Source organism: Amycolatopsis saalfeldensis (assembly GCF_900110575.1).
Taxonomy (GTDB): Bacteria; Actinomycetota; Actinomycetes; order Mycobacteriales; family Pseudonocardiaceae; genus Amycolatopsis; species Amycolatopsis saalfeldensis.
In genome coordinates, this window is record NZ_FOEF01000020.1 from 1 (window position 1) to 56,462 (window position 56,462).

At 70.4% G+C, this 56,462-nt stretch carries 50 protein-coding genes and 2 pseudogenes; 27 read left to right on the forward strand and 25 right to left on the reverse strand.

What is annotated here, in order from left to right; translation table 11 throughout:
- From BMY97_RS34450 to BMY97_RS34460, 3 genes are all read left to right on the forward strand, one after another.
- Positions 1-450 (forward strand): fasciclin domain-containing protein (locus BMY97_RS34450; RefSeq protein WP_091618550.1); only part of this gene is annotated, 450 nt, incomplete at its 5' end.
- A 449-nt stretch (positions 451-899) separates the two neighbouring features.
- A complete protein-coding gene (locus BMY97_RS34455; protein WP_091625470.1) occupies positions 900-1,937 on the forward strand; it encodes a S1 family peptidase in 1,038 nt (345 codons plus the stop codon).
- Between the two features lie 95 nt (positions 1,938-2,032).
- Complete coding sequence (locus tag BMY97_RS34460) at positions 2,033-2,332, forward strand: hypothetical protein (protein ID WP_245787647.1); 300 nt, start codon at positions 2,033-2,035, stop codon at positions 2,330-2,332.
- 28 nt (positions 2,333-2,360) lie between these two features.
- Here the strand turns inward: BMY97_RS34460 and BMY97_RS34465 are convergent, their stop codons facing one another.
- The 3 genes from BMY97_RS34465 to BMY97_RS34475 all read right to left on the reverse strand — a co-directional run bounded on the left by BMY97_RS34465 (position 2,361) and on the right by BMY97_RS34475 (position 9,567).
- Positions 2,361-5,603 carry a family 78 glycoside hydrolase catalytic domain gene (locus BMY97_RS34465; protein WP_091625472.1) on the reverse strand — a complete coding sequence of 1,081 codons (3,243 nt, stop codon included), beginning with the start codon at positions 5,601-5,603 and terminating at the stop codon, positions 2,361-2,363.
- A 125-nt stretch (positions 5,604-5,728) separates the two neighbouring features.
- Entirely contained in the window at positions 5,729-6,757 is a 1,029-nt protein-coding gene (locus BMY97_RS34470; protein WP_091625475.1) for an alpha/beta fold hydrolase, read from the reverse strand.
- 95 nt (positions 6,758-6,852) lie between these two features.
- Positions 6,853-9,567 carry a helix-turn-helix transcriptional regulator gene (locus BMY97_RS34475; protein ID WP_091625478.1) on the reverse strand — a complete coding sequence of 905 codons (2,715 nt, stop codon included), beginning with the start codon at positions 9,565-9,567 and terminating at the stop codon, positions 6,853-6,855.
- A 133-nt stretch (positions 9,568-9,700) separates the two neighbouring features.
- Here BMY97_RS34475 and BMY97_RS34480 point away from each other — a divergent pair, with 133 nt between their 5' ends.
- Together BMY97_RS34480 and BMY97_RS34485 are read left to right on the forward strand one after the other, a co-directional pair.
- Positions 9,701-11,248 carry a tannase/feruloyl esterase family alpha/beta hydrolase gene (locus BMY97_RS34480; protein WP_091625480.1) on the forward strand — a complete coding sequence of 516 codons (1,548 nt, stop codon included), beginning with the start codon at positions 9,701-9,703 and terminating at the stop codon, positions 11,246-11,248.
- 246 nt (positions 11,249-11,494) lie between these two features.
- The gene (locus tag BMY97_RS34485; protein ID WP_091625483.1) at positions 11,495-11,749 is read left to right on the forward strand and encodes a hypothetical protein; all 255 of its coding nucleotides are present in this window, start codon (positions 11,495-11,497) and stop codon (positions 11,747-11,749) included.
- Positions 11,750-11,920: 171 nt separating this feature from the next.
- On the opposite strand, the gene BMY97_RS34490 is transcribed toward BMY97_RS34485, so the two are convergent.
- Positions 11,921-12,328, reverse strand: coding sequence for an STAS domain-containing protein (locus BMY97_RS34490; RefSeq protein WP_177231679.1), 408 nt, complete (start codon positions 12,326-12,328; stop codon positions 11,921-11,923).
- Positions 12,329-12,971: 643 nt separating this feature from the next.
- On the reverse strand, positions 12,972-14,270 hold the full coding sequence (locus BMY97_RS34495; RefSeq protein ID WP_091625488.1) for a cation:proton antiporter: 1,299 nt from the start codon (positions 14,268-14,270) through the stop codon (positions 12,972-12,974).
- A 403-nt stretch (positions 14,271-14,673) separates the two neighbouring features.
- Here BMY97_RS34495 and BMY97_RS34500 point away from each other — a divergent pair, with 403 nt between their 5' ends.
- Both BMY97_RS34500 and BMY97_RS34505 read left to right on the forward strand, forming a co-directional pair.
- Complete coding sequence (locus BMY97_RS34500; RefSeq protein ID WP_143086363.1) at positions 14,674-15,177, forward strand: STAS domain-containing protein; 504 nt, start codon at positions 14,674-14,676, stop codon at positions 15,175-15,177.
- Positions 15,178-15,280: 103 nt separating this feature from the next.
- Entirely contained in the window at positions 15,281-15,697 is a 417-nt protein-coding gene (locus tag BMY97_RS34505) for a VOC family protein (RefSeq protein WP_091625493.1), read from the forward strand.
- Positions 15,698-15,848: 151 nt separating this feature from the next.
- On the opposite strand, the gene BMY97_RS34510 is transcribed toward BMY97_RS34505, so the two are convergent.
- The 4 genes from BMY97_RS34510 to BMY97_RS34525 form a co-directional block, all read right to left on the reverse strand.
- Positions 15,849-16,601 (reverse strand): GAF and ANTAR domain-containing protein, encoded by a 753-nt coding sequence (locus tag BMY97_RS34510; protein WP_091625496.1) that lies wholly within the window; start codon positions 16,599-16,601, stop codon positions 15,849-15,851.
- Positions 16,602-17,193: 592 nt separating this feature from the next.
- Positions 17,194-18,147, reverse strand: coding sequence for an acyl-CoA desaturase (locus tag BMY97_RS34515; protein ID WP_091625901.1), 954 nt, complete (start codon positions 18,145-18,147; stop codon positions 17,194-17,196).
- A gap of 186 nt (positions 18,148-18,333) precedes the next feature.
- The gene (locus BMY97_RS34520) at positions 18,334-19,080 is read right to left on the reverse strand and encodes a GAF and ANTAR domain-containing protein (RefSeq protein WP_091625499.1); all 747 of its coding nucleotides are present in this window, start codon (positions 19,078-19,080) and stop codon (positions 18,334-18,336) included.
- A gap of 27 nt (positions 19,081-19,107) precedes the next feature.
- A complete protein-coding gene (locus BMY97_RS34525) occupies positions 19,108-19,848 on the reverse strand; it encodes a GAF and ANTAR domain-containing protein (RefSeq protein ID WP_245787648.1) in 741 nt (246 codons plus the stop codon).
- Positions 19,849-20,031: 183 nt separating this feature from the next.
- Between BMY97_RS34525 and BMY97_RS49220 the strand changes: the two genes are divergently transcribed.
- The 3 genes from BMY97_RS49220 (at position 20,032) to BMY97_RS34535 (ending at position 21,803) form a co-directional block, all read left to right on the forward strand.
- Positions 20,032-20,157 carry a hypothetical protein gene (locus BMY97_RS49220; RefSeq protein ID WP_281246949.1) on the forward strand — a complete coding sequence of 42 codons (126 nt, stop codon included), beginning with the start codon at positions 20,032-20,034 and terminating at the stop codon, positions 20,155-20,157.
- A complete protein-coding gene (locus BMY97_RS34530; RefSeq protein ID WP_091625504.1) occupies positions 20,154-20,663 on the forward strand; it encodes a sigma factor-like helix-turn-helix DNA-binding protein in 510 nt (169 codons plus the stop codon). The genes BMY97_RS49220 and BMY97_RS34530 overlap by 4 nt, the downstream gene beginning before the upstream one ends.
- Positions 20,664-20,768: 105 nt before the next feature.
- The gene (locus BMY97_RS34535; protein ID WP_091625506.1) at positions 20,769-21,803 is read left to right on the forward strand and encodes a fatty acid desaturase family protein; all 1,035 of its coding nucleotides are present in this window, start codon (positions 20,769-20,771) and stop codon (positions 21,801-21,803) included.
- 105 nt (positions 21,804-21,908) lie between these two features.
- Here the strand turns inward: BMY97_RS34535 and BMY97_RS49685 are convergent, their stop codons facing one another.
- The 3 genes from BMY97_RS49685 to BMY97_RS34550 all read right to left on the reverse strand — a co-directional run bounded on the left by BMY97_RS49685 (position 21,909) and on the right by BMY97_RS34550 (position 24,142).
- Complete coding sequence (locus BMY97_RS49685; RefSeq protein ID WP_425425369.1) at positions 21,909-22,220, reverse strand: alcohol dehydrogenase catalytic domain-containing protein; 312 nt, start codon at positions 22,218-22,220, stop codon at positions 21,909-21,911.
- Positions 22,221-22,938: 718 nt separating this feature from the next.
- On the reverse strand, positions 22,939-23,769 hold the full coding sequence (locus BMY97_RS34545) for an SDR family oxidoreductase (RefSeq protein ID WP_091625509.1): 831 nt from the start codon (positions 23,767-23,769) through the stop codon (positions 22,939-22,941).
- Between the two features lie 85 nt (positions 23,770-23,854).
- Positions 23,855-24,142: an STAS domain-containing protein gene (locus BMY97_RS34550; protein ID WP_091625512.1), complete on the reverse strand. Its 288-nt coding sequence runs from the start codon at positions 24,140-24,142 to the stop codon at positions 23,855-23,857.
- Between the two features lie 366 nt (positions 24,143-24,508).
- Between BMY97_RS34550 and BMY97_RS34555 the strand changes: the two genes are divergently transcribed.
- On the forward strand, positions 24,509-25,534 hold the full coding sequence (locus tag BMY97_RS34555; RefSeq protein WP_091625515.1) for an iron-containing redox enzyme family protein: 1,026 nt from the start codon (positions 24,509-24,511) through the stop codon (positions 25,532-25,534).
- Positions 25,535-25,710: 176 nt separating this feature from the next.
- Here BMY97_RS34555 and BMY97_RS34560 read toward each other — a convergent pair.
- Positions 25,711-25,911: pseudogene (locus tag BMY97_RS34560) on the reverse strand (SRPBCC family protein); the annotation flags it as partial.
- A gap of 59 nt (positions 25,912-25,970) precedes the next feature.
- Between BMY97_RS34560 and BMY97_RS34565 the strand changes: the two are divergent.
- On the forward strand, positions 25,971-26,192 hold the full coding sequence (locus tag BMY97_RS34565; protein WP_091625517.1) for a CDGSH iron-sulfur domain-containing protein: 222 nt from the start codon (positions 25,971-25,973) through the stop codon (positions 26,190-26,192).
- Between the two features lie 35 nt (positions 26,193-26,227).
- Here the strand turns inward: BMY97_RS34565 and BMY97_RS49225 are convergent, their stop codons facing one another.
- The 5 genes and pseudogenes from BMY97_RS49225 to BMY97_RS34585 form a co-directional block, all read right to left on the reverse strand.
- On the reverse strand, positions 26,228-26,443 hold the full coding sequence (locus tag BMY97_RS49225; RefSeq protein WP_342744071.1) for an AI-2E family transporter: 216 nt from the start codon (positions 26,441-26,443) through the stop codon (positions 26,228-26,230).
- A gap of 95 nt (positions 26,444-26,538) precedes the next feature.
- Positions 26,539-27,357: pseudogene (locus BMY97_RS34570) on the reverse strand (AI-2E family transporter); the annotation flags it as partial.
- Between the two features lie 180 nt (positions 27,358-27,537).
- Positions 27,538-28,650: an FUSC family protein gene (locus tag BMY97_RS34575; protein ID WP_091625520.1), complete on the reverse strand. Its 1,113-nt coding sequence runs from the start codon at positions 28,648-28,650 to the stop codon at positions 27,538-27,540.
- A gap of 199 nt (positions 28,651-28,849) precedes the next feature.
- Entirely contained in the window at positions 28,850-29,005 is a 156-nt protein-coding gene (locus tag BMY97_RS47355) for a DUF6131 family protein (protein WP_091625904.1), read from the reverse strand.
- A gap of 1,234 nt (positions 29,006-30,239) precedes the next feature.
- On the reverse strand, positions 30,240-30,644 hold the full coding sequence (locus BMY97_RS34585; protein WP_091625522.1) for an SgcJ/EcaC family oxidoreductase: 405 nt from the start codon (positions 30,642-30,644) through the stop codon (positions 30,240-30,242).
- A 425-nt stretch (positions 30,645-31,069) separates the two neighbouring features.
- Between BMY97_RS34585 and BMY97_RS34590 the strand changes: the two genes are divergently transcribed.
- Together BMY97_RS34590 and BMY97_RS34595 are read left to right on the forward strand one after the other, a co-directional pair.
- Positions 31,070-31,414, forward strand: coding sequence for a YciI family protein (locus tag BMY97_RS34590; RefSeq protein ID WP_245787665.1), 345 nt, complete (start codon positions 31,070-31,072; stop codon positions 31,412-31,414).
- Between the two features lie 14 nt (positions 31,415-31,428).
- Positions 31,429-32,700 (forward strand): RNA polymerase sigma factor, encoded by a 1,272-nt coding sequence (locus BMY97_RS34595; protein ID WP_091625528.1) that lies wholly within the window; start codon positions 31,429-31,431, stop codon positions 32,698-32,700.
- Between the two features lie 113 nt (positions 32,701-32,813).
- On the opposite strand, the gene BMY97_RS34600 is transcribed toward BMY97_RS34595, so the two are convergent.
- The 4 genes from BMY97_RS34600 to BMY97_RS34615 all read right to left on the reverse strand — a co-directional run bounded on the left by BMY97_RS34600 (position 32,814) and on the right by BMY97_RS34615 (position 38,476).
- Complete coding sequence (locus BMY97_RS34600) at positions 32,814-33,872, reverse strand: cobalamin-independent methionine synthase II family protein (protein ID WP_091625530.1); 1,059 nt, start codon at positions 33,870-33,872, stop codon at positions 32,814-32,816.
- Between the two features lie 22 nt (positions 33,873-33,894).
- Positions 33,895-35,391, reverse strand: a complete 1,497-nt coding sequence (locus BMY97_RS34605) for an MFS transporter (protein ID WP_245787649.1) — start codon at positions 35,389-35,391, stop codon at positions 33,895-33,897.
- 76 nt (positions 35,392-35,467) lie between these two features.
- A complete protein-coding gene (locus BMY97_RS34610) occupies positions 35,468-36,997 on the reverse strand; it encodes an FAD-binding oxidoreductase (RefSeq protein WP_218156941.1) in 1,530 nt (509 codons plus the stop codon).
- Positions 36,998-37,231: 234 nt separating this feature from the next.
- Entirely contained in the window at positions 37,232-38,476 is a 1,245-nt protein-coding gene (locus BMY97_RS34615) for a cytochrome P450 family protein (RefSeq protein ID WP_091625533.1), read from the reverse strand.
- A 237-nt stretch (positions 38,477-38,713) separates the two neighbouring features.
- Here BMY97_RS34615 and BMY97_RS34620 point away from each other — a divergent pair, with 237 nt between their 5' ends.
- From BMY97_RS34620 to BMY97_RS34645, 6 genes are all read left to right on the forward strand, one after another.
- Positions 38,714-39,874, forward strand: a complete 1,161-nt coding sequence (locus BMY97_RS34620) for an epoxide hydrolase family protein (protein ID WP_091625536.1) — start codon at positions 38,714-38,716, stop codon at positions 39,872-39,874.
- Positions 39,875-39,946: 72 nt separating this feature from the next.
- Positions 39,947-41,353 carry an FAD-dependent oxidoreductase gene (locus tag BMY97_RS34625; protein ID WP_091625539.1) on the forward strand — a complete coding sequence of 469 codons (1,407 nt, stop codon included), beginning with the start codon at positions 39,947-39,949 and terminating at the stop codon, positions 41,351-41,353.
- Positions 41,354-41,377: 24 nt separating this feature from the next.
- Positions 41,378-42,661 carry a nucleotide disphospho-sugar-binding domain-containing protein gene (locus BMY97_RS34630; RefSeq protein WP_091625542.1) on the forward strand — a complete coding sequence of 428 codons (1,284 nt, stop codon included), beginning with the start codon at positions 41,378-41,380 and terminating at the stop codon, positions 42,659-42,661.
- Positions 42,662-42,775: 114 nt separating this feature from the next.
- Positions 42,776-43,162 carry a VOC family protein gene (locus BMY97_RS34635; RefSeq protein ID WP_091625543.1) on the forward strand — a complete coding sequence of 129 codons (387 nt, stop codon included), beginning with the start codon at positions 42,776-42,778 and terminating at the stop codon, positions 43,160-43,162.
- Between the two features lie 24 nt (positions 43,163-43,186).
- Complete coding sequence (locus BMY97_RS34640) at positions 43,187-43,582, forward strand: YciI family protein (protein WP_091625913.1); 396 nt, start codon at positions 43,187-43,189, stop codon at positions 43,580-43,582.
- Positions 43,579-44,856 carry an RNA polymerase sigma factor gene (locus BMY97_RS34645; RefSeq protein ID WP_091625546.1) on the forward strand — a complete coding sequence of 426 codons (1,278 nt, stop codon included), beginning with the start codon at positions 43,579-43,581 and terminating at the stop codon, positions 44,854-44,856. Before BMY97_RS34640 ends, BMY97_RS34645 begins: the two co-directional genes overlap by 4 nt.
- Here BMY97_RS34645 and BMY97_RS34650 read toward each other — a convergent pair.
- Positions 44,840-46,393, reverse strand: a complete 1,554-nt coding sequence (locus BMY97_RS34650) for an FAD-binding oxidoreductase (RefSeq protein ID WP_245787650.1) — start codon at positions 46,391-46,393, stop codon at positions 44,840-44,842. The genes BMY97_RS34645 and BMY97_RS34650 overlap by 17 nt on opposite strands.
- Before the next feature lie 135 nt (positions 46,394-46,528).
- On the opposite strand from BMY97_RS34650, the gene BMY97_RS34655 reads away from it, so the two are divergent.
- The 5 genes from BMY97_RS34655 to BMY97_RS34675 all read left to right on the forward strand — a co-directional run bounded on the left by BMY97_RS34655 (position 46,529) and on the right by BMY97_RS34675 (position 51,949).
- The gene (locus tag BMY97_RS34655; RefSeq protein ID WP_091625552.1) at positions 46,529-47,431 is read left to right on the forward strand and encodes a putative sugar O-methyltransferase; all 903 of its coding nucleotides are present in this window, start codon (positions 46,529-46,531) and stop codon (positions 47,429-47,431) included.
- A gap of 154 nt (positions 47,432-47,585) precedes the next feature.
- Positions 47,586-48,878, forward strand: coding sequence for an acyl-CoA dehydrogenase family protein (locus tag BMY97_RS34660; protein ID WP_091625555.1), 1,293 nt, complete (start codon positions 47,586-47,588; stop codon positions 48,876-48,878).
- Positions 48,879-48,957: 79 nt separating this feature from the next.
- Positions 48,958-50,079 (forward strand): DegT/DnrJ/EryC1/StrS family aminotransferase, encoded by a 1,122-nt coding sequence (locus BMY97_RS34665; RefSeq protein WP_091625557.1) that lies wholly within the window; start codon positions 48,958-48,960, stop codon positions 50,077-50,079.
- Positions 50,080-50,107: 28 nt separating this feature from the next.
- On the forward strand, positions 50,108-51,331 hold the full coding sequence (locus BMY97_RS34670) for a class I SAM-dependent methyltransferase (protein WP_091625560.1): 1,224 nt from the start codon (positions 50,108-50,110) through the stop codon (positions 51,329-51,331).
- Between the two features lie 12 nt (positions 51,332-51,343).
- Positions 51,344-51,949 carry a dTDP-4-dehydrorhamnose 3,5-epimerase family protein gene (locus BMY97_RS34675; protein ID WP_091625562.1) on the forward strand — a complete coding sequence of 202 codons (606 nt, stop codon included), beginning with the start codon at positions 51,344-51,346 and terminating at the stop codon, positions 51,947-51,949.
- 28 nt (positions 51,950-51,977) lie between these two features.
- On the opposite strand, the gene BMY97_RS34680 is transcribed toward BMY97_RS34675, so the two are convergent.
- Positions 51,978-52,976, reverse strand: coding sequence for an NAD-dependent epimerase/dehydratase family protein (locus BMY97_RS34680; RefSeq protein ID WP_091625565.1), 999 nt, complete (start codon positions 52,974-52,976; stop codon positions 51,978-51,980).
- A gap of 461 nt (positions 52,977-53,437) precedes the next feature.
- Here BMY97_RS34680 and BMY97_RS34685 point away from each other — a divergent pair, with 461 nt between their 5' ends.
- The gene (locus tag BMY97_RS34685; protein WP_091625568.1) at positions 53,438-54,202 is read left to right on the forward strand and encodes a helix-turn-helix transcriptional regulator; all 765 of its coding nucleotides are present in this window, start codon (positions 53,438-53,440) and stop codon (positions 54,200-54,202) included.
- Positions 54,203-54,259: 57 nt separating this feature from the next.
- On the opposite strand, the gene BMY97_RS34690 is transcribed toward BMY97_RS34685, so the two are convergent.
- On the reverse strand, positions 54,260-55,888 hold the full coding sequence (locus tag BMY97_RS34690; protein ID WP_091625571.1) for an MFS transporter: 1,629 nt from the start codon (positions 55,886-55,888) through the stop codon (positions 54,260-54,262).
- Positions 55,889-56,091: 203 nt separating this feature from the next.
- Between BMY97_RS34690 and BMY97_RS34695 the strand changes: the two genes are divergently transcribed.
- Positions 56,092-56,460 carry a YciI family protein gene (locus tag BMY97_RS34695; RefSeq protein WP_091625573.1) on the forward strand — a complete coding sequence of 123 codons (369 nt, stop codon included), beginning with the start codon at positions 56,092-56,094 and terminating at the stop codon, positions 56,458-56,460.
- The last annotated feature ends 2 nt before the right edge of the window (positions 56,461-56,462 follow it).

A 56,462-nucleotide genomic window follows, 5' to 3' on the forward strand; every position in this document is an offset into this window, starting at 1 on the left:
GCCGGCTCGCTGGACTCGATGGGCCCGCAGCCGGTCGCGTCGGCCGCCTCGACCAACCCGCTGCTGACCAAGCTGGTCGCCGCGGTCAAGGCCACCAACCTGGTCGACACGCTCAACAGCCAGCCCGCGATCACCGTCTTCGCGCCGGCCGACCCCGCCTTCGCGGCGCTGGGCGACGCGAAGTTCAACGAGCTGGCGAAGAACCCGAGCCAGCTGGCGCCGATCCTGCAGTACCACGTCCTGCCCAAGCGCTACGACGCCAAGGGCCTGGCCGCCGCCGGTGGCTCGGTCACCTCGCTCGACACCGCGGGCGGCCCGCTGAAGATCGAAGGCTCCGGCGACAACATGACCGTCAACGGCGCCAAGATCCTCTGCGGCAACATCCCCACCAAGAACGCCACCGTCTTCGTCATCGACAAGGTCCTCACCCCGGGGACCAACAAGAGCTGACCAAGACCGGCACTGTCCACAGTGGTACCACCGGGTCGCCGTCGGGGCGCGCCCGGTGGTACCACTGTGTCGTGGAACGCCCGCTGTCCACCGGAAATCGCGGATCGGGACAGCGGGGAGCCCCTCGGTGTTGTGGCGGCCGAGGCGCTCGCCGGTCATCGTCGGCGCCGATACTCCACGCTGCCGGCGGTGACCGGCCCCGGCGCCGCATCGCCTCCTCCTCCTCCTCCTCCGCCCGCCCGGCTCCGTCGCCGCGAAGGCCGTGTTCCGGCAACCGGGACAACGGCTTCCGTGGTTTCCCCGCAGTGCCAACGTTCGTCGGTACTCGCGGGCCCTGGCCGACCGTACCGTGAACTGGCTCGAACCACTGCTGGCTAATAAAAATCAGCAGTTCTCCCGCCGGCGCACGGTGCTTTCGGGTGCGCCGGTTCCCTTGCCGAGGAGGCATCATGGGCACAGCCGGTTCATCAGCCAAAATCGCGGTACTGGCCGCCGCGCTGATCGTGAGCGGCACGCTTTTCGCACCGGGCAGCCAAGCCGCGCCGGACCCGGCCCGGTCGGCTGCCGAGCTGTCGGCGCAGCTGGGCGGCACCAGCGCCGGTTCCTACCTGGACGGCGCGGGCAAACTCGTCGTGACGGTGACCGACGAAGCCGGCGCACGGTCCGTGCGGGCCGGGGGAGCGGAGCCGAGATTCGTCAAGCACGGCGCGGCGGCACTGGGCCGCAGCCTCGACACCCTGCGCCGGACCGCGACGATCCCGGGCACCGCCTGGGCGATCGACCCGGTGACCGACCAGGTCGTGGTCTCCGCCGACGACAGCGTGGCCGCGGCGAACCTCGGCCGCCTGAAGTCCGTGGTGGCCGGCCTCGGCGACACCGCGCGGCTGCAGCAGGTGAAGGGCGAGTACCGCACCACGATCGCCGGCGGCGACGCCATCATCGGCGGCGGGGTCCGGTGCTCACTGGGCTTCAACGTGAAGAAGCCCGGCACCAGCACCGCGTACCTGCTCACCGCCGGCCATTGCGGAAACGTGGCCTCGACCTGGGCCGATTCGAGCGGCAAGACGATCGCCTCCCGCGTCGGCACCAGCTTCCCCGGCAACGACTACTCGCTGTTCCAGTACACCACCGCGACCGACCGCCCGGGTTCGGTGGACCTGTACAACGGCACGTTGCGCGACATCGCCAACGCGGGCACCCCGGTGGTCGGGCAGACCGTCGGGCGCACCGGCAGCACGTCGCACTTCCACACCGGCAAGGTCACCGGGCTCAACACCACGGTGAACTACAGCGACGGCACCACGGTGACCGGCATGATCGCGACCACCGTGTGCGTCGAAGGCGGCGACAGCGGCGGATCGCTGTTCGCCAACAACACCGCGCTCGGCCTTACCTCGGGCGGCAGCGGAAACTGCACCAGCGGCGGGAATTCCTTTTACCAGCCGGTGACCGAAGCGCTGAACGCGTACGGGGTCGCCATTTACTGATTCCGCTTCCGTGGTGGCCGATGCACGTAACCGCGCGGTAAGGAACATTCGGCGGGCACCGTGTGAGACTGGTCTCATCGGACCAGGAGGTCACCATGGAGCGTTCTCACCCGCACCGGATGCCGGCCGCCGGACTGGCCAAGAGCCGGCTGGCGACAATGGGAGTGTCGGTCGTTTTCGCGTTGGTCGTCGCCGGCGGCGCGAAAGGCGCGTTCGAACTCAGCGGCACGATGATGACGAATGTCGCGCTCATGGGCGCGTGGCTGATGTTCACGCTGGGCCTGGCTTACGCGGGGGTCCGGCTCCGGCCCAGGCTCGGTCTCGCCCTCCTCGCGGGCTTCGGCGCAGGCGCCCTCCTGGTCCTGATCTTCGGCGGCATGCAGATCCTCAACTGACGCCGGCCCCGCGCTTCCCTCCCGTTGCTCAGCAATGGTCGACGAGGAACCGCCAGGTGCCCGAGCCGACGGAATACCTTGGTGCCGCCGGGTTTCCGGGTAGCGTCACCGCGCCGGGCGTCGCGGTGACGCGCGCCGGGGAGTCGAACGCCGGGACCGACACCGTGGCTGTCGAGTTCACCGGGATCGTGACCGTCAGGTCGAACCGGCAGCCGCGGTGCGTCCAGGACGAGCCGACCCGGCCGCGCACCGTGTCGATCGAGGCCGAGACGCGGCCGAGCCCCGGGGGCACCTGCGGGGCGATCGCGATGGCGGAGTAGCCGGGCGCGGCCGGGCTGATCCCGGCGAACTGCGTGTACATCGGCGCGTTGACGCCCGCGAACATCGCGTGGTCATGGGTTTCCATGCCGGATTCGTAGGTCCACTGCTCCCACGGGGTGGTCGCGCCGCGGCTGATCTGGTAGCCGAACCCGGGGTAGGACGGCTGGCCGAGCACGGTCCGGGCCACGTCGATCCGGCCGATCCGGGCGAGCGCGTCCGGCAGGTAGCGGGTGCCGAAGATGCCGGTGTCGAGGTGCCCGTGGTCGCGGTTCAGGATCGTGTCCACCAAGCGGTTGCCCACGTCCTGGACCCGGTCGGGCGGAACCAGGCCGAACGCGAGGGGCAGGATGCCGGTCGTCTGGCGTCCGTCGCCGTAGCCGGCGCCGTCCGCGTTGAGGAAGTGCCCGTTGAACGCCGTGGCGATGGCGCCGGCCAGCTGCTGGTAGTGCGCGGCGTCCTGCCGGTTCCCCAGCGCCGCCGCGGCTTTGGCGACGCTTTCGGCCTGCTGGTGGGAAAGCGCGGTGTTGACCAGCGCCCGCTCGCTGAAGCAGTCGCCCGCGTCGGGGGCGCCCTGCCCGCCGTTGGCCTTCGGGCTGCGGTCCGGCGGGCACCAGTCGCCGAAACCCCGGTCGTCGGGCCAGACCAGGCCGGGGTAGGCCGCGGCGTTGGCGTCGACGAACTTCTTCATCAGCGGGTACGCGGCGGCGAGGCTCGGAAGGTCGCCGTACTGCTCGTACAGCGACCAGGCCAGGGTGACCGAGCCGCCGCCCATGTCCGGCTGCTGGGCGTTCCCGGCGTCGTTCGGCAGCGCCGTTCCCGGCGGCAGGGCCCGCAGGTACTGGGCGTAGAACGAGTCCATGCCGAAGTCCAGCACCGAGGCGTCGTGGTAGGCCTGCACGTCCATGCCCGGCGGGGTCCGCTCGTCGCGGACCGGGTTGTCGGTGGGCAGGCTCATCGAATTGTTCAGCACCGCCCGGCGGTTGTTCTGCCAGATCCGGTTCAGCAGCGCGTCGGAGGTGTCGAACGTCCCGGTGGAGGCCACATCGGCGTGCGCGACCACCCCGAGGACACTGCCCGGATCCGGCTTCCCCGGGTATCCGGTGACCTCGAGGTAGCGGAAACCGTGGTAGGTGAAGCGGGGTTCGTAGGTCTGGGTGCCCGGTGCCGGGCCGAGGGTGTACGAATCGGCCGACGCGGCGTCCCGGTTGGTCGCGGTGTCGAGCATGCCGTCGGCGGTGAGCTCCTCGGCGGTGCGCATCCGCACGGTCGTGCCGGCCGGGCCGGCGACCCGGAGCCGTTCCCAGCCGGCGAAGTTCTGCCCGAAGTCGTAGACGTACACGCCGGGACGCGGCTGGGTCAGCGACACCGCGGGCAAGGTCTGGACCACTCGGATCGGCGGCGCGGTGCTCGCCGCCAGTGCCCCGCCCGGCGCCGCCGCGGTCCGCACCGGGTGCCATCCCGCGTCGTCGAACCCGGGCCGGTCCCAGCCGTTCTGCTGGAGGCGGGCGTCGTAACTCTCGCCGTCGTAGATGTCGTTGGTGACGATGGGGCCGTCCGACCATCGCCAGGCACCGTCCGTGGTCACCGTTTGCCGGGTCCCGTCGGTGAACGTGACCGCCAGCGACAGGATCGCCTGTTCCGGGCCGAGCCAGCGGAATCCGTACGGGCTGAAGCGGGCTCCGTACCCGTTGCCCAGCCAGATGCCGGCGGCGTTCCGTCCTTGATGGACTTGCGCGGTGACGTCGTAGGAGTCGTAGAGGTCCTGCCGGTCGTACGGGGTGTTCGCGGGAGCCAGGACGTGGTCGCCGACCTTGGCGCCGTTCAGGTGCAGCTCGGCCAGGCCCAGGCCGTGCACATAGGCGCGAGCCGAGGCGACCTTCTTGCCCAAGGTGAATTCACGGCGCAGCATCGGCGCGTCGGAGGACTGGGCGAGCAAGGTCGGGTCGCCTTGCGGATCCAGCTGCCCGTCCGTGATCGGGACACCGGGGAAACGCGGATCCGGGGTGGCCGAGAAATCGTCGGAGAACAGCGTTTTCCCCGCGGGATCACGGACGACCAGGTTGGCGTACCGGGCGTCCTCCCGGATTCCCTGGCTTTCCGAAGCCCGGAATCCGATGGTGCCCGCGCCGAACGTGCTGTCGGTGCGGGTGTCGACGAGCGTGCCGTCGATCCAGGTGCTGATGGTGGCGCCCTGCGCGGTGAGACGCAGATGATGTCGCGCTGTCGCGTTCTGCGGGGTGAGCACCGGGCTCAGGTCGGTTTCGCCGAGGACCCGGAACGCGCCGTTCTGCCGGACGTGCGCCCGGAGCATGACCTTTCCCGGGGTGGTCACGGTGTTGATCTGCCAGAGGTAGTAGTTGCCGGGATCCTGTGCCCGGAACACCACGCCGGCCGCGGCGGCCGCGATGGTGAAGTCGAGGTCGAGGCCGAAGTCCGGCCAGGCGTAGGCGCCGGCGGTGTCGGGGGTGATCCACTGGGCGCCCGCCCAGTCCGCCGGGGTGAACGGCCCGGGCTCCATCCACGCGGGCGCCGACGGCGCGGACGGATTGCCCTGAGCGTCCCACGCCTGGACCGTCCAGTAGTACCGGTGGCCCGGGAGCAGCGCCGGGCCGCCGTAGCGGACGGCGGTCGAGTCGGATTTCGGGATTTTGCCGCTGTCCCAGACATCCGCGCGGTTCTTCGCGAGCAGATCCGGGGTACCGGCCACCAGTACGCGGTAGGCGGTCTGGCGGTCCCCGCGGGTGCCGGACCACAGCTTCCAGCTCAGTGACGGCAGCGCGCTGTCGAGCCCGAGCGGATCGGACCGGTTGTCGGCCCGCAGATCGCCGACGGTGATCCGCGCCGGCGCGCGCGAGCCCGCGTCCGCGGGAGCGCCCGCCAGGAGCGACGACACCAGTACGAGCAGGAGGACCACGGCCCGGACCGTGGCCGGGCGACGGTGACCGGACATGAACGCTCCACTCGGGGACGGCGCCGAACCCGTGGCGGCGTGGTCCGGGGGGAGGTGATTGAAACGATTCAATCGAGTATACCGCCCACTCCCGGGTGGCCACAACAGCCGGCGGCCAGGCCTCCTCAGAGCCTGGCGACGTCCATGATCGCCGTGGCGAAGGGCTGCGGCGCCTCCTGCGGCACGTTGTGCCCGATGCCGTCGAGGATCCGGTGCTCGTACCTGCCGGTGAACCGGGCGCGGTAGCCCTTGCCGTCTTTGGCCGCGCCGTCGAAATCGCTCGCGAGCGTGATCGACGGGACGCCGATGGTCGCGCCGGCGGCGAGTTTCTGTTCGTACGCCTCGTAGTGCGGCTCACCCGGTGCGAGGCTCAGCCGCCAGCGGTAGTTGTGGATGACGATGGCCACGTGGTCCGGGTTGTCGAATGCGGCGGCGCTGCGGTCGTACGTCGCGTCGTCGAAGTGCCACGCCGGGGACGCCGTCTTCCAGATCAGCTTGTTGAAGTCGTGGCGGTTCGCCGCGTAGCCCGCGCGGCCGCGTTCGGTCGCGAAGTAGTACTGGTACCACCAGCCCAGCTCGGCGGCCGGGGCGAGCGGCTGCTGGTTCGCCTTCAGGTCGGTGACGATGTACCCGCTGACCGGGACGACGGCCTGGCACCGCTCGGGCCACAGCGCCGCGATGACGGCGGCCGTGCGCGAACCCCAGTCGTACCCGCCGAGAATCGCCTTCCCGATCTTCAGGGTGTCCATCAGGGCCACGACGTCGAGGGCGACCGCGGTCTGCTGTCCATTGCGGACCGTGGCCGCCGACTTGAACGCCGTCGGGCCGTACCCGCGCAGGAACGGGACGATCACCCGGAAGCCCGCGGCGGCGAGCAGCGGCGCGACGTCGGCATAGCTGTACGGGTCGTACGGCCAGCCGTGCAGCAGCAGCACCGGCTGACCGCCGGCCGGGCCGAACTCGGCGTACGCCATGGTCACGGCGCCGGCGTCGGCCTGCTTGAGCGGGCCCAGCGAGGTGTTCCGGCCCGAGCCCGCCCGCAGTCCGGCGCCGGCCAGTGGGGCGGCGGCGGGAGCCGGTGACGAGCAGGCGGCCAAGGAGGTCGCCGCCACACCGGCCGCGAACGCCTGGGTGAATCGTCTCCTGCTGATCATCTGAGCTCCTGTGCGAAAGACCGTGGGACGGCCTCGACGCTAAGGAGTCCCGCCCGCCACGCGCGCCCGTCGGATGACGCACCCGGCGTAAGTCGTCAGTCCCGGCGGGCCTTCAGCATGCCCGCCAGCTCGGCGCGGGAGGTCACGCCGAGCTTCGGGAAGATCCGGTGCAGGTGGGTGCCGACGGTCCGGTGCGAGAGGTAGAGCCGCTGCCCGATCTCCCGGTTGGTCAGCCCGTCGGCGGCCAGCTGCGCGATGCCCAGCTCGTGCGGGGTCAGCTTCTCCCGCGCGTCCGGGCCCCGGTTCGGGCTCGACTCGCCGGCACTGCGCAACTCCCGCCGGGCCCGCTCGGCCCAGGCCTTCAGGCCGAGCGCGTCGAAGGCCTCCCGGGCCGTACGCAGGTGGGCTCGCGACTCGACGACCCGGCGCTGCCGCCGCAGCCATTCGCCGAACGCCAGGTGGACGCGCCCGCGTTCGGCCGGCCACCCGCTCAGGTCCGCCCGCAGCGCCGCGGTGAATCGGTCTTCGGCGGATTCGCCCGGCGCGAGCACGGCCCGCGCGTACCGCAGCCCGATGTGCAGCGCCGGTGACGGCGTCGTGGCGGCGAGCGGCTCCAGCTCGGCCAGGATCTCCCGCATCGTGTCCGCCGCCCCGGCCCGCACGGCGGCCTCGGCCAGCTCCGCGACGCAGTACGCGCGCAGGGCCAGCTGGTAGGCCGGGTCGGCGGGATCGAACAGCCGGCGCAGGTCGGCGAACGCGTCCTCGAACCGGCTCTCGCCCAGTGCCAGGAGCCCGCGCGCGAGCTGGACGGTGGCCAGCACCGGACGCGCGCCGGCCGCGAGTCCGGCGCGTTCGGCCTCGTCGGCGAGCGCGTTCGCCTGCTCGTGCTCGCCGCGCAGGGCGGCGATCTCGGCCTGCACGGCCAGCGCCAGCCCGCCCATGAACGGCTGGCCCGTCTCCTGTGCGAGGCGGACGGCCTCCGCGGCGGCGGGCGCCGCCCCGGCCAGGTCGCCGAGCCGGGCCCGGCTCCACGCCTGAACGGCCAGCGCCCGGGGCAGCAGCCCGAGCCGGCCCTGGGCGCGCAGGCCCGGCGCCGCGGCCGTCGAGAAGCGCGCGGCCAGGTCGAACGCGCCCACCTGCAAGGACGCGCTGCCCAGGTACCGGTCGACCTCCGGGTCGGCCCCGGCCACGCGGGCGAAGGCCCGCAGCCGCTCGAGCACGACCGCACCCCGTTCGAAGGGCGCGACGTACGCGGCGACGGCGACCAGGCGCGGATCGTCGTCCGGGACGGGCAGCCGGTCGGCCACGCCGAGCAGCGCCCGGCGCGCGTCCGGGCCGGGTTCGGCCCAGAAGCAGCGCATCGCGGCGCCCCACAGGACCCGCATCGCCGCGTCGTCCTGCCCGCCGGCGGCGACCGATCCGGCGAGCGCGGCCAGTTCCCCGATCCGGGCGGGATCCTCGCGGACACCGTCCTCGAAGCCGCTGAGCACCTGGCTCGCGAAAGCGTTGCGGCGGGCGGAAAGCGGCCCGCCCCGGGCGTCGCGCACCAGGCGCTCGGCCGTCTCGCGGCGGCCGGACTCGACCGCCAGCCCGGCGGCCCGCAGCAGCCGGTCCGCCCGCGCGCCCGGGTCCTCGCTCAGCCGTGCCGCCTGCTCCAGCGCCGCGATCGCGGCCGCGGCGCCGCCCCGGTGCCGGGCCCGCTCGGCGGCCGATTCCAGGGCCGTCGCCACGGCTTCGTCGGGGCCGGCGGTCGCCCGAGCCCGATGCCAGGCCTGCCGGTCGGGCTGCTCGCGCAGGGTCTCGGCCAGCGCGAGCTGCGCCTGCCGCCGATCGCCGAGCGTCGCGGCCGCCGGGATGGCCGAGCGCATCAGCGGGTGCCGGAAGCTCACGCAGCCGGCCCCGAGCTCGACCAGGCGGGCGTCGACGGCGGGGGCCAGGACCTCGGGCTCGACGGGGGTACCGAGCAGGGTCGCCGTCGCCGCGAGGTTTTCGGCGATCGAGCCGGTCTCGTTGAGCGCGGCGACCAGCAGGACGGCCCGGGTGGACGCCGGCAGCGCCGCGACCCGGGCGGTGAACGCGCGCTCCAGCCGTTCGGTCAGCGGCAGGACCGGGTCGAGCCCGTCGAGGTCCGCGACGGCCGACGGCAGCTCGGTCAGGGCGAGCGGGTGGCCCGCGGCCTCGGCGAGCAGCCGGGCCCGGACCGCCGGGTCGAGCCGGGGCGCCACCGCGTCCAGCAGCTCCGCGGCGACCTCGTCGCGGAGCCGGCCGAGCGGCATCGGCGAGAGGCCGGCGTCGAGCAGCGGTGAACCGGAACCCTCGCCGACGGTGGCGATCAGGACGACCGGCTCGGTCTCGATCCGCCGGGCCACGAAAGCCAGGACGTCGGCGCTGGCGCGGTCCAGCCAGTGGACGTCCTCGGCGACGACCAGCACCGGTTTCCGGGCGGCTTCGTCGGTCAGCAACGTCAGCGCGGCGAGTCCGACCAGGTAGGCGCTGGGCTCCGGCCCGTCCGCGAGCCCGAGCGCGGTCCCGACGGCGGCCCGCTGCGGCGCGGGCAGCCCGGCCACGCCCGCCCGGACGGGGTGGAGCAGCTGGTGCAGCCCGGCGTAGGCGAGATCCTGCTCGGCGTCGGCGCCGGTCGTGCGCAGCACTCGCATTCCCGCGACCGAGGCGGCCGCGGCCGCCTCCGCGACGAGTGCCGACTTCCCGATCCCGGCCTCACCCCGGATGAGGACGCCGCCGCGCCCTCCGGGGCCGTCGACGAGCTCGGTCAGGTCCTTCAGCTCGGCGTCCCGCCCGTGCAGCTTCATGATCCTCCCCTCGCCGCTCCCGGTGACGATACCGGCCGGACGACGTACGGCGGCGACGTCGGCCGACGGGCGCGAAGACTCCTCCCCTCCGGCTTGGCTGCCAGGCGAAAGCGACCCTCCACAAAGGAAATCGATGAGACGCACACGAAAACTGGCACTGGCGTTCCCGCTCGCGGCGCTGCTGGCGGCCACCGTCGTCCAGCTCGCCCCCGGCGCGTCGGCGGCCGAACCCGCCTGCGCCGCCGTCCCCGTCTCCGCGCCCGCCGGCGCGAAGATCGAGTCGGTGCTCGCCGAGGCGAAGACCGGGGAGCCCGCCTATTGCGCGATGACCGTCACGCTCAGCCACCCGGGGGCCGGCGACCACGTCAAGGTCGAGGTCGCGCTGCCGCTGACCGGGTGGACCGGGCGGCTCCAGGCCGTCGGCGGGAGCGCGTACGCCGCCGGCGACTTCGGCGCGCCGCTGGTGCAAGCGGTCAAGGACGGCTACAGCGGGGTGACGACCGACGCCGGGGTGCTGACCGAGCTCGACACCTCGTGGGCGCTGACCGCTCCCGGCCGGGTGAACGGGCCGCTGCTGACGAACTTCGCCACCCGCTCGGTGCACGAGGCCGCGCTGATCGGCAAGGACGTCACCCAGCGGTTCTACCACCGGCCGGTGACGTACTCGTACTGGAACGGCTGCTCGACCGGCGGCCGCCAGGGCTATTCCGAGGCACAGGACTACGCGGCCGACTTCGACGGCATCCTGGCGGACGCGCCGGCGGTGCACTGGGCCCAGTTCGCGGTGGCGACCCTCTGGCCGCAGACCGTGATGAACTCCGAGCACGACTTCCCGAGCAGCTGCGTCTTCACCGCGTTCCGGCAAGCCGCGATCAAGGCGTGCGACGCGCAGGACGGCGTCACGAACGGCGTCATCGACCGGCCGGACGAGTGCGGCTACGACCCGCGTGGCCTGATCGGCACCAAGGTCGCCTGTGAGGGCAAGGAGTTCACCGTCACGGCCGAGGACGCCGACGTCATGCGCAAGATCTGGGCCGGGCCCACCGACGAACGCGGCCGGAAGCTGTGGGACGGCCTCCCGAAGGGCGCGGATTTCAGCTGGCTGGCCGGCACCGGCGACAGCCCGTACGCCACCGGTTTCCCGGTGGCCGTCCACTGGGTGCAGTCGTTTGTGGCCAAGCAGGCCGACTTCGACGTCTCGAAGCTGACCTACGCCGGGTTCGCCGAGGTGTTCCGCCAGTCGGTGCGGGAGTACGACGACGTCATCGGCACGGCCGACCCGGACCTCTCGGCGTTCCGGCGGGCCGGGGGCAAGCTCCTGACCTACGTCGGCACGGACGACCAGCTCATCCCGCCCGGCGGGACCCTGGCCTACCGCGCCGAGGTCGAGCGCACGATGGGCGGTTCCCAGCGGGTGAACGACTTCTACCGGCTCTTCCTCGCCCCCGGCGTGGAGCACTGCGGCGGCGGCGCGGGCGCGGTGCCCTCGAACCCGCTCGGCGCGCTGGTCGGCTGGGTCGAGCACGGGAGGGCGCCGGCCACCCTGGCGGCCGTGACCACGGACGGGAAGCAGACCCGCGACCTGTGCGCGTATCCCCGGACCTCGCGCTACACCGGCCACGGCGACCCGGCTGTCGCGTCGAGCTACCGCTGCCGGTGGCCAGCGGCGCCTGTGTCCTGAGTGGACAGTCGTCCTTGGCCGGCGCCACCGCACTCGTTGCCGGGCTGGACGCCTGGGACGTGCGCAGTCTGCGCGTTTGCCAGGTTCGGCTCTGATGGGCGCGCGGGCCGCGGCTCCGGGTGGCATACTGCTGTTACGCCATCCGGACCTCGTGGTGTGCAAATCCCACGGTGGCGGACGGTGTTCGATACGAATCGCCGCCGGCCGCACACAGCCCAGGGCCTCCGCGCACGGAGGGAGCGGATCATGTCCATCGACGCGACAGCACGCACCGCGCCACGATACGGGCACGCGGTCGGCTGCCGCACCGTTGCCGAGCTCGAGGCCCGGCTGTCCTGCCCGGTCGTGCACGTCGATCCGGGGACGGGGATGAGCCACGCTCTCGATGAACACCTCGCGGCGGGGTTCGACATCGAAAGCGCATCGGACGGCTGGGTGGTGCTGCGCCGGGCAAGCGTCCGCTTCGTTCTCGCCGTCACCGCCCGTGGGGCTGTCCGTTGATCACGTCGATCTCGGCCGGGGATCGCGGGAGTTCTGTTTTCAGAAAGTAATTTCGCGCGCGGAAGGGCCGTAGCGTCCCGGGGGCGAGGCGCCACGGCCCCCCGTTCCCTCTTGCCCGTCACGGATTCCGGCGCGGTCCCGGTATATCCACAATGGACTTGAGGGCCCGGGTCAGGTCGCCAGCGCCGCCCGGACACTGGGGAAGTTGACCAGGGAGTGGAAGGCGCTGGTGACCAGCAGCGCGCGCCGGGCGGGCCCGTTCAGCCCGGCCACGATCCGCAAGGTGGTGTGGTGCGCCGCGGCGCCTCCGGTGAAGGCGTCGAGCGCGCGAACGCCCGAGACGCCGAGGAAGGTCACTCTCGTCAGGTCGAGCACGATGATCGAAGAACCGCCCGCCGCCAGCGAGGAGGCCAGCCGCAGCATGAGGTCGCGCACCGTGTTCGCATCGATGTCCCCGGTGACCGACCAGACGTCAGTAGCGGGGAGCTCTTTCGGTGGCGAGGGAATCTCGTGCTCGACCTGCTGCGGAATAGGGGACTGCTGGGCGGGGTACTGGATGTGGTGAACCTTGGTGGCCACGACCGTCTCCTGGTTTCCACCTGGCGCGGCGGCGGCCATCGCGCAGGTGAACGGGAAGGGATCGTCGAAGGCGCGGATTCCAGGCACATGCCGACGGCTTGCCCAACCCACTGTAACGCCCAGCCCCGCCCCGGGCCAGGGCTGGCGGAACCACGTTTTCAGTCAGCCGAAGAGCGACAGGGCCCGGGCCACGAAGAACGCCGCCACAGCGGCCACGAGGACGACCAGCCCGACCACCCGCGAGGGCATCGGCGGAGGGTGGGACAGGCGGAGGTCTGGCCGGGAGCCATTGCCGGCCGCGCCGGTCCGGCCGGGCCTGCGGCTGCCGTGCCTGACATGAACCGCGGAAGCGCTACGGCTGGCCCGCCCGCCGTGTCGGGGGCCGCGGCTCACCCGAGCGGGGCGGTCCACGGCGGTCCGGCGCGAACGCGGCACAGGCGGCGCTGGCCCGGGCCGGTCACCTGGGCGGCGCGCCACGGTGGTCCGCGCTGCGAACCGCGCGGTCTACGGCTGATCCCGGACTGGCCGCCCCTGGGTGGCCCGGCCGCATTCGCGCGTGCGTGCAGCGGATCAGGCCGTCGAGCTTCAGTCCACTGTGTCCAGTAGGTGCCGGCGGTCCACGGCCGTGGGGTGCGGGCATACCTCAGCCGCCCACTTCGCCGGCCGACGGGCGCCCGGGGTCCCCGCTGGCCGGCAGGTGGCCGCCGAGGTCTTCGATCCGGCGCATGACGGGTTCGGCGAGGATGCCGTGGACCACGACGGAGAGCGCGACGGCGAGGGCGCCGACCCGCCACAGCACGTCCTGCCCTGGCACGGGAAAGCGTTCGAGGGCGTAGGCGAGGTAGAAGATCGTGCCGATCCCGCGCACGCCGAAGAACGCGATCGCACCGGTGGAGTGCCGCCCGGCCGACGAGCCGAGCAGAGCCAGCCAGCCCAGCACCGGGCGCACCACGAGCACCGCGACCCCGGCCAGCAGCAGTTCGACGGGGGAGAAGCCGCGCAGCAGCCCGTCGCCGAGGGCCAGGCCGAGCCCGAGCAGCGCGATCGCGACGAACAGCCGTTCCAGCTGGCGGCCGAAGGAGTGCAGGACCTCGTGGTAGTCGTGGGACCGCTCCTCGGTGCGGACCGCGACGGCGGCGACGAACACGGCCACGAAACCGTTGCCGTGCAGGAGTTCCGAGAGGGCGTAGGGCAGGAATGCCAGCGCGAGCAACATGAGCCCGTCGGTGTAGTCGGCCAGCCGGAACCGCGAGGACGAGGTGCGGAACATCGCCCATCCCAGCAGCCGCCCGGCGCCGAGCCCGACCAGCGCCCCGATGCCGACCGGCAGCACCAGGTCGACCAGGACCCAGCCGAGGTCGAGCTGAGGGCGCTGCCCGGCCAGCGCCAGGGCCAGGAGGACGAACGGCATGGTGAGCCCGTCGTTGAGCCCGGCTTCGATGGTGAGCGTGGAGCGGATCTCGTTGTCGCGCGCCAGTTCCCGCTCGACGTCGGGGGAGGGCACACCGACCTCGCCGGCCAGCACCGGGTCGGTCGGCGCCAGCACCGCGCCCAGCAGGATCGCGACGGCCGGGGTGAGCGCCAGCCACCACCAGCCGAGCACCGCGACGACGGCGATCATCACCGGCATCGTGATGCCGAGCAGCCGCCAGGCCGAGGACCAGCGCCGGAACCCGAACGGCCGGTCCACCGAGAGCCCGGCCCCGGCCAGTGAAACCAGGATGCCCAGCTGGGCGAACGATTCGACCCCGGACAGGTGCGCGACGGGATCGGCCCAGCCGTTGCCGTAGGGCGCCGGCAGGGGCAGCAGCCCGAGCACGGTACCGGCGATCAGCATCACCAGCGGCGTGGAGAACGGCCGTTCGGCCACCAGCTTCGGCAGCACGGCCGCGGCGAGCGCGAGCAGCCCGGCGACACCGAAGAGGACGGTCAATGTGGACACCGCTGCACCTGCTGATCTTCCCGGGGACCCGGCTCGGCGGATACCCCCGGGGCCGCGGCGCGAAACCCGGTGGCACCGGCCCGCAGCCGGGGTTGCTTCGCGGCGCTGCCGATCTCCAGCGGTTCGGTCGGGAGCGTCCTGCCGCAGCTGCCGCAGCCGCTTGCGCCCCATCGCCTCGCGGACGTCCGGGAACCAGCCGTCCTCTTCCTCGCCGACGTGGCGGGGTAGTCGCGCGGTGGCCCAACCACGTCGGAAAGCGGTACGGTGGTGGCGCCCCTCGCCGAGAGTGCCCAGATCTCGCTCTCACGACGATCGTCCCTTCGTCAGCCGAGCTCGATCGAAGCACCCGCCACGCCGGGTCGCCTGCCCCCGTGGCGTCGATCGGCCAGGTCAGGAGCACCTCGTGGAATCACCGGGATACGTCGTCGACCGTCATCTCCGCCCCGCACCTGGTCCCCGGCGCGGCCTCACGCCGGGGGAGGCCGCAGCGATGCGGCTGGCCGCGCCCTGGGCGCCGCTGCCCCTCGCACTGGTCGCGTGCGAGACCGCCAGCGACCATGAATCGGCCCTGCTGACCGTGTGGCAGCACGGGGATTCACTCGTCATCGAGGCGGCCGGTGAAATAGATCAGCAGAACGTCGCGGAACTGGACCACGCCCTCAGCTGGGCGGCGGAGGAACAACCCCGTTCGGCCGTGGTCGACCTGTCGCGGGTGTGGTTCCTGAGCTGCGCGGCGCTGGGCGCCCTGGTCGCGGCGTACACCCGGGCCCCGAACCCCGCCTGGCTGCGGGTGGTCGCGACGGGCCGAGCCACCCTGCGACCGTTGCGGCTGACCGGGCTGGACCAGTCCCTCGCCGTGTACGACTCCGTCGCGACCGCACTCGGCACGGTCGCCGGCCGGCCCTGACCGTCCATTTCGGAGGGACGATTGTCGTTTGCCCGCGGGCAAAAACAAGTGACAAGGAAGTAATCGTGCTGCGGGAATCCTTTGGCAGGCGCATAATGAAGACATGCCCATTCCCACGCACGCTTTCGCCCACGTCCGCCTGACCGTCACCGACATCGATCGATCGCGGGCGTTTTACGAGGATGTCTTCGGCCTGCCGGTGGCGTTCGAGTTGCCGGCGGACGCCGACGAAGAGACGAAAAAGCAACTCTGGTTCCTCTTCGGCGGGGTGATCTACAAGCTCGGGGACTCGTTGCTGGGACTGCGTCCGGTCAGCGACGACACCTTCACCGAAGACCGCACCGGGCTCGACCATGTGAGCTTCGCGGTGAATTCCCGCGCGGAGCTCGACTCGGCCGCGTCGCTGCTCGATGCGCGGGGCATCGAGCACGGTGGCGTCAAGGACATCGGAGCCGGCTACATCGTGGAGTTCCGCGATCCGGACAACATCGCGTTGGAACTGTTCGCCCCCAAGGGATAACCCGCTCGCGGTCGCCGAGCGAGACGGGCGGGGTCCGCCCCGGGCGTCCACGCGGCTCACGCCATCCTCGCCGAAACTCAGAACGCGCCGGTGTGGCCGGACGAAGGACGCTGCTCGCCCGCTCCGGCGAGCAGCTTTCGGTTCCGGGTGGTCAGTGTTGCCGCTGGGCGAGGATGGCGGTGAGGTCGGCGGTGCCTTCGGTGACGGCGCGGGAGACGTCGGTGAGGCGTTGGTGGTGGGTGCGGACGTAGGCGCGCAGCCGGATGAAAGCCTCGTCCATCGAGATACCCCCGCGTTCGGCGAGCACCCCCTTGGCCTGCTCGATCGCGACGCGGCTGTTCAGCGCCGTCTGCAGCTGCCCGGAGAGCCGGTCTCCCTGTTCGATCGTGCGTTGCTGCAGGATGCCGATGGTGGCGATGTCCGCGAAGGCCTGACCGAGTTCGAGGGTGTCGGGCGCCGGACCGCCGGGTTCGGCGTCAAGCAGGGTCAGGACGCCGATGACCTGTTCGCGCAGCCGCATGGGCAGCGCCTGTGCGGCGTGGTAGCCGCATTCGTGGGCGGCGGCGGTGAAGGTGGGCCAGCGCTGGCTCTCGGCCTGCAAATCGGCGCAGAGCACGGGCACGCCGGTGCGGGCACAGCCGATGCACGGGCCCTCCTCGGTTTGCACCGCGAACAGCTCCAGCAGTTCCGCCCGCTGCGTGGAAGTAGCCGCGACGTGCAGCGAGCCGTCCTGGTCCAGGAGGATCACGCTGGCCGCGGAGACGCCGAGCAGGCCGACGCACTGTTCGACGAGCATGGTGAGGAAGTCGGCGACCAGCGTGTCGGCGAGTTCGACGAAGGTGCGCGACACCTGCCGCTCCCGGTCGCGGAGCTGCCCTGTGTGCGTTTCCAGGCTGGGGCTCATGGCTGAGGGTGCTCTCCTTCCGAGGTCGCGAGCTGGTGTGTTCTCGCGAGGGGGCTGGTGACCAGGGGCCGGTCCGACGAAGCGTTGGCAGTGCGTGCGCCGCGCCGAACTGTGGCCCGACCCGATCGTACTGACCGACCGGGTCTTGTGGGGTCTCGCGGTCGGTCGGTACCCGGCGGCGTCGCTGCTGCGGGAGGCGAAGTGACGGCCGTGGCCTTGGTGGGCTTCGCGCGCCCGAAGTCCAGGGTCTCCGGGTGGTTCAGCGGGGGCGCGCTCATGCGCCTTCGTCCACGGCCGTCGCGAAGCCGGGGGCCTGGGACCGCGACGGCGTGGTCAAGCGTTTCGCACGCGGCTGCTGCCACGATTTCCGCGACCTCAAGTGGCGCGGCGGACACGCTTCGGCTGCATTCCGGCTTCTTCCGCGAAGCGGGCCCGGCAGGGGCACTTCGGCATCCGCGTCCATAATCGGTATTCGACGCCCGGCCACCCGTGGATGGGCGCCGAGGCGTGCCGGCCGGACAGTTTCCTCAGGGAGGCCGCGACCAGGTCGGCACCGTCGGCAAGGGCGTCCGGGCAGCGACGGGCCGGGCCGTCAGCCGAGGTCGTCGGGGAGGAGACCGCGTTCGCCGTCGCGTCGTGGCGAGGGGGTGCGGCCTGGCCGGAGCTTGCGGGCGAGCCGGTCCTGGCGGGGCCAGCGCACGTCCGCGGCCCAGCCGAGCTGTTCGAACCAGCGGATGATCCGGGCGGACATGTCCAGCTGCCCGCGGCGGACGCCGTGGCGGGCACCGGTCGGGTCGGCGTGGTGGGAGTTGTGCCAGGACTCGCCCATCGAGGCGATGGCCAGTGGCCAGAAGTTCGCCGACCTGTCGCGGGCGGCGTAGGGGCGGTCGCCGATCATGTGGCACAACGAGTTCACCGACCACGTGACGTGGTGGAGCACGGCGACGCGGACCAGACCGGCCCAGAAGAACGCCGTCAGCGCGCCCCACCAGCTCATCGTGGCCAACCCGCCCAGCACCGCCGGAGCGAGCAGGGTGACCACGGTCAGGACGGGGAACAGCTTGTTCACCGTGACGATGTCGGTGTCGTCGAGAAGGTCCGGGGCGAAGCGGTGGGCGTTGGTCTGTTCGCGCTGGAACAGCCAGCCCATGTGCGCGTGCCAGAAGCCCTTGGCCAGTGCGGCGGGGCTGGTGCCGAAGCGCCAGGGGGAGTGCGGGTCGCCGTCGCGGTCGGCGTAGGCGTGGTGACGGCGGTGGTCGGCCACCCAGTCGATCACCGGGCCTTGCATGGACATGCTGCCGGCGACGGCGAGCGCGATCCGCAGACCGCGGCCGGCCTTGAAGGCACCGTGGGTGAAATACCGGTGGAACCCGATCGTCACGCCGAAACCGGTGAGGAAGTAGAAGCCGGCTGCGAGACCGAGGTCGAGCCAGCTCAGACCCCAGCCCCAGGCGAACGGGACGGCGACGGACACCGCGATCAGCGGCACCACCACGAAGAGTTTCACCAGGAAGCCTTCGGTGGCGGACTGTCGGCCGGCGAGCATCGGTTCGGCGGCGGGCCGGGGGCCGGCACCCGGGCGTTGCATCGTGCTGTGCGTCATCGTCACGTACTCCGGAGGCGGGTGTCGGTCGCCTGGGGCCGGGGCGATTCACCGGGAGGATTCACCGCCGGGCGGCCGTCCAAACATCGGCGGCGGACAGTCCTGGCCTGCGTTTCGTGAGGCCGCGCGTCACATTCCGGGTGCGTCGGCAGGGCTGGTCAGCGGAGTCCTGGGGTCGAGCACGTTGGCGGCGACGTCGTGGGCCACGTCGGACAGCTGCCGGCGGTGCGCACGGGCATAGGCGCGCAACGCGAGATACGCCTGGTGCATGTCCAGCCCGCCGACTTCTGCGAGCACTCCCTTGGCCTGTTCGACGACGGTACGACGGTGCAACGCGGCCTGCAGCTGCTCGGAGACCACCTCGTCGTGGCGGATCGAGCGTTGCTGCAGGATGCCGATGGTCGCGACGTCGGCCAGCGCCTGCCCGAGGGTGACGCTGGCGTCGTCGACGGCCACCGGTTCGGTGTTGAGCAGGGTCAGCGCGCCGATCACGTCCTCACGCAGGCGCATCGGCACCGCGCACACCGCCCGGAACCCCGCGCTGACGGCGGCCCGCCCGAATTCGGGCCAGCGGTCCTGCTCCTGCCCGAGGTCGGCGCTGGCCACCGGCATCCTGGTGCGGACACAGTCGACGCAGGGGCCCTGTTCGGACAACGCGGCGAACACCTCGACCAGCTCGGCACGCTCGGACGAGCCGGCCGCCGGCCGCCAGCCGCCGCGCTGGTCGGAGAGGATGACCGCGGCGGCGTCGACCGCGAGCAGCTCCACGGCGCGCTCGGTGAGCATGCCGAGGAAGTCGAGCACGTCGAAATCGGCGACCAGCGTGTCGGCGAGGGACACGAAGGTGTCGGCGAGCTGTTGGTCCCTGGTGGTCATCGGGTCGACCTTCCCTCACATCGCATTTTACCGGCCGTCCTCGGTGAACAGCAGCGTCCGGGCCACGACCTGCCGGGCGACCTCCGCCAGGGTCAGGTTGTGGGTGTAGGCGTAGCCGCGCAGCCGGATCAGCGCCACCTCGGTGCTGGAGCGCAGCTGGGTTTGCACCATGCCGGCGGCCTGGTGCACTTCCACGTGCGGGTCGGCCAGCCAGCTGAGATCGTCGACGCCGTGGCCGTCCAGGTCGGCCACCACTCCTTCGGTGGCCAGGTCGCCCAGGATCAGCGCGTCGGTCAGCTCCGCCCGCGTGAGCGGGCCGGGTGTGTCGCGGTAGAGGTCCAGCGACCCCAGCTGCACCACCCCGATCTGCAGCGGGAACGAGAACACCGCGGCGGCGCCCAGCTCACACGCGGCCGGGCCGAATCCGGGCCACCGCGCGGTCGCCGCCGCCAAGTCGCTCACCAGCACCGGCCCGCCGGAGGCGAACGCGTCGAGACACGGCCCTTCGCCGACCGTGAGCTGCAGATCCTCCAGCCCCGCGCTGACCTCGTTCGTGGCATGCACGAGGCCGCGGCTCGTCTGCCCGTCGCCGTCCGCGCCGCCCAGACGGCTCAAGACCGTCGCGCCCGCACCGGAGACCCCCAGTTCCACCACGCATCGTTCGCAGGCCAGGCTCACTGTGGAGCGAGCACTCCCGGAGCGGTCGGCGGCCAGCAGTGCCCGCAGCCGCTGAAGCCGGTTCTCGGCCAATGAGCCCTCCGTGGTCACCTGGGCGTGACCACCCACAGTACTGGTGACGGGCGGGGCGGGGCGGACGGCGCGGCCGCGGCGAGGACAACCGCTCGACCGTGGGACACGGGTTTGCGATCACGTCGACGGGGCATACTCGACTTGCATCCCCCAGACCCAGGGCTGGCCATCATCGGCACCTGCGTCTCGAGGAAGTGACTCATGGCTGCGGCGAAGCAGATCGTCAGGACACCGGCTGCCCGGGCCTTCGTCGAACGGGCCCGGCTGCTCGTCCACCTGCCGGGCGTCGCTTCCGCGCCGGCCGCCGGAACGGGGACGAGCCGGTGACCGCCGGAACGCGCAACCGAGCAGACGAGCCGGCCGTGCACCTGCGCTCGATCCCGGAATGGCTGTCGGAGGCGGACGTGGCCGGGCGGATGGTGACCTTGGCCTATCGGGTCGCGCACAGCACCGGCCGGTCACGACGGGAGTGCAAGCGCCTGTGGGACGGCCTCGTTCCCGCCTTCGCCGAGGCGGCGCGCGCAGGTTCGGCGAAGGCCGGGCCGGGCTGGGCGGACCCGGGCCGCCGAGCGCGGTCACAGCTGTTGACCGCACTGCGCGCGGAGCTGGCGCCCCGAGTCGAGCGGGGGGTCTTGTCCGCCGCGCTGCAGGACGCGGTTCTGCTCGACGAGCTGGCGTTGCTGCCGCCGCGGCAGCGCTTCGCACTGTGGGCGGCAGCGGTGTCGCACCAGGACATCGCCGACATCTCCGCCGCGACCGGCTGGACCCCCGGCCAGGTCTCGAGGCTGCTGCAGGCCGCACTGCGCACCGTCGCCATCCACGCGCGGATCTGAGGACCGCGGACCGGTTTGGACCTTCCGTGGCAGGGGAATTCCCTGATCACCGCAAGCAGACCGCCCCGGACCTCGGCGACGCAGGAGCATCCGGGAGGGATCTGTATGTCCGTGCCCACCGAACCGGCTGCTGTCGAAGTCAGACGGCAGGGAGATCAGTACTACCGCGAGCTCGCCCGGGAGGTCCGGCTGGCGGGCCTGCTGCGAAGGCGGTACGGCTACTACGCCGTCAAGATCGGGCTCACCCTGCTCGCGTTCGCCGGGGGCTGTGCCGCGTTCGCCGTGATCGGTGATTCCTGGTGGCAGCTCGCGGTCGCGGCGTTCTTCGCGGTGATGTCGGCGCAGCTGGCCTTCCTCGGCCACGACGCCGGGCACCGGCAGGTATTCCGGCGCCGCGTGGCCAACGACCGGCTCGGCCGCGTGCTCGCCGGGCTCGTCGGCATCAGCTACGGCTGGTGGATGGGCAAGCACACGCTGCACCACGCGCAGCCCAATCACGAGGGCGCCGACCCCGACCTCGACATCCCGTTGCTCGCCTTCACCAGCGGCCAGTCCCGGGACCGGCGCGGCCTGGTCCACTGGACCGCCAAACACCAGGCCGCGTTGTTCTTTCCACTGCTGCTGCTGGAAGGGCTGAGCCTGCACTGGGCCAGCATCCAGGCCGTGTGGCACGGGGAAATCGAGCACCGGCGCAGCGAGGCCCTGCTCCAGCTCGCGCACATCACGATCTACCTGACGGCGGTGTTCACCGTCCTCTCGCCGCCGGTGGCGGTCGCGTTCATCGCCGTCCACCAGGGACTCTGGGGTGTCTACATGGGATGCTCCTTCGCGCCCGGCCACAAGGGCATGCCGACCTACCACGGCCGGGCGATCCCGGGCTTCCTGCACCGGCAAGTGCTCAGCAGCCGCAACGTCCGCGGCGGCCCCTGGGTCGATTTCGCGCTCGGCGGCCTGAACTACCAGATCGAGCACCACTTGTTCCCCGGCATGCCCCGGGCCAACCTCCGCCGCGCCCAGCCGCTCGTGCGGGACTTCTGCACCGCCCACGGGATCGATTACGCCCAATGTGGACTGTTGCGGTCTTACCGGTACGTCCTGGCACACCTGCACGACGTCAGCGCGCCCTTGCGAGTGTCCTGAGCAGACCCGCAAGGGCGCGTCGCGGTCAGGGGTGCAACACGACCTTCGTCCAGCCGTCTTCGCGCTTGTCGAAGTGCTCGTAGCCTTCCGCGGCTTGGTCCAGGTTCATGCTGTGGGACACCAGGAACATGGACTGGCCCTTGAAGAAGAAGGCGCCGTAGTCGAACGCGAGCTTGCCCTGCTTGGCCAGCTCGACTCCGTGCCAGCCGGTCGGGAAGATGTCGGACAGTTGTAGGGACCCATGCTCGCGTAACCGTATGCGGCGCCGGCGCTGCCGGGGTTCGCGCGCAGGCAGAAGCCGGTCAGTCCCTTGGAGCAATTGCCGCAAGTACCGCAGGCGATGGTGAACGGCAGCGAAACGCGGTCGCCGACCTTGATCCGGTCCACGGCGTCCCCGACCGACTCGACGACCCCCATGTTCTCGTGACCGAGGACCTTGCCTTCTTCGACGTCGGTGCGGCCTTCGGATCCTCGATCCGCGCGTCCGCCACCTCCTCGACGGCGACATCGTACGGTCCTCGGTACACGAGTGCCTTCATCAGCTGCCTCTTCCGATGGGGGGTCGACGCCTTCGGATGCCCGTTCGGACTGCCGGGAAACCCGCCCGGGCTTTCACCATCCCGGTTCGCCTCGGCCATCGCGGCGGCCCGCGGCTCCGAGGCCGCGGGCGGCTGCGGCCCAGAGCGCCCGAGCCGCCCGGTACCACCGTCGACGCGCTGCCCGGGTAGTGCGTCCGTCGCCGGCCAGGAGCCCGGCGGCCCAGCGGTCGGCCCACCCCGACAGTTCGGCCGGCCGGCTTGCTGCCGACGGCCGGGGAGCTGCTCGCGCCGAGTGCCGCGGGACGTCGTGCCCGGTGCCCCGGCTGTGGGGCGGCGCTGCCCGCCGGTCTGCCGGCGGCCGGACCGGTGTGGCGGAGGACCGTGCCGTGGGCGGCCGTTCGGTCTCGTCCTCGGGGAGGGCCGGCTTGGCGCGCACCGTCGTCATGGCGGGCCTCCGTGCGAGAGCGGGCCACTGGGGTCTGCACCGGCAGGCCCGCCACCAGGCGCCGGCCATCCCGATTCGGGCGGGCGCGTCCGCAACGGTCCGGCCGTGAAGCCGGGACCAGTCCGGACAGTCATGCCACCGGCCGTCGTGGTCACGGCGTCTTCCCGTGGGCCTGGACGGAGACCGGCTCCCATTCGCGCCAGAGGGCCAGCCGGGATTCGTAGTCCTTGGTGGCCACGGCGAGCGGCCCGTCGCCGAAGAAGATCCGCAGCGGGGGTTCCGGGGAGTCGACGAGCCGCAGGACCGCCGCGCGGGTGGCTTCGGGATCACCGGGGGAGGACTGCCGGGCAGGCGCGGACTTCTGCTTCTCTCGGAACGCGTCGTAGGCGGGCAGTGCGTCCGCGCGCCGGGCGGAAGGCCCGGCCCAGTCGGTGGAGTAACCGGCCGGCTCGATCAGGGTTACCTTGACGCCGAAGTCCGCGACCTCCTGCGCCAGCGACTGGCTGAGGCCCTCCAGCGCCCACTTGGACGCGTGGTAGGCGCCGACGTTCGGGAACGCGCTGATGCCGCCGATCGACGAGACCTGCAGGATGTGCCCCGACCCCTGCTCCCGAAGGAACGGCAGGGCGGCCTGGGTGACCCAGAGCGCGCCGAAGACGTTGGTCTCCAGCTGGTCGCGCAGGTCCGCTTCGCTCAGCTCCTCGACCATGCCGAACTGGCCGTAGCCGGCGTTGTTGACGACGATGTCGAGACGGCCGAAGCGGCCATGGGCGGTTTCGACGGCGGCGAACGCGGCGTCGCGGTCGGTGACGTCCAGCCGCAGCGTGAGGAGCCGGTCGCCGTACTTCGCGGCGAGGTCGTCGAGTGCCGAGATGTCGCGCGCCGTGGCCGCGACCGAGTCGCCCCGGTCGAGCGCGGCGATCGTCCACTCGCGACCGAAGCCCTTCGAAGCACCGGTGATGAACCAGGTTTTCGTGCTCATGTCGTCCTCTCGTGGCGGTTCAGGAAGGTCAGGACAGGCGCCTCGCGTTCCCGAGGACAGTCCACAGTGTCCTGTGCGGGTCCGGTCACGCCGCGCGGGCCGACTGCAGGCTGGGGAAGCTGACCAGGGAATGGAAGGCGCCGGTGATCAGGAGCGAGCGCCGGGCCGCGCCGGCCGGCCCGGCCACGATTCGGACACTGGTGCGCCGCGCCTGCGCGTCCTCGGTGAAGAGGTCGAGCGCGTGGATGGCTGTCGCCGCCAGGAAGGTGACCTTGGTCAGGTCCAGCACCAGCACGCGGGGACACGCGGTTTCCAGCGAGGCGGCCAGCCGCAGCATCAGGTCGCGGACCGTGTATGCGTCGATGTCCCCCACGATCGACCAGATGTCCGTCGTCGGGGCTGCTCCGATCGGAGCGCGGAATTCGCACCGGATGCTCTGAGGTGGAAAGGGAAACTGCTGCACGGGATACCGGATCCGGTGAACCCTGGTGGCCACGATCGCCTCCTGGCCTCGACCTCGTTCGGCCGTCACTGGGTGACAACGTCGGTGACCAGCGCACAGGCGAACGAGAGTGGGACGTCGAAGGCGCGGAGTCCAGGCACATGCCGACGGCTTACCCGATCCACTGTAACGCCGGGTCGGCCAGGAGACCACCGCCGATGATCCCGGACACCGTCGACTGTGGAGTGGAGCGGCTTTCTGGGGGGTAGCCGGTGTGTTCAGCACCTTGGAGGTTTGATGCGGTTACCCCGCCCCCGTGGGCCCTGGAGTTCCGTGGTCTGCGCCCGGCTTTCCGCCGAGCCGGACGACGTGGCGGCCGGTCCGATCCCGGACGGCGCCGGTCTCGCCGTGCTCCACGACGAAGATCTGCAGCTGGCTCTGTGGGTTTGCTACGAGCTGAGCTACCGCGGCTTCGACGATGTCGACGCGCGGTGGGAGGACGCGCCGTTCGTCACGGGAGTGCGGCGGCAGCTGGAACGCCGTTGGCTGGCCGGTCTTCGCGAGCTCGTGCCCGCGATGCCGGTGCGACCCGAAGCGGTACCGCGGGCGCTGGCGGGCCTGGTGCGCGCGGACGACGGCCCGCCGCTGGCGAAGTTCGTGCAGCGGCGGGCTTCCAGGACGCAGTTCCGTGAGTTCGTGGCGCAGCGGTCGGTGTATCACTTGAAGGAGGCGGATCCGCACAGCTGGGCCATTCCGCGGCTGTCCGGGCCGGCGAAGGCCGCGTTGCTCGAGATCCAGGCGGATGAGTACGGGCAGGGCCGCGTCGAGCGGATGCATTCGGAGCTGTTCCGGGCCACCATGCGCTCGCTGGGGCTGGACGATGGGTACGGGCACTACGTCGAGTGCGTTCCGGCCGTGACGCTGGCGGTGAGCAACTTGATGTCATTGTTCGGATTCCATCGTCGCTGGCTCGGTGCCACCCTGGGGCACCTGGCCGCGTTCGAGATGACGTCGTCGTTGCCGAATCGCCGTTACGGCAATGGATTACGCAGGCTCGGGGGCGACACGACGGCCACGCGGTTCTACGACGAGCACGTGGAAGCCGACGTCGTGCACGAGCAGATCGCCGCGCACGACCTGTGCGGCGGATTCGCCCAGGAGAACCCGGCCGCCGCGGCCGACGTGCTGTTCGGCGCGGCCTGCGGTCTGACGGTAGAGGCCGAGTTCGGCCGGACGGTGCTGAGGAACTGGGCGCAGGGCCACTCGTCCCTGCGGCCGGGCACTGCGGGCCTGTCCGACCGCGAAGACCTGATCGGGGCCTAACGCGACGGCCCCGCGGCCATCTTTCAGTAAGACTCCGTACGGGTGGGGAGATCAGGCCCGCCACCACTTCGGGCGGCCGTCCACCCGGCTCCCCGGCCTCTCCGGTACGTGTCGGCACGAAGTCTCCTGCTGCTCAGCCGTAGTCCACCCGCCCAGCGGAATTCGGGTGCGGGCCCGGAGTCGCGGATCTCGATGAACTTCTTGAACCGGTCGAGGTCGCCCTGGACCCGGTGGTCGAGGATGCCGAGCTTGTCGGCGACGTTCTCCACGAAGCCGTCGGGGTCGATGTCGGTGATCGTCGCGTCGAACTGGGTCCACTGGTTGTAGACGGTGCTCACATCGGCTTCGACATCGACGGACTTGATGATCGTGCTCATGCCGCGGCACAAACCGATGCCGGTGGAGTGAACGCGGTCCGGCCGGGTATCCGGGCCGGGTGAACGAAAACCCGGAGACGGCCGTGACCATCACCCCGTACGAAGACGGGCCGTTGCTGGTCCGCGGCGAGTTCGAAATCCGAGCACCGGACGGCGAGGTCATCGATCCCGGCCGGAGCACGGTCGCGTTGTGCCGATGCGGTCTTTCGGCGGTCAAGCCGTTCTGCGACGGCACCCACAAGGTCAGCGGGTTCCGCGCACCCGGCGGCGGCCGTCGCTGACCCGCGTTCCGGCCGCCGCTCGCGAGTTCCCTGTTTCAGGCTCGGTCGAGACGTGGGTAGAGCACCTCGCGGACGAGAAGGAGCATGGCGGCGGCGATCGGGATGGCGACGAGGGCGCCGACGACGCCGAGCAAGGCCCCGCCGAGCACCACGGCGACCACGGTGACCAGCGCCGGGACCTTGACCGCGTTGCCGATGATCTTCGGGACCAGCACGTAGTCCTCGACCAGCCGGTAGACGACGAAGAACACGATCGTCGCCAGGCAGGCGGGCAGGCGGGCAGGGAGACGGTGAGCGCGACCAGGCAGGCGAGCACGCCGCCGATGACCGAGCCGATCACGGGGATCAGGTCGAGGATGGCGACGGTGATGGCGAGCAGGGCGGCGTAGGGCACGCCGAAGACCAGCAGCCAGACCAGGGTGAGCACCCCCGCTATCACGGAGATGGCGAGGTTGCCCAGCACGTAGCCGCCGACCTTGGTGAAGATCTGGTCGCCGATGAGGATCGCCCGCGGCCGGCGCGAGTGCGGGATCAGCCGGTAGCCGCCGGCCCGGATGCGGGGGAGTCCGGCGACGAAGTACACGGTCAGCACCACGAGGATCAGCACGTTGGTGATCGCGCTGAACACGGCCTGCCCGGCGCCCAGCAGGCCGCCGGCCGATCCGCTGACCAGGCCCTCGAGTTGCTGCTGCAGGTGGAAACGCTCGTTGAGTTTTCCGAGGACGGTGCCGTGGTCCTGCGCGTCGTGCAGGTAGCCGGGTGCCTTGGCGGCGAACTGGGTGGCCTGCTCGACCAGGACCGGGATGGCGGCGGTCAGGAACCCGCCGACGGCGAGCATTCCGACGACGAACACCGTGGTCACGGCGAGCCAGCGGGGCAAGCGGTGGCGGACCAGCCACGCGACGGCCGGCTCGAGGCCGATGGCGAGGAACAGCGCGAGGCCGATGAGGATCAGCACGTCCTGGAGGCCGGCCACGACCCGGACGAGCCCGTAGGTGACCGCGACGCCCGCCGCGGCGGTCAGGCCGATGAGGAAGGGCGACCGCCGGTCGAGCGGTTTTCCCTTGGTGCCCATGGGTTGTTCGGGAGTCCTGAGCTCGGCTGCCGCGGCTTCGGCGGCGGCGAAGGTCCCGTCTTCGGCGGGGATTTCCTCGGGGGTGGGCATGGGGTCGAGCGCCTCCTGAACGTATCCGGCACGGGAACACGACCGTTCGCGCGTGGTTCTGTGGCTGTGGGCTCAGCGGGCGCCCTGGGGGAAAGGCCGGCCGGCGCAGGAGTTAACCATCGCGCCGGGCTCACCGGACGTCGGAACGCGCTGTGGTCGGCGCGGGACCCGAACCGGCGGTCACGGCAGCAGTACTTCGAACGCCCGGCGCGCCGGCAGGAGCAGCCCGCCGAGGCCCGCGGCGAGGTCGAGCTCGTCGGCCGGGGTCGAGTACACGAGTTTCTCCAGTTCGGACAAGGTGTCGTGACCCCGTTCGCCCAGTTCGCGGAAGAGGTCCGGCCGGCTGTTCTGGTCGGTCCAGGCGCGAACCAGGTCGGCGATCACCTCGACGAGGTCGGCCAGCAGCTCGCGTGCTCGTGGCGTCGGATACCGGAACGGCGCCGTGCTCGCGGCGGCGACAGCCAGCGTCTCCGCGAGCGCGCGGATGTGCGGCCAGGCCGCGCGGAGCGCGACCAGGCAGCTCCACCATCCCTGCGACGAGCTCCGGGCGTTCGAGCCACGCCGGCGCAGATTCATCCGCTGGCTCTCCCAGCCCTGTTCGGTGATCTCTTCGGCGGCCCGCACCAGCGCGGCGGTCTCCCCGGCGCGCCTGCTCCATCCTTCGGCGTCCTCGGCGAGGTGGGCTCGCCGCAGCCCGGCGTTCATGTCGTTCAGCAGTGCGGTCAGCTGGTCGGCCAGTGCCGTGGTCGCCTGCGCGGGTCCACGCAGATACAGCGGGGGCATCACGACGGCGTTGACCGTGAACCCGACCACGGCGCCGAGCAGGGTCTCGACCAGCCGGTCCGCGAGCAGCGCGTCCTGGCCCGCGGTGCCGTAGGTGACCAGCAGCAGTGCGGTCACGCTGATCCACACCCCGCTGGGGCCGAATCCGTGCCATCGCCCGATCAGGAGGCCGACCAGCACCACGACCGCGATGGTGAGCAGTTCGACGGTGATGAGCTGGTCGGCGACCGTGGCCAGGAGCACCCCGAGGGTCACCGCGCCGGCCTGCTGCAGCGCGGATCGCGCGGATCGGTAGACGGTGGTTTCGATCACGAACACCGCCGTGTAGGGCGCGAGAAACGGTTGTGACAGGTGCAGCCAGGGTGAGGCCACCGCCCAAGCCGCCACCGCGGCGATCGCCGCCTTTCCCGCCTGTGCCAGCACACTGCGTTCCGGTCCGGAGGTGCGCACGGCCCGGAGCACCCAGCGAACCGGTGACAGCAGGGCTTTCCGCAAGGCCGGCCCGGTCATGTACCGGGACCCCCCGGCGCCCCGGGCGTCAACCCGGGACGAAGCGGAATGGGTACTGGCATCGAATTGGCGGCAGGTCAGTCAATCACACCCTTGACCTTTCACTTTATTTCTTCGGCCTTGTTCCGGACCTTGTCGATCATCTCCGTGACCTCTTCTCAACGGAACGGATTATTATCGGATCCCGGGGCGCGGAAGATCAGAACCAGTGGGCCCGTCCGGCGACCTTGCGCCCGCTGCGGCCCAGCAGGACGAGCACCGCGCCCAGCACGAGAAGGACGATTCCGATCGTCCACAAAATGGAGATCTTGGCGATGAAGCCGACGACCAGGAGAATGATGCCGAGGACAATCACAGAGAAACACTCTTTCTTGAGGCGGACGGCCCGGTGCGAGTGCCCGGGCCGGCCCACAGTGGGTGGGGAGAATCGTTCTGCCGGACTACCCGCATCGGCCGGCGCCCAAACCAAGCCGAATCCACACCGGCGACGGATCTGCCCAGGCATCTCGCCCGGAGCCGCGGCACACTGGAAGCATCAGGGGAGCGGGTCGAAGCTCAAGCCCGATCACCGCCGACGTGACAGCCGCCACCCCGACCTTGACCGGCACCACGGTCAACCTGCCCGACGGTGCGGCCCCGGTCTTGAACGGCGCGTTCAAGACCGATGCGGTGAAGGCGGCATCACCATCGGGATCGTGGTCGCCTTGCCGGGTCACAAGAAGCAAACGCCCACCGGCGGCTCAACACCGGCGGCGGCACTGCTGGGATTGTGGCCTGCCGGCGGTGTGGCTGGGGTGCTGCTTGCGGCGGCGGCGGCGCTGCTGGGATGTGGCCCGCCGGCGGTGTGGCCGGGGTGCTGCTTGCGGCGGCAGTGCAGCCGGGATGCGGCGCGCCGGTCCGTCCGCCGGCGGTGTGGCCGCGGCGCTGCTCGCGGCGGCGGCAGGACTTGACGTGATCGGGCAGCGCAGGGCAGATCGCACCACCACCGACACCGGCAGCCGCCGAGTTCGGCGTGAGAACTCCCGGTTCCGCGGCCGGGTTCACCGCCGCCCCGCGGAACCGTCCACTTTGGCCTGATCGGGTGTCGCAAGCCAGAGTCCGCCAGCAGAAAGCCATCCGGGCGACCCCCTGACGGCGACCATGGTCGTCGCAGTCCTCGCCCTGGCTGCGGGGCATCCGTGATCGGTTACCTGCTCAGCGACCGGCCGAGCGCGCCGGAACCGGCGCTGGCCGTACCCGTCACCAGCCGCCACCCACCAGCCCAGGCCCCGCCGCCGCGACGCCGACCGGCCTGCCCGCCGGGGTCCTTCTCGAGCCCGGCACGACCGGAAGCCGCTCCGGGGGCCGACGCCATCCGACGAGTAAAGCCCCGTCCCTCCGAGGAGGAACAGGGCTTCTGACCTGCAAATACTGCTGGTGCGCAATACTGGTATCGAACCAGTGACCTCTCCCGGCAGGGAAGTGGGACACATCCGCAGCCGCCTCGGGTGTATCTGGTCGTCAGGTTGGCGGCAGCCGGTTGGTGGGTGACAGCCGAGTGCGCAGTGGTGGCGTCGAGTGTGGTCCCGGCTGAGCCGTGGTCCGACGGGTCAGGGCTCGGTCACCGGGCTGTTCTGATAAGCGGCCAGCCGCCAGCCGTCGTCACGGCGGACGACGACCCACGTGGCGCGGATGGCCCGCTCGGCCGGCACCTCGGTCTCGCCCGGCGCCAGCACACCGCCCTTCGTGATGACCAGCGCGCAGTCCGGCGTGAGGAACCGCAGGTCGATCGGCGCACCGGTGACCCGGGTGTGCGCGAGCGTGCCGGCGAAGGCTGCCGTCATGTAGGTCCGGATTTCGTCCTGTCCCTTCCGGTACACCCCGGGAAGGATCATCGTTCCGTCGGGGGTGAACGTCCTGGCGAACGCATCGCCGTCCTGCTCGGCCCACGCCGCGACGATCTGCCCGGGGACAGCGCTGACGGCAGCCTGGTCACTCTCGAGGTTGGTAGTCATATGGTCGAAGTCTCAACTTCCTGGTCGACTGAGCTGGGCTCTGCGGACGGGAATCGACGTCCGCGCGGACTGGCCGATGCGGCCCGAAGGTGATCTCCGGCAGTCGCCGGACGAGCCGAAGAGGACGCCCGCAACCGACCTTGCCAGCCGCGGCTCAGCCGCCGCATCTCTGCGATTGCCTTGTTCTCCGCAAGGGGTCTGAACTGCGAAGACCTGATCCACGAGGCGGCACCGCGGTCGGCAGGCCCGTCGCCCGATCGGAGTAACCCGACGGCCGCTTCCGCGGTGGGTTTTCGGGCGGCAGCCACCTGAAACGCTCTACACTGGCACGCGGTGTCCGGTTGGGAAGGTCGGCTTCGACGTCCCCGTTGACAGCCCGGCACGCAGGTGCCGACGCGACCGGCAGAGGAGAAGACGTGAAGTACATGATCCTGGTCAACGGATCACAGCAGGACTTCGACACCGACCTGCCAGCGGAGGAGATGAAGGCGATCGGCGCGGCGCTCGATGAGTTCAACGACAACCTGCGCGAATCCGGTGAGTTCCTCGACGCCCAGGGTCTTGCCGCACCGGCCGAAGCCCGCAGGATCAAGATCAAAGAAGGCATTCCGGTCGTCACCGACGGTCCCTACGGCGAAACACAGGAAGTGGTCATCGGCTACTGGCTGGTGGAATGCGAGAGCTACGACCGGGCAACCGAGATCGCCGCCCAGCTGGCCCGCTGCCCCGGACCGGAGTCCGTCATCGACGTCCGCTCGATCATGGAGTAGAGAACAGAATTTCCATGCGGGAAACAACCGAGGTCGAGGGCTTGGTGCGCCGGCTGGCGCCCCAGGTCCTCGGCGCGGTGGTACGGCGCTACGGACACGTCGACCTCGCCGAAGACGCCACACAGGAAGCGCTGCTCGCAGCGGCCACCCAGTGGCCCGCCGACGGCACACCCGAAAACCCGCTCGGCTGGCTGATCACCGTCGCCGCCCGCAAGCTCACCGACCTGCTCCGGCGCGAGCAAGCCCGACGGCACCGTGAAGAAGCCAGCTTTGCGTGGACACTGCCCGACCAATGGCTGGCCCCCGCCGCGGACCGGGCACCCGAAGACTCCGACGACACTCTGATCCTGCTGTTCCTCTGCTGCCACCCCTCGCTCTCACCCGCCTCACAGATCGCGCTGACCCTGCGCGCCGTCGGCGGGCTGACCACCACCGAGATCGCCCGCGCGTTCCTCGTGCCCGAAGCGACGATGACCCGCCGTATCACCCGGGCCAAACAACGCATCACCGCCAGCAAACTCCCGTTCGGCATGCCCTCCGGTGCCGAACGAACGGCACGCCTCAGCGCCGTCCTCCACGTGCTCTATCTGATCTTCAACGAGGGCTACGCCCCGACCTCCGGACCGAATCCCTATCGCCGCGACCTCTCCGTCGAAGCCATCCGCCTCACCCGCATCGTCCACCAGCTGATACCCGAGGACGGCGAAGTCACCGGGCTACTGGCGCTGATGCTCCTGATCGACGCCCGTAGCGCCGCCCGGATCGGCCCGGACGGCGCACTCGTCCCGATGGCCGAACAGGATCGCTCCAAGTGGGACGCCGGCGCCATCGCCGACGGGACAGCACTCATCACCCAAGCGCTACCACACGGCCCGACCGGCCCGTACCAGCTGCAAGCCGCCATCGCAGCGGTCCACGACGAAGCACCCGCCGCCGAACAGACCGACTGGCCCCAGATCACCGCCCTCTACGAACTGCTGATGCGCACCACCGACAACCCGATCATCGCGCTCAACCACGCCGTCGCGGTCGCCATGACCCACGGCGCGCCTCAGGGCCTCGCACTGCTCGCGGAACTCGAGACCGAGGAACGGCTCATCTCCGACCACCGCCTGCACGCAGTACGAGCACACCTCCTGGAAGCCGCCGGCGAACGAGAGGGCGCGCGCGAGTCCTACCTCACCGCCGCCGAGCTGACCGGCAACGCCCTTCAACAAGACTACCTCCGGACGAACGCCACCCGGCTGGACTCGACCAGCCAGTGTCCTGCGTCGGAAACCCTGTGACCCGAAAGCGGGTCTTGCGTAGAGGATCGATCCCGGTGGTCGAGCCCGGCAACCGGGCGACGGCTGGCTGGGCCCGCCGGCGGCGATGGTCCCGGCTGATGACCGGAGAACGTTCAGCTCACGGCTTCGGCGGCGAGCCGGGTGCCCTCCACCCGCGCCGCGATCTTCGCGAAAGCGAGGTCACGCGAGGTCGAGAGGTCGTCGGCGAAAGGCGAGAACCCACAGTCGTCGCAGGTACCCAGGCGCGCCGGTGAGATGAACTCCGCCGCCTCGAGGACCCGGTCGCGTACCTCCTCCGCCGTCTCCACCCGGGGGTCGATCGGATCGATGACCCCGATGAAGATCCGCTGCTCCGGCCGCGCGTGCTGCTGGACCGTCTTGAGGACCTTCCGCGGATCCGTCTCACTGGCCATCTGCAGGTAGAAGTTGCCTGCCCGCAGCTCGAACAGCATCGGGATCAGCTCGCCGTAGCCGACATCGAGGCTGTGTGGAGAATCCTGATCCCCGCCGGGGCAGCTGTGCACCCCGATCTTCGCCGCCTCGTCATCGGAGAACCGCTCCAGAACGCTGTTGTTGAGGTCGATGAACGAGCGCAGCAGCCCGCCGCTCGGATCCATTTTCAGCGCGAGCCGGGCCTCGGTGAAATCAATCTGCACACAGGCGGCGCCGGCCTCCAGGCTTCGCCGGATGTCGGCCTCGGCCTCGTCCACCAGGTCCGCGAGGAATTCTGCTTGCGAATACCCGTCCAGCCCATTTTCCGGGTAGATCAGGCTCAGCGCGGAAGCTGCGATGACCGCCTGCTTGACCGGCTTTGTCGCATGAATCCGCGCTTTTCTCAGATACTCGTCCGCGTGAACCTGGTAGCTGAACGGGCCCGCCGTCAGGCGTGGAAGCCTGCGGGTGTGCCCGTCGGCGAAGGGGATCACGATGCCGTCGGGTGCCAGCGCCGCACCGGACAGTGGATAGGTGAGAAAACTGGGCTTTCCCTGCTCGCCGTCGGTGATCACCGGAGAGCCGGTCTCCTCGAACCGGCGGATGGTGTCGATCAGGGCCTTGTCCTCGAGGTCGGCGAGTTCCTCGGGGCTGATTTTTCCCGCGGTGAGGTCTGCCATCCCCTTCTGCAGAAAGGCGGGACGGGGAATGCTTCCGATAGGCTCCGTGGGTATGTTCATAGAACCTCACTCCCGAATCGAATCATTTCGCAGCTTTCTCCAGTTCTTTCGTGGTCTTCAGCAGTTCCCGGCGGCGTCGTCCGATGTACCAGGCGGCGCCGGCGCACAGCACCGCGAGGGCGGCGACCGCCACGAGGACGTCGGTGGCCGAAGACACCAGGCCGGCCAGCAGGAGCGGACCGCACAGGCCGCCCAGGCGGTTGAACAGCGAAACTGTTCCGGTGGCCCGGCCGCGACCGCCCGGATCTGAGAGGTCCGCGGCGATGGGCAGAAAGACGGCGGCCATGATGTTGACCGAGAACAAGGCGGCGACCAGCGCGCCGGCGGCAGCCCAGCTGATGGTGGCCACTGCTCCGGATGCCGTCAAGACCAGCAACAGCACGGCCGTGACGCCGGCCAGTCCGGCGCCCACGAACGTCGGTCCGAATCTGCGGTAGGTCACCATGAGCAGCAGCGCGCAGGGCACCATCACCACGGCAGCAACGGTGAGCAGCAGATTGGCAGTGGCCACCGGCACACCACCGAGGCGGGCGAGGCTCGGAACCCAGGTCGTGAGACCGAAGGTCAGCACCCCGATCAGCACCGCGTAAGTGCGCTGCAGGCCGCTGGTGAACGTCTGCTCCGGCAATGGCGGGCGGGTCCGCTGAACAGTCTCCTTTGTCCGCGGGACGGCCGAATTCGGGACCCAGGGCGACAACAGTGCCAGCAGCACTCCGGTGGGGGCCCCGATCAGCCACAACACGCGCCAGCCGAAGGTCGGCTCCAGCCACAGCGCCGAACCCGAGGCCGCCAGGTAGCCGAGGGCGGTCGCCGTTATCGACAACGCGACCACGATCGAGCCCTTCGACCTGCCCCCGACAACATCGGTGAGCAAGGTGATCAGCAACGGTGCGAGCCCACCCACCGCGAGACCCATCAACGCGCACATCACCAGGTTCGCGGCGAAGTTCGGCATCGAGCCACACATGGCGGTCGCGGTAAAGCCAAGGGTGGCGATCAGGTACGCACTCCGGCGTCCGATTCTGTCCGTGAGGAAACCGATCAGGATCGCGCCGGCTGCTGTGCCGGCAAGTCCTGCCACAGCGAGGAAAGAGGCGGTACCCGCGCTGAGGCCGTACTCCGCTCGCATACCGGGAATGACGAAACCCAGAGTGGAGGTCTTGCTGATGTCGACGGTCAACGCCGCGGTGCCGATCACGGCGATCACGACGCGCCCACGCCTGCCGGTCCTCGTTTCGGGCAACGGCATCCGCTTCGCGCCGCTGCGCAGCACCGCACCGAGCGCGACGAACACCAGGCCGGCCGCCGCGAGGAACATCTCCGGCATGTGAGACAACGGCATACCGTGCAAAGGATCAGTCACCGACGATGATCGGGCCGGCATGACCAGGCCTGCCATCGAGGAGTCCATGGTGAACGCATTGACGAAACCCGCCACCGACGCGATCAGCACGATCGAGGCACCGATCATGATGAGCAGGGTGGGGTAAAACCGTTTCGTCGTAGCCGTCTCGGACACACTGAACTCCCCATGCGTCGGTCGTATGCCTGGCGGTATCGGTTGGGCGACGCCCGCGGCCGCGCGCCGGCGGCTTTCAGCTGATGGCCCGGTCGAAGTGGAAGAACCGGTGCGGGTCGTAGCGTTGCCTGACCGCGACCAGCGCCGGGTAGTTCTCCGCGTAGTAGGCGTTCTGCCAGTCGGGGAGCGCGGGGTCGATGAAGTTCTGGTAGCTCTCGCCGAGTGAGTGCGGGTCCAGGGCGGCGAAGCCGCCGGCCAGCCACTGCTCGCAGGCCGCGGTGTCCTCGGCGGTGTAGTCCGGGTTTGTCAGCGAGATCGAGTAGCCGCACAGCATCCGGGCGTTCCGGTGGACGTAGGCAGTCGAGCGCCGGTCCGGGACGCCGGCCTGGCCGCCGAGGGTCTCGAAGTACAGCATCCGCAATTGGCCCGCGCGCGGACCGGCTTCGTACGCACCGAGCAGATCGTCCACCGCGGGCGCCGGACCGCTGAACATCCGGTTGCGGGTCTGGTAGAAGTTCTCCCTCGGCAGCCGCGCTCCGGGTGAGTAGCCGACCCGATGGCACTGTTCGCTGGTCAGCTGTGTGCAGCCGTACCACTCCATCATCGCGTCGTAGGGCGTCTTCTCGGCTGCCTCGCGTGTGGCGGGCGCGACCCCGGCCTGCGCGACGAGGGTGTCGAGCAGCCGATCGAGTGCGGCGGGCGAGCCGAACCAGGCGCCGTACGCGACCACTTGCGGAGGAACTGTCGCGGCATCGGGGGTGTACACCGCCAGCGAGGCGCCGAGCTCCCACGGCGCGCCGATCGCCCACGGCTGCCACGACTCGACGACCTGCTTCGCCGCGTCGATCGGCCAGGCGAGACTGTAGTTGACCATCGAGGGAACCCGCACGGGCTCGAGCTCGTAGCTCGTGACCACTCCGTAGTTCCCGCCGCCATTGCCGCGCAGGGCCCAGAACAGGTCGGCGTTCTCCTGACCGGACGCGCGCACCACCCGGCCGTCGGCCAGCACGACCTCGGCGCTGAGCATGCGGTCGGCCCCGAGGCCGGCCTTGCGGGCCAGCATCCCGATTCCGCCGCCCTGCAGGAAGCCTCCGACCCCGACTGTCGCGCACTGCCCGCCGGCGAGCAGGAGCCCGTGCGGGGACAGTGCCGTGAGCGCGTCGATCTGCTGGGTACCCGAGCCGACGGTGACGGTGGCGCCGTTGACCTGGATCTTGTTCATCCGCGAGACGTCGAGGATCATCCCGTCGGTGGTCGAGTAGCCGCCGAAGCTGTGCCCGCCGCTGCGCGGAACCGCGTGCAGCGCGTTGTCCCCGGCGAAGCGCACGGCCGTCGCCACGTCGGCGGCCGATTCGCAGAACGCGACCGCCTGCGGCCGGATCGCGTCGAACTGCGCGCTCATGACCTGGTGGGCCTGCTCGTAGGCCGCGTCATCGGGCAGGACGACGTCGCCCGTGAGGTGGCGGCGCAAGGTCGCCCAGTCGACAGCACCGCGGCGGCCGGATGGCACCGCGCCGCTCGCGAAGGCGGTGATCGGTGCGGCCGCGAGCAGCGCGGCCGCACCGGTACCGGCGCCCAGCCTCAGGAAGTCCCGACGGTTCGCCATGGTTGAACCTCGTCTCGTCCTCGTTGCGGCCATCTGGCTGGGATCCTCGTGCGTCCCGCGCGGGTCTCGCATCCTCGGATGTGCCCTCCTTCCGCGCGCGGAAGCAACTCTCGCCGGGACGAGGCCGTGGCCGGCCACGCTCAGTACCGGCTGGTCGATCCGCAGCCGAGAACGCCGTATGCGCCCACCAAGGAAGATCCATTGTGGACATACACGGCGTTCATCCGGGAGCGGTCATCCGGCGGTGGCCGGAACCGGTGCCTCCACCAGAACCACGGGCAGCGCGTTGTGGCCGTTCATGATGAACGTGCCCTGCGAGTCGAGTTCCTCCGGCTTGACGGCCAGCCGCATGCCGGGGAACCGTTCGAACAGCGCGGGCAGGGCGATCCTGGCCTCGAGCCGGGCCAGCGGCGCGCCGAAGCAGTAGTGCGTGCCGTGCCCGAAGCTCAGGTGTTCCTTGTTGCTCCGGGTGATGTCCCAGACCCCGGCGGAGTCACCGTGGATGTCGGGGTCCCGCCCGATGGCGCCGTACCCCATCAGGATCGGGTCGCCCTTCGGCACGGTCACCCCGTCGAGGTGGAGGTCCTCGACCGCGAAGCGCAAGGGCAGCATGTTGAGCGGGGACTCGAGGCGCAGGGTCTCCTCGATGACGTCGTCCCACGACGCGCGGCCGTCCTCCACCATGGCGCGCTGCCCGGGGTGGGTGAGCAGCTTGAGCACGGCGTGCGTGACGAGGTTCATCACCGTCTCCGAACCCGCCCCCAGCGCGACGAACAGGGTGCCGATCAGCTCGTTGTCGGTCAGCCGGTCGTCGCCGTCGGCGTTGACCAGTTCACTGGTCAGGTCGTCGATGGGGTGGGCCCGCTTGGCCGCGATGAGCTTGCCGAACTGCTCCTGCCAATCCCTGATGTTGGCCTCCGCCTCCTCCGGGGTGAGCGACGAATCCGGCGTCTTCTCACCACCGCGCAGCACTGCCGCGCGATCTTGTTCGGGCACCCCGAAAAGATCGCAGATGACGGTCGCGGGCAACTGGTAGGAGAAATTGCGTTTCAGGTCCACCATCTCGCCGGGTGTCGTTTCGGCGAGATGGTCGAGCAGTTGCCGCACGGTGCGTTCGATATACGGCTGCATGGCGCGCACGCGCTTCGGCGTGAATGCCTTGACGACCGGGCGGCGCAGCCGCTGGTGCTCTTCGCCGTAGGCCGTCGTCATGTTCTCCATCGTGGGCCAGCTGGCCAGTGGCCAGTCCGGGCCGATCTCCCCGCTGATCCAGGCGGGCCAGTGGGCCCGCGGATTCTTCGAAACCTTGGGGCTGGCGAGCAATTCCACTGCCAGATCGTGCCCGACCACGACCCATCCCCTGACGTCCCCGGGAAGTTCGACCATGGCGATGCCGGATCCCTGCTCCTGCAGTGCCTTTGCCTCGCTGTGCACGTCCTGACCGGTCACATCGAGTTTGTACGGGCAACGGCCGTCCATGCAGACCTCCTGCGATGAAGAAGTTTGTCAGTTCGCCCCGACGCTAGGGAACTCCTGCGCGGTTCTGCATCTTCCACATTGCGCGCCCGGAGAGTGCACCCGAATGCGCGGGAACATTGTTTTCCGGGAATTTCTTCGGCCGTGCCTTCCGGACCGCACCTCTGGAGATGCGGTCCCGGAAACGCCGGTGGGAGGGTCTACGGGCGGTCACCGAGCCCCGTGCGACAAGGAGCAGGCATGAAGCCCTTCCGAATCGAGATCCCGCAAGCGGACCTGGACGATCTCAATCGGCGGATCGCCGGCGCCCGGTGGCCGGAGCACCTCCCGGACACCGGCTGGGACCGCGGGGTGCCCACCGCGTACCTCAAGGAGCTGGCCGAGTACTGGCGCACGTCCTACGACTGGCGTGCCGCCGAGGCGGAGCTGAACCGGTACCCGCAGTTCACGACCGAACTCGACGGTGCGAACGTGCACTTCCTGCATGTGCGGTCGCCGGAGCCGACGGCGAAGGCCCTGCTGATCACGCACGGCTGGCCGGGCTCGGTGGCGGAGTTCACCAAGGTGATCGGCCCGCTGACCGACCCGCGTGCCCACGGCGCCGACCCGGCCGATGCCTTCCACCTCGTCATCCCGTCCATCCCCGGGTACGGCTTCTCCGGGCCGACCCCGCAGACCGGCTGGGACCTGATGCGGGTGGCGCAGGCGTGGGCCGAGCTGATGAGCCGGCTCGGTTACGAGCACTACATCACCCAGGGCGGCGACTTCGGCGCCCCGATCTCGATCCTCACCGGGCTGGTCGACCCCGGGCACGTCGCGGGCGTGCACCTCAACATGCTCGCCACCACACCCAGCGAGGACCCCGCGGACCTGGAGAACCTCACCGAGGTCGAGCAGGCCCGCCTGGCGCACGCGGAGCGGTTCAACACCGAGCTGTCGGGCACGATGAAGCTGCATTCGACGCGACCGCACACGGTTTCCTACGCCCTGACCGACTCACCGGTCGGGCAGCTGGCCTACATCGTCGAGAAGTTCAAGGACTGGACCGACTCCGACCGGGTGCCCGAGGATGCGGTCGACCGTGACCAGCTGCTGACCATCGTCACGATCTACTGGCTGACCGCGACCGCGGGATCGTCGAACCAGACGTACTACGAGTCCGCCGCGCAGCTGCCGATCAACCTGCCGGTCGGCCGGTACCCGGCGATCGAGCCGCCGATGGGGGTCGCGGTGTTCCCGCACGCCGCTTTCGTGGCCATCCGCCGGTACGCCGAGCGGGACTTCCCGACGATCGTGCACTGGTCGGAGTACGACCGTGGCGGGCACTACGCCGCCATGGAGGAGCCGGACCTGTTCGTCGAGGACGTCCGTGCCTTCGGCCGGCTGGTGAAGAACGACTGAACGCCGCAGGCCACGTCCGGCCGACGAGCCCGGACGAGTGAGTTCCCCGCATCGGCACAGGGAGAAGAGCCCATGTCCCAAGCCCGGATCGGAAATCGTGTCGTGGTGCTCGGCGGTAGCCTGGGCGGGATCCTCGCGGCACGGGTGCTGTCGGAGTTCTACGCGGAAGTGCTGGTGGTCGACCGGGACAAGGTCCTCGGCATCAGTGAGCCCCGCCGTGGCACGCCGCACACCATCCACGCACACGCCCTGCACGCCCGTGGGCACCTGATCCTGGAAGAGCTGTTCCCCGGCCTGACCGACGGCCTGGTCGAAGCCGGGATCCCCACCTGCGACCTGGCCGAGATGCACTGGTACCTCAACGCCCGCCGGATCCGGGCCGCGCACACCGGCCTGCTGTCGGTGATGGCGCCGCGGCCGATACTGGAGGCGCACGTCCGGGCACGGGTCGCGGCCCTGCCCAACGTCACCTTCCTCGAGCGGCACGACATCCTCGGCGTGGTGGCCACTTCCGGCCGCGACCGCATCGTCGGCGTGCGCGTCTCGCCCGGCGGCGGTGACGGCGCGTCCGAGCGGTTCCTGGAGGCCGACCTGGTGGTGGACTCGACCGGCCGGGGCTCGCGGACCCCGGTCTGGCTCGAGGAACTGGGCTATCGGCGGCCGGTGGAGGAAACCGTCAAGGTCGGGCTGGCCTACACGACCCGGCACTACAAGCCGTACCCGGGAATGCTCGAAGGCATCCCGTCGATCAACCAGATCGCGGGCCCGGCCCACCCGCGCGGCGCGTTCTTCGGCAAGATCGGGCCGGACCTGATCAACCTGTCGCTGACCGGCATCCTCGGCGACCACCCGCCGACCGAGCCGGAGGCGTTCCTGGAGTTCGTCCGGAGCCTGCCGGTGCCGCAGATCTACGAGACGGTGCTCGACGCCGAACCGGTCAACGACCCGGTCAGCTTCCGGTTCCCGGCGAGCGTGCGGCGGCACTACGAGAAACTGACCCGGTTCCCGGACCGCTACCTGGTCATGGGGGACGCCGTGTGCAGCTTCAACCCCGTGTACGGCCAGGGGATGAGCGTGGCCGCGATGGAGGCGATCGCGCTGCGCGACCGGCTGCGGCTCGGTTCCCGGCCTGCGGCGGGCGATTTCTTCACCGAGGTCTCGCGCATCATCGACACGCCGTGGGAGATCTCCGTCAGCGGGGACCTCGACTTCCCCGGTGTGCAGGCGCCCCGGCCGCCGAAAGTACGCATCGGCAACGCTTACCTGGCGCGGCTGCAGTATGCGGCGACCAAGGACGCGACGGTCACCGAGGGCTTCCTGCGCGTGGCCGGCCTGCTCGACCCGCCCCAGGCGCTGATGCGTCCGGGGATGGTGCTGCGTGTGCTGCGGCACGCGATCCGCACGCCTGCTCCCGGCGAGGCCCGGCCGGCGAGCCGGCGCGTGCCCGGCCTCGGCCCCGGCTCCAGTCCCCGTTCCTGACCCCCTGCCGGAAAGAGAGTCCCGATGCGCGTCCTGTTCGTCACCGCTCCGTTCAAATCGCACCTGTACGTGATGGCGCCGATGGCTTCGGCGTTCCGCACCGCGGGGCACGACGTCCGGTTCGCGGCCGCGCCGGATCTCCTCGACGCGATCGGGGCGATCGGCTTCACCGGGGTCTCCGTCAGCGCGGCGATTCCGATGGACGTGATGATGTCGGCGGCCGAGCCCGACCGGGGGCCGGACCGTACGCACCTGCCCGTGCACCGGCCGCGGCAGACCGACTACCGCAAGGAGAAGGACCCCTTCGAAGAACTCAAGCTGACCGCGTACGGCTGCAGCACCCTCTACCACCACGAGACCATCTGGGACGACATCGCCGAGCTGGCTCGCGACTGGCGGCCCGACCTGGTGGTGCGGGATCCGTTCATGTTCGCCGGCGCCTTGGCGGCCCGCGTGGCCGGCGCGGTGGACGCCCGCATGCTCTGGGGCACCGACACTCTGGCGCAGATCCGGGCCGACTGCTTCGGCGAGGGCGGCGGCCCGCACCGGGCCGACGGGCAGGCGGACCCGATGCGCGACTGGCTGGGGCCGGTCTTCGAGCGGTACGGCCACGGTTTCGACGAGGGCGTGCTGCTCGGGGAGCGGACGATCATCGGGTGGCCGACCTGGACCTGGCGCCCGTCCGACGTCGACTACGTCCAGACCCGACCGATCCCGTTCCACGGCCCGCACCGGACCGAGCCGTGGATGTACGAGAAGCCCGAGCGGACCCGGATCTGCATCACCCAGGGAATCTCGCACCGGGACTACGACTTCGGCCTGACCGCCTCGATCGAGACGTTGTTCGAGGCGGTCGCCGGGCTGGACGTCGAGGTCATCGCGACGTTCGACACCAAGCAGCTGGCGGCGGTCAGCTCGATCCCGGACAACGTCCGGGTCTGCGACTTCGTCCCGTTCAACGTCGTGCTGTCCACTTGTTCGGCCATCGTCCACCATGGCGGCTACGGCACGATGGCCGCTTCGCTGGAACGGGGCATCCCGCAGCTCGTCGTCCCCAACATCTACTGGAACGAGAAGTGGTGGGCTTCGATCGCGCTGGCCAACGGGTTGCAGGAAGAGGGGGCAGGCACGTACGTCGCCGACGCCGACCAGCTCACCTCCGGGCTCCTGCGCGACCACATCGTCCGTGCGCTGACCGACCCGGGCATGACGCGCAACGCGGCCCGGCTCCGGGAGGACCACCTGCGCACTCCCAGCCCGAACGACACCGTGTCGGTCTTCGAGCAGCTGGTGGCGCGGCGCGCGTGAACGGGCAGCCGGTTTCCCGGGTTCGGGGGTGCATGTAGATGCTGGGCAGCCGGCTCCGACCTACGCTGTGAGGGGCCTGCCGAGGGCACCTGACCCGCGACGAGAGGATTGAGCATGGGACTGCCTGTGGTGCACTTCGAGATCACCGGGGCCACGCCGGACACGCTGCGCGACTACTACGGCGGCCTGTTCGACTGGGAGTTCAGCACCGGTGACGCCACCAGCGAGAAGGTCTCGGAGCCCGGGAAGTACCACTTCGTGGACGGCACCACGACCGGCGACGGGGACGGCATCAACGGCGGCGTCTGTGGTGGGACCGGCTTCGAGCCCCGGGTCCTGTTCTACGTGGGCGTGCCCGACGTCGAGGCCGCGCTGAGCAAGGCCGAGAGCCTCGGCGGCAAGCGGCTGCTGGGCCCCGAGCCGAAGACCGGCGGCTTCACGGTCGGGCGGTTCGCCGACCCGGAAGGTAACGTCGTCGGGGTGGCCGGTCCGTCGGCGTGACGGCGGCGCGCGGAAGGGGGCGTGGTGAAGTACCTGCTCTTGATCTACAGCAACCCGGAGAACTGGGAGCACCCCATCTTCCTGCGTAACCCGGAGTTCCTGGCGATGCCGGCGGTCGAACAGGAAGCCCTGACCGCCCGGTCCGACGCCCTGCACCGGGAGCTCGACGAGTCCGGGGAGCTGCTGGTGGCCGCGGCGCTGGCCGACCCGCTCAACACCCGTTCGGTCCGGGTCCGTGATGGCGTACGCGCGGTCACGGACGGGCCGTACGTCGAGGTCAAGGAGCAACTCGCCGGCTACCTGCTGGTGGACTGCGAAAGCGTGGAGCGGGCGGTCCAAATCGCTTCGGAGATCCCCGACGCCAGGTTCGGGGCCGTCGAGGTGCACCCGATCATGGGCATGTCCGGCCAGGAGATGTGAGGCGCGGAGACGAGATCGAGGACCTGCTGCGCCAGTCGGCGCCGCAGGTCCTCGCCGCGTTGGTGCGACAGTACCGCAACTTCGAGACCGCCGAGGACGCGGTGCAGGAGGCGCTGCTCGCCGCCGCGACCCAGTGGCCGGAGCGCGGCGTTCCCGACCGCCCGGTGGGGTGGCTGATCAGGGTCGCTTCCCGGCGGCTGACCGACCAGTGGCGCAGCGAGCAGGCCGGCCGGCAGCGGGAAGAGCGGGTCGTCTCGCGGACCGCACCGGACGAACGGCTGATGCCGCCGGCCGACGTCCCCTCGCGCGACGCGGACGACACCCTGCTGCTGCTCCTGCTCTGCTGCCATCCCAGCCTCACCCCGGCGTCGCAGATCGCGCTCACGCTGCGCGCGGTCGGCGGCCTGGACAACCGGGAGATCGCGCGGGCGTTCCTGACCCCCGAGGCGACCATGACCCAGCGGATCAGCCGCGCCCGTCAGCGCGTCCGCGCCGCGGGCGCCAAGTTCGAGCTGCCGCCGGAACACGAGCGGGCCGAACGGATGCGCGTCGTCCTGCACGCGCTCTACCTGATCTTCAACGAGGGCTACACCGCCACCTCGGGGCCGAGCCTGCACCGGGCCGACCTGACGAGGGAGGCGATCCGGCTGACCCGCATCGTGCACCGGGCGCTGCCCGACGACGGCGAGGTCGGCGGCCTGCTGGCGCTGATGCTGCTCACCGACGCCCGCCGCGCGGCCCGCACCCGGTCCGACGGCAGCCTGGTTCCGCTGGCCGAGCAGGACCGCGGCCGGTGGAACCGGGAGTCGATCGACGAAGGGCTCGAACTCATCACCCGCACCCTGTCCCGGGCCAAGCTGGGGGCCTACCAGTTGCAGGCGGCCATCGCCGCCGTGCACAGCGAGGCAACGCACGCCGACGAGACCGACTGGCCCCAGATCGAGCAGCTCTACCGGTTGCTCGAAGCGGCTGCGCCCAACCCCATGGTGATCCTCGGCCACGCGGTCGCCCGCGCGATGGTGCGCGGCCCGCAGGCCGGTCTGGACCTGCTCGAACCGTTGACCGTGGACGGCAGGCTGTCCGGGCACCACCGGCTGCACGCCGTCCGGGCCCACCTGCTGGAGCTGGCCGGTGACCACGCCGGCGCCCTCGGCTCCTACCGCCGCGCCGCCCGGCTGACCACCAGCCTCCCCGAGCAGCACTACCTGCACGGTCGGGCGGCGCGTCTCGCCGCGAAGCCCGGTGACCCGCGCGTGGCTAACCCGCAGGCTTGACCGACAGCGCGTGCCGGAACACGTCCTGCGGGTCGTAGCGCCGCTTCACGGCCTGCAGCCGCGGGTAATTTCCTTGGTAGTACAAGGTTTCCCAAGAGACCCCGGAGGAGTTCCACCGAGGATCGGCCAGGTCCGAATCGGGGTAGTTGATGTAACTGCCCGCGGTGACCGGGCCGGGCACCGGTACCCCGCCGGTGCCGGCGAAGACGTCTCGGTACATTTCCCTGATCCAGCCGATGTGCCGCGCGTCGTCGTCGGCAGACATCCATTCCCCGGCGGTGAAGTAGACCCGCAGGATCGAGTCGCGGGCCACGGTCGCGGTGGCTTCGGGTGCCACCGCGTTGACCCTGCCGCCGAAGGTGGACAGGCTCATCAGGGCACCGGGGTTGGTGTAGTCGGTGCGAGTGAACTGCCGGTACAACGCGGCGATGTGCGCCTGCGTGAAACCCTTGCGCAGATCCGCGAATTTGTTCTTGGCCCGGCCGGTGGGCTCGCCCGCCCAGTTGCTCTCGTCCAGGAAGGGCACGGCTTCGGTGAGGTCGAAGACCGCAGGCACGCCGACGGCCGCGACGAGCTGGTCCGCGTGCGCGGCAACCAGTTCCTCCCCGTCGGGCACGTCGTCACCACAGCCGGCGAAGAAGATGACCTGCCCGGCTGACTTGTGCGGCACCACGAGAGCGCTCCAGATCTGGCTGCCGCGTGAGTCCGGCCCGCTGTTCCGCTCCGCCCAGTCGCCGAAGGCGCTCACCAGCCGCGCGAAGACCTCGGGCGTCATCGAGTCCCACGACCAGCTCACGGTCCGCCGGCGCATGCGGCTCGGAGCCGGCGGCAGCAGCCGGGCGGGGTCCGTGCCGTCGGCGGCCGGCGAGCGCATCCAGTACCGCGTCACCACGCCGAAGTTGCCGCCGCCGCCCCCGGTGTGGGCCCACCACAGGTCGTGGTGGGGGTCGGCCGCCTCGCGAGTGGCCACGACCGCGGTCGCCTCGCCTGCCTCGTCGACCAGCACGACCTCGACGGCGTAGAGGTGGTCGATGACCATGCCGTACCTGCGTGACAGCAGCCCGTACCCGCCGCCGGCGAAGTGGCCGCCGGCGCCGACTTCCCGGCAGGTACCGCCGGGAAGCGTCACCCCCCACTCGCGGAACAGCGTGTCGTACACCTTCCCCAGCTTGGCGCCGGGCTCGATGGCGAAGGCCCCCATCTCGGGGTCGTAGTACACATCGGACAGTTGCGAAAGGTCGATGAGGGCGCGAACCGCCGGTGAAGCCACGAAATCTTCGAGGCAGTGACCCCCGCTGCGCACGGCGACACGCAGGCCCGCCTCGACCGCGTCGCCGACGGCTCGGCGGACCTGCTCGGTCGAGCGGGCCACGGAGATGACCGAGGGAGTGCCTTGGAAGCGCCGGTTGTGCGCGGGCACGATGCTCGCGTAGCGCGGGTCCTGCGGGCCGAAGGAGACGGGGTCGCGGGACCGCATTCCGTTGCCCTCAGCCGCCGCCGCGCCGCCGGTCGGAAGATGCCGCCCCAGCCTGCTCACAACCACCTCCGTTGCTCGGGGCCAATCCTCGTGACCCGCCCCGAGCGCCCGCACCTTCGAAAGTGCGCAGATCGTCGGCAGGCGAAGCACTGCGCGAGGTGCCCGGGGCCGGGGCGCGCGCGCAGGATTGACGGCATGCCGGACAAATACGGGGGCAGCGAGCTGTGGGCCACCTACCATCGCACCCGCCTCACCGAGCGGGCGGGCCGTGATCTGAGCGGGTTCAAATCGGCGGGGGTCAACTTCAAACTCGGCCTGTGGAATCCGCAGACCAACGGGGTCCGGTACCTCAAGGCCCTGATCCACAACCTGGCGGACCGGCTCGACGACGACGGTCTCGAGCGGCTGCGACGGATCGGCAGCAGGGAGATCGGAGCGCCCATCGCGGTGCGCGTGCACGGCGAACTGGTGTGCATGGACTACCTGCAGGCTGTCCTGGAGCTGGAGTTCATCACCCGCCACGTCTCGCTGGAACGTTCGACAGTGCTGGAGATCGGCGCCGGCTACGGCAGGACCTGCCACGCCATCATGGCCAACCACGACGTGGCCGCGTACTACATCGTGGACCTGCCGAATTCGCTGGAACTGGCGCGGGCTTACCTCGGCCGGGTCCTGGGCGACGACTTCTCCAGGGTCCGGTTCGTCGCGGCCGACGGGCTCGACGCCGCCCTCGGCGAGCTCCGGCCGGACCTTTGCCTGAACATCGACTCGTTCGCCGAGATGGACCCGGACGTCGTCCGCAACTACCTCGCCCTCGTCGCCGGGCGCTGCCGGCACCTCTACGTGAAGAACCCGGTCGGGAAGTACTTCGACCCCGGTCTGGACGGTCACGCCGAAGGACGGGAACTGGTGGCGATGGCGTTGCGAACCGGGCTGCTGACCGACGTCATCGACATCCACGACAGCGAAGCGGTGCGCAGGCAAGCGGCCCGGTTCGTTGCCGCCTACCGTCCGGCCCCGGGCTGGACCGACGTCGCCGACGAATGGGCGCCGCCGTGGAGCTACTACTGGCAGGCGCTGTACCGGGCCGGCGAGTGAACGAAACCCTTTCGGCACAAAGCCGCCAGCCCTTTGACGCGTGCGCAAGAGGGGCATTCCACGAGTGGGCCAGACGCCGCACTCGTGCTTGATAATGGGGACCACCCGTCGCACCGGGTCCCGAATCCCCTTGCTGCGTCACGGAAGGAAAGCGATGTCGACAGAGCATTCCCGGCCGGCGGCCACCGACCTCCGTACGCCGATGACGGCGCGCGGCGAGGTGCTGCGCGACCTGGTCGTCAGGCACCTTCCGCAGATCCGGGCCGGCGCCGAGGACAACGGCCACCGGGGCGTCTTCCCGACCGAGACCTTCGAGGCGTTCGGCAAGGACGGGCTGATGGGCGCGACCGCGCCGGCCGAACTCGGCGGTCTGGGCGTCGACTGCATGCACGACGTCGCGCTGGCGTTGGCGGCGGTCGCCGAAGCGGACGCGTCGACCGCGCTCGCCTGGCACGTCCAGCTCAGCCGGGGCCTCACCTTCGGCTGGGAGTGGCGGCACGGCGCACCGCCGGTCCGGGCGCTGGCCGAGCACCTGCTCCGGGAGATGGCGGCCGGCCAGGCGGCAGTCTGCAGCGCGGTGAAGGACCACCACGCCGCGGTCACCACGCTCGAACGCGACGAAGCAGGCCGCTGGTGGCTGACGGGGCGCAAGACCCTGGTCAGCATGGCGCCGATCGGGACGCACTTCGTCGTGCACGCCCAGGCACAGCTCGAGGGCGAGCCGGCGACGCTGCCCGTGGTGCTGCTGCCGCGTGACGCACCCGGCCTCCGCGTCCTCGACGACTGGGAAGGCCTCGGGATGTGTGCCTCCGGAACGGCCGACGTCGCTTTCGACCGGTGCCCCGTCGACGCTGCCAATGTGGTGTCACGGCGGCCTGTGGGCGGCCACGACGACGCGGTTCTGGCCGGCCAGACCGTCAGCTCGATCACCATGCTCGGCATCTACACCGGGATCGCCCAAGCCGCCAGGGACATCGCGGCCGCGCGGTTCGCCCGCGGCTCCGGACGGCCGCCGGCTGCCGCCGCCACGCTCCTCGCGGAGATCGATGCCCGGCTGTACGCCCTGCGGGCGACGGTCACCGCCGCGCTCCGCGACGCCGACGCCGCTGCCGCTGATCTCACCGGCGACCCGGCCGAGCGCGGGCGGCGGATGATGACCCCCTTCCAGTACGCCAAGATGACGGTCAACCGTCTCTCGCTCGACATCGTCAACGACAGCCTCACCGTCGTCGGCGGCGCCTCGTATTCGGCCGCCCACCCGCTTTCCCGGCTGGTCCGGGACGTTCGCGCCGGCTGGTTCATGCAGCCCTACACCTATGTCGACGGTGTCAGCTACCTCAGCGGCCAGGCGCTGCGGCTGGACCGGGACAACGACTACGTCAGTGCGCGGGCGGTGACCGGTGTCCCCGGCGGCGCCCCGGACGCGTCCGAGGCGGGACCGAGGTGACGCCGATGCCCGAGACACCTTCGATCCCGTTCCGGCGCCGGCAGCCGCGACGCCCATCCGCCCGAACCGGAAGGCCGCTATGACTACGCGAGTCTGGGACTATCTGCCCGAGTACGAAAAGGAACGGGTGGACATCCTCGACGCGGTCAACACTGTGTTCGAGTCGGGCCAGCTCATTCTCGGCGCCAGCGTGCGGAACTTCGAGGACGAGTTCGCCGCCTATCACGGCGGCGGCCGCTGCACCGGGGTGGACAACGGCACCAACGCCGTCACACTGGCTCTCGAAGCGCTCGGCATCGGTCCCGGAGACGAGGTCGTCACGGTCTCCAACACCGCCGCGCCGACCGTCGTCGCCATCACCAGTGCCGGTGCCACGCCGGTCTTCGTCGACGTGCGCGAAGACGACTACCTGATGGACACCGATCTGGTCGCCGCCGCGATCACGCCGCGCACCAAGGCCCTGCTCCCGGTCCACTTGTACGGGCAATGCGTTGACATGGCCCCCCTGCGCCGGCTGGCCGACGAGCACGACCTGGCGCTGGTGGAGGACTGCGCCCAGGCCCATGGCGCCCGCCACCACGGCCGGATCGCGGGCACCATGGGCGACGCCGCCGCCTTTTCCTTCTATCCCACCAAAGTGCTCGGGACCTACGGCGACGGCGGCGCGGTGCTGACCCGTGACGACGACGTGGACCGGGTGCTGCGGCGGCTTCGGTACTACGGCATGGACAAGCGGTACTACGTCGTCCAGCTGCCAGGCCACAACAGCAGGCTCGACGAGGTGCAGGCCGAGATCCTGCGGCGCAAGCTGCGCCGGCTCGGTGAGTACATCGCCGGGCGCAACGCGGTCGCCGAGCGGTACGCCGAGGGCCTCGCCGACCTCACCGGGCCCGGCGGTCTGGTCCTGCCGTCCGTCCGGCCGGGAAACGACCATGTCTATTACCTGTACGTGGTTCGTCACCGGCGCCGCGACGAGGTCATCGAACGGCTGCGGAGCTACGACATCGCCCTGAACGTCAGCTACCCGTGGCCGGTGCACACCATGACCGGCTTCGCCCACCTCGGCTACGCCGCCGGTTCGCTGCCGGTGACCGAGCGGCTGGCGGGGGAGATCTTCTCCCTGCCGATGTACCCGTCGTTGGCGCCCAGTCTTCAGGACCGGGTCATCGGCGCCCTGCACGACGTGCTCGCACCCCGCTGAACCGCCGACCCCGCACCGAGGAGCACCCATGTCTTCAACCACGTGCCAGATCTGCGACGGCGAGGTCGAGGAGTTTCTCGACCTAGGCCGTCAGCCGCTCTCGGACGCCTTCCCGGCGGAGGGGGACCTCGGGCACGAGTTCTTCTACCGGCTCGCGGTCGGGATGTGCCGCTCGTGCTCCATGGTGCAGTCGATGGAGCAGGTCCCCCGGGAGCGCATGTTCAACGAGGACTACCCGTACTACTCGTCCGGCTCCTCGGTGATGCGGGCGCACTTCGAGGGCATTGCCCGCGGGTTCCTCGGCGGCGAGCTCGCCAGACCGGATCCGTTCATCGTGGAGATCGGCAGCAACGACGGGGTTCTGCTGAAGACGATCCACGACGCCGGCGTACGGCACGTCGGCTTCGAGCCGTCCGGAAAGGTCGCCGCCGCGGCCGCGGAACGCGGTGTGCGGGTGCTCGGGGAGTTCTTCGACGCCGGCACCGCGGCCGGGACGAGGGAGAGCGACGGGCCCGCCGACGTCATCTTCGCGGCCAACACCATCTGCCACATCCCCTACCTCCGGTCGATCCTGGCGGGCGTGAAGACCTTGCTGGCGCCGGACGGTGTGTTCGTCTTCGAAGACCCCTACCTCGGGGACATCGTGGCGAAGCGGTCGTTCGACCAGATCTACGACGAGCACTTCTTCCTCTTCAGCGCACGCGCGGTGCAGGCGATGGCCGCCCGGTTCGGCCTGGAACTCGTCGATGTCGAGCGACTCGCCGTGCACGGGGGCGAGGTCCGGTACACCATCGCCCGCGCCGGTGCGCGGAAGCCGAAGGCCGTGGTCGCCGATCTGATCGCCGCCGAGAACGCCCGGCAGCTCGCGGACCTGAGGACCCTGCGGCAGTTCGCCGCCGCCACGGCCCGGATCCGTGACGACCTCGTGGCCACGCTGCGCCGCCTGCGGGCCGCGGGTCACGAGATCGTCGGCTACGGCGCGACGGCCAAGAGCGCGACGGTGACCAACTTCTGCGGTATCGGGCCGGACCTGGTCTCCTACGTCTGCGACACGACACCGGCCAAACAGGGCAGGTTCACCCCGGGCACGCACATCCCCATCCGGCCGGCCGAGGCCTTCTCCGATCCCTACCCGGACTTCGCGCTGCTGTTCGCCTGGAACCACGAGAACGAGATCATGGCCAAGGAACAGGGGTTCCGGCGCGCGGGCGGCCAGTGGATCCGGTATGTCCCCGACGTGCACCTCGGCTGACCGGGAGGAATCATGTCCGAACAGGCAAGGCCGTTGGCGGTGGGTGGCGCCTTCGCCTTCACCACGCCCGCGTTCCCGGACGAGCGCGGCGTCTTCCTGTCGCCGTACCGGCGGTCGGTGTTCACCGAAGCGGTCGGGCACCCGCTGTTCCCGGTGGCGCAGGTGAGCTACAGCGTGTCGCACCGTGGCGTGGTCCGCGGCCTGCACTTCACGGCGACTCCGCCCGGCTGCGCGAAGTACGTCTACTGCCCACGCGGCAAGGTCCTCGACCTGGTCGTCGACCTGCGAGTGGGCAGCCCGACCTTCGGCCTCTGCGACAGCGTCGTCCTCGGTGACGAGGGCTTCCCCGCGGTGTACTTCCCGGTCGGGCTCGGCCACCTGTTCGCGGCGCTGGAGGACGACACGGTGATGACCTACCTGCTCTCCCAGGAGTACCGGCAGGAGAACGAACTGGCCATCTCCCCGTTCGACCCGGATCTGGCGCTGCCGATCCCCGCGGGCATCCCCCCGGTGCTGTCCGAACGCGACCGGCGGGCCCCGGCGCTCGCGGAGGCACGGGCCGCCGGGCTGTTGCCGGACTACGCCGCGTGTCTTCGGGCCGAGGCAAAGCTCGGCTGACCGGCCGAACTGTCCGAAAAGGACTCGATCAGCCCCGCCGAGCCCCGGCGGGGTCCGCGAGCGCCGCGACCGTCCGCCCCAGCGCCTCGCGCAGGGACACCCGGGGGCACCACCCGGTGACCGAGCGGAACGCCGAGGAGTCGGCCACCAGGCTGTGCGCGTCCGTGACCGTGGCGCCGGCGGGGGCGGGCACGGACACGACCGGGACCTTCGGCCGCCCGGTGCGCTCGGCCACGACTTCGGCGATCGTGCCGAACAGCTCCCGCAGGTCGATCCCGCGGCCGGAGCCGAGCAGCCAGTGCCGGCCCGCCAGTGTTTCCGGCCGGTCGAGCGCCGCCGCGAAGGCTGCCCCGGCATCGTCCACATACAACAGATCTCGTTGGACCGAACCGTTTCCCCACAAGGTGAGCGGCTGCCCGGCCAGAGCACGGCGCGTCATCGCGGCCACGACACCGCGATCCTGCGCGGCCGGCGTCGGGCCGGGCCCGAACACGGTCGGCAGCCGCAGCGTGATCCCGGAGAGGGCACCGCTGCGGGTCTCCGCGCGAAGCAGCTCTTCCCCGGCCTGCTTCTGCCGGTCGTAGGCGGTCACCGGGTGGTCGGTCTCGGTGCCGTCGATCGGCACCCTCGGCGGGACGCCGATCTGGGAGGTGGAGCCGGCGAAGACCACCACCGGGGCCGGTCGGCCGCCGTGACGCAGGGCCACGACGAGATCGCGCAGGACACCCACGTTGGTGCCCTCACCGGCCGGATCGCCGGCACCGCGCCATCCCGACTCGTGCAGGACCAGGTTGATGACCGCGTCGGCGCCTTCGACGGCGGCGGCGACCGCGCCCGGGGCGGTGAGGTCGGCCGTGCACGTTTCGATCTTCGCGACCGCGCCGGCCGGGCCGGCGGCAGGCCGTCGGGCCACCAGCCGCAGCCGGATGTCCCGGCGGGCCAATGCTGCCGTCACCGCCGAGCCCACGAAACCGGACGCACCCAGCACCGTGACCCGCGGCCGTTCCACATCCGGCTCCTGCCCCATTCCGGCCCCTCTTCTCCCGGTACGACCCGAGGACTTCATCGTCCAGGCCCGGTGTGGCCGGCGCACCTCTGGGAATGCCGGGGCGACTGGAGCTGCCCGCCGGGGACCGGGACCGGACGCGGGGCCGGTTGTCTTCTTCCAGCGTGCCGTCTTCGATCCCGGTGATGGCCCGGTTCCCCGCGGCGGTGTCACGGTCCGTGAGATCCGGGCGCGAGCCGAACGGCTTCATGCGCATTCGTCGCAACCGGCGAGAAGCCGGGCGGTGTTCTCGACGGAATCCGGCCCACGCTGCGCAACCACCCATGCCATTCTGGTGATCCGGGATCTTGCTTCGTGTGCAGTTATCGCAGCCTGGATGGGGTAATATGGGGCAGGTCGGGGTTTGACTGCTGATGGTGACATTGGTATAAGTTGGGATGGACCTTAATCGTATTTATGGTTCTGGGGGGTTATTCGAAAGTATGGACACGGCCGAAAAAGCGATAACGCGCGCGGTTGAGTACATTTTCTCGAACTTCAATGAGGAGGTCACCGTTGAAGATATGGCTCGCGAGGCAATGTTCAGCAAATTCCACTTCAGTCGACTGTTCCAGAAGATCACCGGAATCTCTCCTGGCCGATTTCTCACGGCTATCAGGCTACAGGAAGCCAAGAGACTGCTGTTGTCGACTTCCATCAGCATCATCCAGGTGAGTCAGCTGGTGGGATACGCCAGCGTGGGCACTTTCAGTGCCAAGTTCAGCCGATCTGTCGGCGTTTCCCCCAGCGTCTACCGCAGCCTGGGCGGGATCGTCGGTCCGCAGTGCCAGCAGGGAGAACGCGGGGAGATCGGCAAGATCGGCACTGTCTGCGGGCAGGTCCGCGCGCAGCACGCCGAGGATCTCGGACTGGTCTTCGTCGGCGTCTTTCCCCATCGCATTCCGCAGGGGCGGCCGGTCCGGTGCGCAATCCTCGATCGCCCGGGAAGATTCCGCATCGACGCCGTTCCGCAGGGTGATTGGTACGTCCTTTCCCATGCATTATCCGCTGACCGGAACGAGATCATGCACGCGCCGGTCAATGGAGACCTCGGATTGGCGATCGGCGCGTGCGGCCCGATCACGGTCACCGCGGGCTCTGTTCCCCAGGTGGCCAACCTGACCTTGCGGCCGAAGCGGTCGATCGATCCTCCCGTGGTGCTGGCGCTGCTGGACATCCGATCGTCGATACTGGCTGAAGTCGGCTGATCCGCGTTACGTGAACCCTCCGGCCGGGTGTCACAATGATGCCCCGGCCGGAGGGTTTTACCGGATTTTTTCGGCGTCGTGATCGACGGGTACTGTATTTTCCTTGGATTCGTCGTTTTGCGCTGTTTCCGCCTTTTCGGTTTCGGCCGCGCTGCCGGTCGGTGGAATGTGGCGAAGGGCGAACAGGCAGAGTGCCGCGAGGGCCACGAAGACCAGCCCGGAGACGATCGCGACGGTGCTCAACCCGCTCGTGAAAGCCTTGCGGGCGGCGTCGAGCAGCGGTTCGCCGAGCGTCGGGGGCAGCTGGTGGGAGGCCGGCACCGCGGCGGCGATGTTGTCCGTCGCGGCCGTGGCCGCCCCGGAAGGAACCCCGGCCGGCACCGTCCCGGCCAGCTCGTTGCGGTACACCAGCGTGCTGATACTGCCGAAGACGGCCACGCCCATCGACGTTCCGAATTCGCCGCCGGCCTCCGAGATCGACGAGGCCGATCCGGCCTTCTCCGGCGGCGCGGCGCCGATGATCAGGCCGGTGCCCAGACCGGAGGGCAGACCGACGCCCAGTGCCATGACCGCGTAGCCGATCCACAGCAGGCCCAGCTGCCCATGGCCGTCCACCTGGGAGAGGATGCCGTAACCGATCGCCGCGATCAGCAGCCCGACGGTGAACAGGTACGCCGGCCGGATCCGGTTCGCCAGCCCCGAACCGACCATGATGGCCGTGATCATGACGACGGTCGCCGGAGCCAGGAAGAGACCCGACTCGAGGGGGGAGAGTCCTTCGACGCTCTGTACGTCCTGCACGATCAGGAAGTACGTGCCCGCCTGCAGCATCGCGCCGAACAGGCTGACCACCAGCGCCGCGCTGAACGTGCGGTTGCCGAACAGGCCGAGGTCCATCAGCGGGTTGGCGAGCTTCCGCTGCCGGACGACGAACACCACCGCGAGCACCGCGCCGGCGACCAGGGAGAGCACCGGCAGCAGCGGGTCGCCGCCTTTGGCCAGTTCCTTGAAGCCGTAGACGATCGGCAGGATCGCGACGAGGGAGAGGACCACGCTGACCAGGTCGAGGCGTCCCGCCTTCGGGTCGCGGAATTCCGGCAGGAGAATCGGGCCCGCCACCAGCAGCAGGAGCATCACCGGCACGCCGAGCAGGAAGACCGAGCCCCACCAGAAGTGGTTGAGCAGCACGCCACCGATGACGGGGCCCAGGGCCAGGCCGCCCATGAAGCACGACATCCAGGCCGCGATCGCGGTCGCCATCTGCTTCGGGTTCCGGAACATGTTGCTGATCAGCGCCAGCGTCGAGGGCATCAGCGTGGCGCCGCTGACGCCCATGATCGCCCTGGACGCGATGAGCATCTCGGCGCTGACCGAGAACGCGGCGAGAATCGACGCGAGGCCGAACAGCGCCGCGCCGATCAGCAGCAGCTTCCGGCGTCCGATGCGGTCGCCCAGCGTCCCCATGGTGATGAGGAAGCCCGCGACCATGAAGCCGTAGATGTCGGCGATCCACAGCTGCTCGACGCTGGTGGCGCCGAGATCGGCGCTCAGCCGTGGAATGGCCAGGTAGGTGACGCTGAAGTCCAGGGAAAGCAGGAGTGTGGGCAGTGCGAGGACAACCAGCCCCAGCCACTCGCGCCGCCCGGCCCTGGGGCCGGATGCGGCGGCAGCGCTCGTGTCCGTCATTGTTCCCTCCTTGGTGCGTGCTCGGACGCCGGCCGGTCCCCGGTGCGGGCGTCTCACCTCAAAGGTCGTAGCCGGACGCTCGATCCGGACATCCCGCGGAAGAATCTCCCGGGCGAATGTCCGATTCGGCGGCTCCGCGACGACGTCTCCGACGAACGCCGTTGGCACACCGGGTGGCAGCGTGATCGGCAGGAGGAACCGGCGTGAAGTACCTGATCCTGGTCCAGGGCTCGCAGCAGGACTTCGACGTGGCCCCGTCGGCGGACGAGGTCGCGGAGATCGATGCGGCTCTCCGGAAGTTCAACCAGGATCTGAAGGAAGCCGGCGAGTTCGTCGAAGCGCAAGGCCTCGCCGCCCCGGTGCACACCCGCCGGGTCCAGGTCAAGGAGGGGGAGCCGCTCGTGACGGACGGGCCCTACGGCGAAACGCAGGAGGTCCTCATCGGGTACTGGATGGTGGAGTGCGAGAGCTTCGACCGGGCCACCCAGATCGCCGGCCTGCTGAGCAAGTGCCCGGGACCGGAGTCCGTCATCGACGTCCGGCCGATCGTGGGGTCCGGGCAGGACTTCTGAGT

Bases quoted from the DNA above. Each gene is read 5' to 3' on its own strand.
- BMY97_RS34455 (WP_091625470.1), top strand. From the start codon at position 900: ATGGGCACAGCCGGTTCATCAGCCAAAATCGCGGTACTGGCCGCCGCG.
- BMY97_RS34460 (WP_245787647.1), top strand. From the start codon at position 2,033: ATGGAGCGTTCTCACCCGCACCGGATGCCGGCCGCCGGACTGGCCAAG.
- BMY97_RS34465 (WP_091625472.1), bottom strand. From the start codon at position 5,603: ATGTCCGGTCACCGTCGCCCGGCCACGGTCCGGGCCGTGGTCCTCCTG.
- BMY97_RS34470 (WP_091625475.1), bottom strand. From the start codon at position 6,757: ATGATCAGCAGGAGACGATTCACCCAGGCGTTCGCGGCCGGTGTGGCG.
- BMY97_RS34475 (WP_091625478.1), bottom strand. From the start codon at position 9,567: ATGAAGCTGCACGGGCGGGACGCCGAGCTGAAGGACCTGACCGAGCTC.
- BMY97_RS34480 (WP_091625480.1), top strand. From the start codon at position 9,701: ATGAGACGCACACGAAAACTGGCACTGGCGTTCCCGCTCGCGGCGCTG.
- BMY97_RS34485 (WP_091625483.1), top strand. From the start codon at position 11,495: ATGTCCATCGACGCGACAGCACGCACCGCGCCACGATACGGGCACGCG.
- BMY97_RS34505 (WP_091625493.1), top strand. From the start codon at position 15,281: ATGCCCATTCCCACGCACGCTTTCGCCCACGTCCGCCTGACCGTCACC.
- BMY97_RS34510 (WP_091625496.1), bottom strand. From the start codon at position 16,601: ATGAGCCCCAGCCTGGAAACGCACACAGGGCAGCTCCGCGACCGGGAG.
- BMY97_RS34515 (WP_091625901.1), bottom strand. From the start codon at position 18,147: ATGCTCGCCGGCCGACAGTCCGCCACCGAAGGCTTCCTGGTGAAACTC.
- BMY97_RS34520 (WP_091625499.1), bottom strand. From the start codon at position 19,080: ATGACCACCAGGGACCAACAGCTCGCCGACACCTTCGTGTCCCTCGCC.
- BMY97_RS49220 (WP_281246949.1), top strand. From the start codon at position 20,032: ATGGCTGCGGCGAAGCAGATCGTCAGGACACCGGCTGCCCGGGCCTTC.
- BMY97_RS34535 (WP_091625506.1), top strand. From the start codon at position 20,769: ATGTCCGTGCCCACCGAACCGGCTGCTGTCGAAGTCAGACGGCAGGGA.
- BMY97_RS49685 (WP_425425369.1), bottom strand. From the start codon at position 22,220: ATGGGGGTCGTCGAGTCGGTCGGGGACGCCGTGGACCGGATCAAGGTC.
- BMY97_RS34545 (WP_091625509.1), bottom strand. From the start codon at position 23,769: ATGAGCACGAAAACCTGGTTCATCACCGGTGCTTCGAAGGGCTTCGGT.
- BMY97_RS34555 (WP_091625515.1), top strand. From the start codon at position 24,509: ATGCGGTTACCCCGCCCCCGTGGGCCCTGGAGTTCCGTGGTCTGCGCC.
- BMY97_RS34575 (WP_091625520.1), bottom strand. From the start codon at position 28,650: ATGACCGGGCCGGCCTTGCGGAAAGCCCTGCTGTCACCGGTTCGCTGG.
- BMY97_RS34585 (WP_091625522.1), bottom strand. From the start codon at position 30,644: ATGACTACCAACCTCGAGAGTGACCAGGCTGCCGTCAGCGCTGTCCCC.
- BMY97_RS34590 (WP_245787665.1), top strand. From the start codon at position 31,070: ATGATCCTGGTCAACGGATCACAGCAGGACTTCGACACCGACCTGCCA.
- BMY97_RS34595 (WP_091625528.1), top strand. From the start codon at position 31,429: ATGCGGGAAACAACCGAGGTCGAGGGCTTGGTGCGCCGGCTGGCGCCC.
- BMY97_RS34600 (WP_091625530.1), bottom strand. From the start codon at position 33,872: ATGAACATACCCACGGAGCCTATCGGAAGCATTCCCCGTCCCGCCTTT.
- BMY97_RS34610 (WP_218156941.1), bottom strand. From the start codon at position 36,997: ATGGCGAACCGTCGGGACTTCCTGAGGCTGGGCGCCGGTACCGGTGCG.
- BMY97_RS34615 (WP_091625533.1), bottom strand. From the start codon at position 38,476: ATGGACGGCCGTTGCCCGTACAAACTCGATGTGACCGGTCAGGACGTG.
- BMY97_RS34620 (WP_091625536.1), top strand. From the start codon at position 38,714: ATGAAGCCCTTCCGAATCGAGATCCCGCAAGCGGACCTGGACGATCTC.
- BMY97_RS34625 (WP_091625539.1), top strand. From the start codon at position 39,947: ATGTCCCAAGCCCGGATCGGAAATCGTGTCGTGGTGCTCGGCGGTAGC.
- BMY97_RS34630 (WP_091625542.1), top strand. From the start codon at position 41,378: ATGCGCGTCCTGTTCGTCACCGCTCCGTTCAAATCGCACCTGTACGTG.
- BMY97_RS34635 (WP_091625543.1), top strand. From the start codon at position 42,776: ATGGGACTGCCTGTGGTGCACTTCGAGATCACCGGGGCCACGCCGGAC.
- BMY97_RS34655 (WP_091625552.1), top strand. From the start codon at position 46,529: ATGCCGGACAAATACGGGGGCAGCGAGCTGTGGGCCACCTACCATCGC.
- BMY97_RS34660 (WP_091625555.1), top strand. From the start codon at position 47,586: ATGTCGACAGAGCATTCCCGGCCGGCGGCCACCGACCTCCGTACGCCG.
- BMY97_RS34665 (WP_091625557.1), top strand. From the start codon at position 48,958: ATGACTACGCGAGTCTGGGACTATCTGCCCGAGTACGAAAAGGAACGG.
- BMY97_RS34670 (WP_091625560.1), top strand. From the start codon at position 50,108: ATGTCTTCAACCACGTGCCAGATCTGCGACGGCGAGGTCGAGGAGTTT.
- BMY97_RS34675 (WP_091625562.1), top strand. From the start codon at position 51,344: ATGTCCGAACAGGCAAGGCCGTTGGCGGTGGGTGGCGCCTTCGCCTTC.
- BMY97_RS34680 (WP_091625565.1), bottom strand. From the start codon at position 52,976: ATGGGGCAGGAGCCGGATGTGGAACGGCCGCGGGTCACGGTGCTGGGT.
- BMY97_RS34685 (WP_091625568.1), top strand. From the start codon at position 53,438: ATGGACACGGCCGAAAAAGCGATAACGCGCGCGGTTGAGTACATTTTC.
- BMY97_RS34690 (WP_091625571.1), bottom strand. From the start codon at position 55,888: ATGACGGACACGAGCGCTGCCGCCGCATCCGGCCCCAGGGCCGGGCGG.